At 71.9% G+C, this 56,910-nt stretch carries 50 protein-coding genes (2 of these 50 running past the window's edge); 27 read left to right on the top strand and 23 right to left on the bottom strand.

Features of this window, described 5'->3' with window-relative positions:
• Window positions 1–461, bottom strand: the 5' portion of a protein-coding gene (locus ENE75_RS00495; protein WP_128194534.1) for a PilN domain-containing protein. The gene continues 181 nt to the left of window position 1, outside the view; the window shows 461 of its 642 coding nt (coding positions 1–461); the start codon lies at window positions 459–461; its stop codon lies off the left edge, out of view.
• Window positions 458–1,537, bottom strand: a complete 1,080-nt coding sequence (locus tag ENE75_RS00490; protein WP_128194533.1) for a pilus assembly protein PilM — start codon at window positions 1,535–1,537, stop codon at window positions 458–460. Before ENE75_RS00490 ends, ENE75_RS00495 begins: the two co-directional genes overlap by 4 nt.
• Window positions 1,538–1,802: 265 nt before the next feature.
• Between ENE75_RS00490 and ENE75_RS00485 the strand changes: the two genes are divergently transcribed.
• Window positions 1,803–4,142: a penicillin-binding protein 1A gene (locus ENE75_RS00485; protein WP_375138455.1), complete on the top strand. Its 2,340-nt coding sequence runs from the start codon at window positions 1,803–1,805 to the stop codon at window positions 4,140–4,142.
• Between the two features lie 46 nt (window positions 4,143–4,188).
• On the opposite strand, the gene ENE75_RS00480 is transcribed toward ENE75_RS00485, so the two are convergent.
• Entirely contained in the window at window positions 4,189–6,678 is a 2,490-nt protein-coding gene (locus ENE75_RS00480; protein WP_128194528.1) for an ATP-binding protein, read from the bottom strand.
• A 65-nt stretch (window positions 6,679–6,743) separates the two neighbouring features.
• Window positions 6,744–7,094 (bottom strand): iron donor protein CyaY, encoded by a 351-nt coding sequence (gene cyaY, locus ENE75_RS00475; RefSeq protein WP_128194525.1) that lies wholly within the window; start codon window positions 7,092–7,094, stop codon window positions 6,744–6,746.
• Between the two features lie 22 nt (window positions 7,095–7,116).
• Here cyaY and lptM point away from each other — a divergent pair, with 22 nt between their 5' ends.
• Window positions 7,117–7,254: an LPS translocon maturation chaperone LptM gene (gene lptM, locus ENE75_RS25775; protein ID WP_375138454.1), complete on the top strand. Its 138-nt coding sequence runs from the start codon at window positions 7,117–7,119 to the stop codon at window positions 7,252–7,254.
• Window positions 7,251–8,522: a diaminopimelate decarboxylase gene (lysA, locus tag ENE75_RS00470; RefSeq protein ID WP_375138465.1), complete on the top strand. Its 1,272-nt coding sequence runs from the start codon at window positions 7,251–7,253 to the stop codon at window positions 8,520–8,522. Before lptM ends, lysA begins: the two co-directional genes overlap by 4 nt.
• A 42-nt stretch (window positions 8,523–8,564) precedes the next feature.
• Here the strand turns inward: lysA and ENE75_RS00465 are convergent, their stop codons facing one another.
• The 6 genes from ENE75_RS00465 to ENE75_RS00440 all read right to left on the bottom strand — a co-directional run bounded on the left by ENE75_RS00465 (window position 8,565) and on the right by ENE75_RS00440 (window position 14,331).
• On the bottom strand, window positions 8,565–9,548 hold the full coding sequence (locus ENE75_RS00465; RefSeq protein ID WP_128194521.1) for an ABC transporter ATP-binding protein: 984 nt from the start codon (window positions 9,546–9,548) through the stop codon (window positions 8,565–8,567).
• Window positions 9,545–10,507, bottom strand: coding sequence for an ABC transporter ATP-binding protein (locus ENE75_RS00460; protein ID WP_128194519.1), 963 nt, complete (start codon window positions 10,505–10,507; stop codon window positions 9,545–9,547). The genes ENE75_RS00465 and ENE75_RS00460 overlap by 4 nt, the downstream gene beginning before the upstream one ends.
• A gap of 13 nt (window positions 10,508–10,520) precedes the next feature.
• Window positions 10,521–11,453 carry an ABC transporter permease gene (locus tag ENE75_RS00455; RefSeq protein WP_128194517.1) on the bottom strand — a complete coding sequence of 311 codons (933 nt, stop codon included), beginning with the start codon at window positions 11,451–11,453 and terminating at the stop codon, window positions 10,521–10,523.
• A gap of 8 nt (window positions 11,454–11,461) precedes the next feature.
• Window positions 11,462–12,445, bottom strand: a complete 984-nt coding sequence (locus tag ENE75_RS00450) for an ABC transporter permease (RefSeq protein WP_128194515.1) — start codon at window positions 12,443–12,445, stop codon at window positions 11,462–11,464.
• Between the two features lie 164 nt (window positions 12,446–12,609).
• Window positions 12,610–13,317 carry a DUF3047 domain-containing protein gene (locus ENE75_RS00445; RefSeq protein ID WP_128194513.1) on the bottom strand — a complete coding sequence of 236 codons (708 nt, stop codon included), beginning with the start codon at window positions 13,315–13,317 and terminating at the stop codon, window positions 12,610–12,612.
• Window positions 13,318–13,389: 72 nt separating this feature from the next.
• A complete protein-coding gene (locus ENE75_RS00440; RefSeq protein ID WP_128194511.1) occupies window positions 13,390–14,331 on the bottom strand; it encodes a porin in 942 nt (313 codons plus the stop codon).
• Window positions 14,332–14,531: 200 nt separating this feature from the next.
• Between ENE75_RS00440 and coq7 the strand changes: the two genes are divergently transcribed.
• A complete protein-coding gene (gene coq7 / locus ENE75_RS00435; protein WP_128194509.1) occupies window positions 14,532–15,158 on the top strand; it encodes a 2-polyprenyl-3-methyl-6-methoxy-1,4-benzoquinone monooxygenase in 627 nt (208 codons plus the stop codon).
• 110 nt (window positions 15,159–15,268) lie between these two features.
• On the opposite strand, the gene ENE75_RS00430 is transcribed toward coq7, so the two are convergent.
• Entirely contained in the window at window positions 15,269–15,691 is a 423-nt protein-coding gene (locus tag ENE75_RS00430; RefSeq protein WP_128194507.1) for an OsmC family protein, read from the bottom strand.
• Window positions 15,692–15,956: 265 nt separating this feature from the next.
• Between ENE75_RS00430 and ilvA the strand changes: the two genes are divergently transcribed.
• Both ilvA and ENE75_RS00420 read left to right on the top strand, forming a co-directional pair.
• Window positions 15,957–17,489, top strand: coding sequence for a threonine ammonia-lyase, biosynthetic (ilvA, locus tag ENE75_RS00425; RefSeq protein ID WP_128194505.1), 1,533 nt, complete (start codon window positions 15,957–15,959; stop codon window positions 17,487–17,489).
• 32 nt (window positions 17,490–17,521) lie between these two features.
• Entirely contained in the window at window positions 17,522–18,607 is a 1,086-nt protein-coding gene (locus ENE75_RS00420; protein ID WP_128194503.1) for a nicotinate-nucleotide--dimethylbenzimidazole phosphoribosyltransferase, read from the top strand.
• Between the two features lie 48 nt (window positions 18,608–18,655).
• Here the strand turns inward: ENE75_RS00420 and ENE75_RS25030 are convergent, their stop codons facing one another.
• Complete coding sequence (locus ENE75_RS25030) at window positions 18,656–19,327, bottom strand: hypothetical protein (RefSeq protein ID WP_199232177.1); 672 nt, start codon at window positions 19,325–19,327, stop codon at window positions 18,656–18,658.
• A gap of 132 nt (window positions 19,328–19,459) precedes the next feature.
• Here ENE75_RS25030 and gspG point away from each other — a divergent pair, with 132 nt between their 5' ends.
• The 16 genes from gspG (at window position 19,460) to ENE75_RS00335 (ending at window position 37,132) form a co-directional block, all read left to right on the top strand.
• Window positions 19,460–19,903: a type II secretion system major pseudopilin GspG gene (gene gspG / locus ENE75_RS00410; protein ID WP_128194501.1), complete on the top strand. Its 444-nt coding sequence runs from the start codon at window positions 19,460–19,462 to the stop codon at window positions 19,901–19,903.
• Window positions 19,878–20,378, top strand: coding sequence for a prepilin-type N-terminal cleavage/methylation domain-containing protein (locus ENE75_RS00405; RefSeq protein ID WP_128194499.1), 501 nt, complete (start codon window positions 19,878–19,880; stop codon window positions 20,376–20,378). The genes gspG and ENE75_RS00405 overlap by 26 nt, the downstream gene beginning before the upstream one ends.
• Window positions 20,375–20,749 (top strand): type II secretion system minor pseudopilin GspI, encoded by a 375-nt coding sequence (gene gspI / locus ENE75_RS00400; protein WP_128194497.1) that lies wholly within the window; start codon window positions 20,375–20,377, stop codon window positions 20,747–20,749. The genes ENE75_RS00405 and gspI overlap by 4 nt, the downstream gene beginning before the upstream one ends.
• Before the next feature lie 8 nt (window positions 20,750–20,757).
• The gene (locus ENE75_RS00395) at window positions 20,758–21,408 is read left to right on the top strand and encodes a prepilin-type N-terminal cleavage/methylation domain-containing protein (protein ID WP_128194495.1); all 651 of its coding nucleotides are present in this window, start codon (window positions 20,758–20,760) and stop codon (window positions 21,406–21,408) included.
• Window positions 21,405–22,382, top strand: coding sequence for a type II secretion system minor pseudopilin GspK (gene gspK / locus ENE75_RS00390; RefSeq protein ID WP_158288813.1), 978 nt, complete (start codon window positions 21,405–21,407; stop codon window positions 22,380–22,382). Before ENE75_RS00395 ends, gspK begins: the two co-directional genes overlap by 4 nt.
• A 166-nt stretch (window positions 22,383–22,548) precedes the next feature.
• The gene (gene gspL / locus ENE75_RS00385) at window positions 22,549–23,763 is read left to right on the top strand and encodes a type II secretion system protein GspL (protein WP_128194492.1); all 1,215 of its coding nucleotides are present in this window, start codon (window positions 22,549–22,551) and stop codon (window positions 23,761–23,763) included.
• Window positions 23,760–24,254, top strand: coding sequence for a type II secretion system protein M (locus ENE75_RS00380; RefSeq protein ID WP_128194490.1), 495 nt, complete (start codon window positions 23,760–23,762; stop codon window positions 24,252–24,254). The genes gspL and ENE75_RS00380 overlap by 4 nt, the downstream gene beginning before the upstream one ends.
• Window positions 24,251–25,051 carry a type II secretion system protein N gene (gene gspN / locus ENE75_RS00375; protein ID WP_128194488.1) on the top strand — a complete coding sequence of 267 codons (801 nt, stop codon included), beginning with the start codon at window positions 24,251–24,253 and terminating at the stop codon, window positions 25,049–25,051. Before ENE75_RS00380 ends, gspN begins: the two co-directional genes overlap by 4 nt.
• A gap of 2 nt (window positions 25,052–25,053) precedes the next feature.
• Complete coding sequence (gene gspD / locus ENE75_RS00370) at window positions 25,054–27,228, top strand: type II secretion system secretin GspD (protein WP_128194486.1); 2,175 nt, start codon at window positions 25,054–25,056, stop codon at window positions 27,226–27,228.
• A gap of 16 nt (window positions 27,229–27,244) precedes the next feature.
• Complete coding sequence (gene gspE, locus ENE75_RS00365; RefSeq protein WP_128194484.1) at window positions 27,245–28,666, top strand: type II secretion system ATPase GspE; 1,422 nt, start codon at window positions 27,245–27,247, stop codon at window positions 28,664–28,666.
• A gap of 10 nt (window positions 28,667–28,676) precedes the next feature.
• Window positions 28,677–29,891 (top strand): type II secretion system inner membrane protein GspF, encoded by a 1,215-nt coding sequence (gene gspF, locus ENE75_RS00360; RefSeq protein WP_128194482.1) that lies wholly within the window; start codon window positions 28,677–28,679, stop codon window positions 29,889–29,891.
• A gap of 4 nt (window positions 29,892–29,895) precedes the next feature.
• Window positions 29,896–31,677 (top strand): ABC transporter substrate-binding protein, encoded by a 1,782-nt coding sequence (locus ENE75_RS00355; RefSeq protein ID WP_128194480.1) that lies wholly within the window; start codon window positions 29,896–29,898, stop codon window positions 31,675–31,677.
• 306 nt (window positions 31,678–31,983) lie between these two features.
• A complete protein-coding gene (locus ENE75_RS00350) occupies window positions 31,984–32,985 on the top strand; it encodes an AAA family ATPase (protein ID WP_128194478.1) in 1,002 nt (333 codons plus the stop codon).
• Between the two features lie 312 nt (window positions 32,986–33,297).
• Entirely contained in the window at window positions 33,298–34,104 is an 807-nt protein-coding gene (locus ENE75_RS00345) for a DUF4394 domain-containing protein (RefSeq protein ID WP_128194476.1), read from the top strand.
• A gap of 16 nt (window positions 34,105–34,120) precedes the next feature.
• Complete coding sequence (locus ENE75_RS00340; RefSeq protein ID WP_233258866.1) at window positions 34,121–34,735, top strand: methylamine utilization protein; 615 nt, start codon at window positions 34,121–34,123, stop codon at window positions 34,733–34,735.
• Window positions 34,736–34,738: 3 nt separating this feature from the next.
• The gene (locus ENE75_RS00335) at window positions 34,739–37,132 is read left to right on the top strand and encodes a putative bifunctional diguanylate cyclase/phosphodiesterase (protein WP_128194474.1); all 2,394 of its coding nucleotides are present in this window, start codon (window positions 34,739–34,741) and stop codon (window positions 37,130–37,132) included.
• A 168-nt stretch (window positions 37,133–37,300) separates the two neighbouring features.
• Here ENE75_RS00335 and ENE75_RS00330 read toward each other — a convergent pair whose 3' ends face one another.
• The 4 genes from ENE75_RS00330 to ENE75_RS00315 all read right to left on the bottom strand — a co-directional run bounded on the left by ENE75_RS00330 (window position 37,301) and on the right by ENE75_RS00315 (window position 42,759).
• Window positions 37,301–38,899: a cation:proton antiporter domain-containing protein gene (locus ENE75_RS00330; RefSeq protein WP_199232175.1), complete on the bottom strand. Its 1,599-nt coding sequence runs from the start codon at window positions 38,897–38,899 to the stop codon at window positions 37,301–37,303.
• A gap of 114 nt (window positions 38,900–39,013) precedes the next feature.
• Window positions 39,014–39,919, bottom strand: coding sequence for a bile acid:sodium symporter (locus ENE75_RS00325; RefSeq protein WP_128194473.1), 906 nt, complete (start codon window positions 39,917–39,919; stop codon window positions 39,014–39,016).
• A 6-nt stretch (window positions 39,920–39,925) separates the two neighbouring features.
• The gene (locus ENE75_RS00320; RefSeq protein WP_128194472.1) at window positions 39,926–41,701 is read right to left on the bottom strand and encodes an AMP-binding protein; all 1,776 of its coding nucleotides are present in this window, start codon (window positions 41,699–41,701) and stop codon (window positions 39,926–39,928) included.
• Between the two features lie 98 nt (window positions 41,702–41,799).
• Window positions 41,800–42,759 (bottom strand): class I SAM-dependent methyltransferase, encoded by a 960-nt coding sequence (locus ENE75_RS00315; protein WP_128194471.1) that lies wholly within the window; start codon window positions 42,757–42,759, stop codon window positions 41,800–41,802.
• A 145-nt stretch (window positions 42,760–42,904) separates the two neighbouring features.
• Here ENE75_RS00315 and ENE75_RS00310 point away from each other — a divergent pair, with 145 nt between their 5' ends.
• The 4 genes from ENE75_RS00310 to ENE75_RS00295 are packed head-to-tail and all read left to right on the top strand — an operon-like array spanning window position 42,905 to window position 46,905.
• On the top strand, window positions 42,905–43,573 hold the full coding sequence (locus tag ENE75_RS00310; RefSeq protein WP_158288812.1) for a DUF3348 family protein: 669 nt from the start codon (window positions 42,905–42,907) through the stop codon (window positions 43,571–43,573).
• Window positions 43,570–45,678, top strand: a complete 2,109-nt coding sequence (locus ENE75_RS00305) for a coiled-coil domain-containing protein (protein WP_128194469.1) — start codon at window positions 43,570–43,572, stop codon at window positions 45,676–45,678. The genes ENE75_RS00310 and ENE75_RS00305 overlap by 4 nt, the downstream gene beginning before the upstream one ends.
• Window positions 45,679–45,682: 4 nt before the next feature.
• Window positions 45,683–46,342, top strand: a complete 660-nt coding sequence (locus tag ENE75_RS00300) for an OmpA family protein (RefSeq protein WP_128194468.1) — start codon at window positions 45,683–45,685, stop codon at window positions 46,340–46,342.
• On the top strand, window positions 46,339–46,905 hold the full coding sequence (locus ENE75_RS00295) for a DUF2894 domain-containing protein (protein ID WP_128194467.1): 567 nt from the start codon (window positions 46,339–46,341) through the stop codon (window positions 46,903–46,905). Before ENE75_RS00300 ends, ENE75_RS00295 begins: the two co-directional genes overlap by 4 nt.
• A gap of 16 nt (window positions 46,906–46,921) precedes the next feature.
• Here the strand turns inward: ENE75_RS00295 and ENE75_RS00290 are convergent, their stop codons facing one another.
• The 6 genes from ENE75_RS00290 to ENE75_RS00265 are packed head-to-tail and all read right to left on the bottom strand — an operon-like array spanning window position 46,922 to window position 54,146.
• Window positions 46,922–48,268: a sensor histidine kinase gene (locus ENE75_RS00290; RefSeq protein WP_128194466.1), complete on the bottom strand. Its 1,347-nt coding sequence runs from the start codon at window positions 48,266–48,268 to the stop codon at window positions 46,922–46,924.
• A complete protein-coding gene (locus ENE75_RS00285; RefSeq protein WP_233258865.1) occupies window positions 48,265–49,626 on the bottom strand; it encodes a sigma-54-dependent transcriptional regulator in 1,362 nt (453 codons plus the stop codon). Before ENE75_RS00285 ends, ENE75_RS00290 begins: the two co-directional genes overlap by 4 nt.
• Window positions 49,619–50,854: an ABC transporter permease gene (locus ENE75_RS00280; protein ID WP_128194465.1), complete on the bottom strand. Its 1,236-nt coding sequence runs from the start codon at window positions 50,852–50,854 to the stop codon at window positions 49,619–49,621. Before ENE75_RS00280 ends, ENE75_RS00285 begins: the two co-directional genes overlap by 8 nt.
• A 10-nt stretch (window positions 50,855–50,864) precedes the next feature.
• The gene (locus tag ENE75_RS00275) at window positions 50,865–52,181 is read right to left on the bottom strand and encodes an ABC transporter permease (protein ID WP_128194464.1); all 1,317 of its coding nucleotides are present in this window, start codon (window positions 52,179–52,181) and stop codon (window positions 50,865–50,867) included.
• Entirely contained in the window at window positions 52,178–52,873 is a 696-nt protein-coding gene (locus ENE75_RS00270; protein WP_375138453.1) for an ABC transporter ATP-binding protein, read from the bottom strand. Before ENE75_RS00270 ends, ENE75_RS00275 begins: the two co-directional genes overlap by 4 nt.
• A 13-nt stretch (window positions 52,874–52,886) precedes the next feature.
• The gene (locus ENE75_RS00265; protein WP_128194463.1) at window positions 52,887–54,146 is read right to left on the bottom strand and encodes an efflux RND transporter periplasmic adaptor subunit; all 1,260 of its coding nucleotides are present in this window, start codon (window positions 54,144–54,146) and stop codon (window positions 52,887–52,889) included.
• A gap of 143 nt (window positions 54,147–54,289) precedes the next feature.
• On the opposite strand from ENE75_RS00265, the gene ENE75_RS00260 reads away from it, so the two are divergent.
• Window positions 54,290–56,473, top strand: a complete 2,184-nt coding sequence (locus tag ENE75_RS00260) for a patatin-like phospholipase family protein (RefSeq protein ID WP_128194462.1) — start codon at window positions 54,290–54,292, stop codon at window positions 56,471–56,473.
• Between the two features lie 7 nt (window positions 56,474–56,480).
• Here ENE75_RS00260 and ENE75_RS00255 read toward each other — a convergent pair whose 3' ends face one another.
• Window positions 56,481–56,910 carry the 3' portion of a DUF1841 family protein gene (locus ENE75_RS00255; RefSeq protein WP_128194461.1) on the bottom strand. Its footprint extends 2 nt past the window's final position, so 430 of the gene's 432 nt are visible here — the last part of the coding sequence; the start codon is cut by the window's right edge — 1 of its three bases falls inside, at window position 56,910; the stop codon is at window positions 56,481–56,483.

Genomic DNA, 56,910 nt, shown 5'->3' with positions numbered 1-56,910 from the left:
GGCTTCTCGAGCCAGGGCGAGCTGTACAAGGTGTTGCGCAGGAACTCGGAGACCCGCTCGTTGGTCTGGGCGGTGCCGACGATGGTGACCTGGTTGCCGTTCTGCCGGATCGACGACAGGTAGATGCCTTCGGGAGCCTGCTTGACCAGTTCGTCGAGCAGGTGCACCGGCGTGTTGCGGTCGGTCTGCAGGTCTTCCACCGCCGCCTGGCGGTCCTTCAGGGCCTGGATCTCGGCACGCAGGGTGGCGATGTCCTTGATCTGGGTGTCGAGCTTGCGGATCTCGGCCTTGAGCAGGTCGTTGCGCTGCTGCTGCGCGGCCTTCATCTGCTGCAGCACCGAGGTCCAGGCGCCGACCACCACCACGCCCGCCACCGCGGCCACACCCAGGGCGACGAAGAAGTTCTGCTTGCGCTGCCGGCGCCTGGCCTCGCGGTGCGGCAGCAGGTTGATCAGGATCACTGCACGAACCTCCGCATCGCCAGCCCGCAGGCCGTCAGGTACGAGGGCGCCTCGCGCCGCACGCGGCTTTCGCGCACGGCGGAGCCGAGCTGCATGCCCTCGAACGGGTTGACCACCATCGACGCGAAGCCGGTGAGGTCGGTCACACGGTCCTTCAGACCGGGCAGGGTGGCGGTGCCGCCGGCCAGCATCACGTAGTGCACCTTGTGGTGCGGCGTGCTGGTGAAGAAGTACTGCAGCGCACGGCCGATCTCCTGCGACAGGCTGTCGACGAAGGGCGACAGGATCGCGCTGTCGTAGTCCTCGGGCAGATCGCCGGCGAGCTTCTTCTGCTCGGCTTCCTCGAACGAGAAGCCGTACTGCCGCGAGATCAGCTGCGTGAGCTGCGAGCCACCGAAGGCCTGGTCGCGGTCGTAGAGCATCTCCTCGTCGCGCAGCACCTTGAGGCTGGTGGTGTCGGCGCCGATCTCGAACAGCGCGACCAGGGCATCGCGGCCCTCGTTGGGCAAGGCGGAGACGATGCGGCTCATCGCTAGGCGCGAGGCGTGGCTCTCGATGTCCAGCACCACCGGCTTCAGGCCAGCGGCCTCGGCCAGGCCCTGGCGGTCCTGCACGCGGTCCTTGCGGCTGGCCGCGATCAGCACCTCCACGTCGCCGGCCGAGCTGGGGCTGGGGCCGATGACGCAGAAGTCCAGGCTCACCTCGTCCAGCGAGAACGGGATGTACTGGTTCGCCTCGGACTCGACCTGCAGTTCCATCTCTTCTTCGCGCAGGCCGGCCGGCAGCATGATCTTCTTGGTGATGACGGCCGACTGCGGCATCGCCATCACCACCTGCTTGGTCTTGGTGCCGCTCTTGGCCACCACCTTGCGCACGGCGTCGGCCACCTCGTCGAACTTCTCGATCTGGCCGTCGGTGATCCAGCCCTTCTCGAACGGCTCGGAGCCGAAACGCTCGAGCACGAATTCACCGCTCGACGACTGGCCGAGCTCGACGAGCTTGACGCTCGAGGAACTGATGTCCAGGCCGATCACCGGCGGGTGTTTGCGGCCCAGCAGCACGTCCAGAAAGCTCACGGTGTTCCACTCCCCGGCAGGGACAATGCCCCCCGGATTGTTAAGAAGTTACTTCAATGCTAGCAGTAAAGCCCTTGTGCACCAAAGAAAAACGGGCAGCGGAAGTGTCGCGCTCGTTGCGCTCGCCCGACGCTGGAAACCGGAGTTGAAACAACCCGCAATTCCGGCGATTGCCACCCCCGGCCAGCCGTGCGACATGTCACGCTTGGCCGGTCCGGCGGTTACAAGAGGCCGGTTCCTATAATTCCCGACCGCCCCAGCCACGATGACTGAAACAAGGACCGACCCTCCCGCAGCGCCGCGCAACTGGCTGTTGCGCATGCTCGCCTGGGCCGCCGGGCTCGGCGTGGCCGGCGTTATCTCGGGGGCCATGGTGATCGCCCTGGCCCTGGCCGTGGCCTACCGCAACCTGCCGGAAGTCGGCAACCTGGCCGACTACCGCCCCAAGCTGCCGTTGCGCGTGTTCTCGTCCGACGGCGTGCTGCTGGGCGAATTCGGCGAGGAGCGCCGTACCTTCACGCCGATCGAGCAGATCCCGCCGGTGATGAAGCAGGCCGTGCTGGCCGCCGAGGACGCACGCTTCTACGACCATGACGGCGTCGACTACAAGGGCATGGTCCGGGCCGCCATCGAGAACCTGCGCGATGCGCGCAGCCAGGGCGCGTCGACGATCACGATGCAGGTGGCGCGCAACTTCTACCTGTCCACCGAGAAGACCTTCACCCGCAAGCTCTACGAGGTGCTGCTGACCTGGAAGATCGAGCGCCTGCTGACGAAGGACCGCATCCTCGAGCTGTACCTGAACCAGATCTTCCTCGGCCACCGGGCCCACGGTTTTGCCGCGGCCGCGGAAACCTACTATGGCAAGACGCTGGATCAGCTGACGGTGGCCGAGGCGGCCATGCTGGCCGGCATCCCGAAGGCGCCGTCGGCCTTCAACCCGATCTCCAACCCGCGCCGCGCGCAGGTGCGCCAGCACTACGTGCTCGCGCGCATGCTGGACAACGGCTTCATCACGAAGGCCCAGCACGACGAGGCACGCACGCAGGCGCTGCGTCTGCGCCCACCCCGTGCCAGCACCGTGCACGCCGAGTTCGTGGCCGAGACGGCGCGCCAGCTGGTATTTGCGCAGTATGGCGAAGAGACCTACACGCGCGGGCTGGACGTCACCCTGTCCATCGACGCGAAGCTGCAGGAGGCGGCCTACCGCGCGCTGCGAGCAGGCATCCTGAACTTCGAGCAGCGCCAGTTTTACCGCGGCCCGGAAGCCTTCGTCGACCTGCCGGCCGACCCGGCAGCGTTGGATGCCCGCATCGCCGAGGCCCTGGCGGAACACCCCGACCAGGACGAGTTGCGCGCCGCGGTGGTGACCGAGGTCTCGCGCAACAAGCTCGTGGCCGTGCTGCAGTCCGGTGAGGCGATCACCGTCACCGGCGCAGGCCTGCGCCCGGTGGCGTCGGGTCTGCGCGACAACGCGCCACCGAACATCCGCATCCGCCGCGGTGCCGTGGTGCGCCTGGTTCAGGGCGAGAAGGACGCCTGGCGGGTGTCGCAGCAACCCGAGGTGGAAGGCGCCCTGGTGGCGACCGATCCGCGCACCGGGGCGATACGCGCGCTGGTCGGCGGTTTCGACTACGGCAAGAACAAATTCAATCACGTCACCCAGGCGCAGCGGCAGCCGGGCTCGAGCTTCAAGCCATTCGTCTATTCCGCCGCGCTGGAGAAGGGCTTCACCCCGGCCACCGTGGTCGCCGATGCCCCGCTGTTCTTCGACGCCGCCGAAACGGGCAGCCAGCCCTGGGAACCCAAGAACTACGACGGCGAGTTCGCCGGCCCGCTGCCACTGCACCAAGCTCTGGCCAAGTCGAAGAACATGGTGTCGATCCGAGTGCTGCAGTCCATCGGGCCAGAGTACGCCCAGGACTGGGCCACGCGCTTCGGCTTCCCGCGCGAGAAGCACCCTGCCTTCCTGACCATGGCCCTGGGCGCCGGCACGGTGACGCCGCTGGAAATGGCCACCGCCTACGGCGTCTTCGCCACTGGCGGGTACCGCATGCCGCCATCGCTGATTGCCAAGGTGACCGATGCCGACGGCGACGTGCTGCGCGAGGCACCGCTGGTCCCGCTGGACGAAAGCCGCCGCGTGCTCGAGGCGCGCAACGCTTTCGTGATGGGTTCGCTGCTGCAGGAGATCACCCGGTCCGGCACGGCTGCCAACGCGCAGCTTCAGCTGCGGCGGCCCGACCTCTACGGCAAGACCGGCACCACCAACGACTCCATGGACGCCTGGTTCGCCGGCTACCACCCCTCGCTGGTGGCGGTGGTGTGGATCGGCTACGACACACCCAAAAAGCTGGGGGCGCGGGAGACCGGAGGCGGGTTGGCCCTGCCGGTGTGGATCGACCTCATGCGCGTGGCGCTGAAGGACGTGCCGGTGGCCACGCCGGTACCACCACCGGGCGTGGTGCAGCAGGAGGACGGCCTGTGGGTCTACGAGGAGTTCGCCAACGGTGGTGGCGTGCGCAGCGTGGGCTTGGATCAGGTGGTACCCGAGGCCACGACGCCCGACGAGCGCAGCAGCATTCTCGATCTGTTCCGGCGCTGAACGACACGGCGCAAGCGCCGCGCAAGACACCTGTCGCCGAACCGATTCAGGTCAGCCCATCGAGCAGTGCCAGCAGGCGCGCGATGTCCAGCGGCTTGGTCAGGTAGTCGGCAAGGCCGGCGTCACGTCCGCGCGCCAAGTCGGCGGCCATGGCGCTGGCACTCACGGCCACGACCGGGATGTCGCGGGTGCCCGGGTCGGCACGCAGTCGACGCAGCACCTCCCAGCCGTCCATTTCCGGCAGGTGCAGGTCCAGCAGGATCAGATTCGGACGCAGCGACGCGGCCAGCGACAGGCCATCGCCCGGCAAGCCGGCGCTGTGCAACTGCCAGCGCGGCCGCATGGCCACGATACCTTCGACGAGCAGGCGGTTGGCCGGGTTGTCCTCGATCTGAAGCACGGTCCGATCGGCGACCTCTGGCACGGGCGCGGCGCCTGACGGGACCGGCAGCGCTATCGCGGTGTCGGTCGAGTTGGCGCGCTGCGTGCCCTCGGTGGCCCGGGGCAATTCGACCCAGAAGCAACTGCCTTGCCCGGGTTGGCTGCGCACACCGATCCGGCCCTGCATCAGGGTCACGAGGTGGCGCGACAGGGCCAGACCGATGCCCGTGCCCTCGATGCCGGCGCGGGCCGCATCCAGACGCTCGAAGGGTCGAAAGAGCCGTTCGCACTGCGCTGCGTCCAGGCCGGCCCCGTCGTCCTCGACCTCGATCCGCCACGACGGGCCGGCCTCGGCCAGCCGCAGGCGGATGCCACCCCGTTCACGGTTGTACTTGACAGCGTTGCCGAGCAGGTTCAGCAGCACCTGGCGCAGGCGCGTGCGATCCGCGTGCACGGCAGCGCCATGCCATTCGCCCAGCACCTGAACGGTGAGTTGGCGCACCTGTGCTTGCGGCAGGATCAGCCGCACGGTCTCGTCCACCAGCGGCGCGAGCTCGACGTCCTCGTGGCTGATCGCCATCTGCCCGCCCTCGATGCGCGAGAGGTCCAGCACCTCGTCGATCAGCCGCAGCAGGTGGCGGCCGGCCGCCACGATCTCGTCGGCGTGGCCCCGGGTTGCGGCGTCGGCGTGCGGGCTGATCTGGAGCAGCTGCCCGAAGCCGAGGATGGCGTTCATCGGCGTGCGCAGTTCATGGCTCATGCGCGAGAGGAACTCACTCTTCGCATGGTTGGCCGCCTCGGCCTCGTCGCGCGCTGCACGCAGCGCCGCCGTGCGCTCCTCCACCCGCGCCTCCAGTTCGTCGGTCAGCTGCTGCAAGGCCCGCTCCGCCTTCACGCGCTTGCTGATGTCGCGCACGATCACCTGGGTGCTGAAGCCGTCCTCGCCAGGGTAGAGCGCTGCGGTGACTTCGACGTCGACAACACTGCCGTCCAGCCGCAGGTAGCGCTCGACGACCGGCGGTGCGCTGCGCTGATCGTTCAGCATGGCTTGCTGCCGCTCGCGCACCAGGTCGTGCCCGTCCGGGTGGATGCGCGACAGCGTCGGCATGCCCAGCAGCTGGCTCGCGTCTTTGGCGCCAAACAGTCGCAGGGCGGCCGGGTTGAGGTAGGTGAAGCGACCGTCACGCGTCAGGTAGATCGCGTCGGGCGCGGACTCGAGCAGCAGGCGGTGGCGACGCTCGCTGAGCTCCAGCGCGCCCTGCCGGCGCGAGGCCTGCCACAACAAGGCCGCCACCACGCCTGACGCCAGCAGCGCCAGGGTGGTCAGCGCCTGCAGCACGGTGCGCTGCCGGTCCTGCCGCACCAGCAGCGGCGCGAGCGCCGCCGACTCGGACAAGCCCACCGCCGAGATCAGGCCGGTGCCGGGCTCGCGCCACCAGCCGTACACGCGCTCGACACCGTCCACCTCGCCGGCGACATGGAACACCCCGCGCTCGAGGCCCGGCTGCGCCAGGAAAGGTCGGTCCCCCGGCAGTTGGCGGCCAGCCGCCAGCTTCTGTTCGCGGCTGCGTGCAATCAGGCGTCCGCTGGGGTGCACCAACGCCACTACATCCTGGTCGGAGAGGGCCAGGGCCGCCAGACGCGAGGCCAGGAAGTCGGCGTTGACCGAGATGTTCATCGTGCCGGCAAAGCGCACCTGGTCGAGGATCGGCCGGTTCACGATCACGGTCCAGCGTTGCTCGGCCAGGCGCGAACGCACCGCCTCGCCGACATGCAGGCGGTCCGCGCCGTCGAGGTGCACCCGGAAGTGGGCACGGTCGGCCACGCTCACGCTCTCGGTGCTGCCCAGGCTGTTGTAGACCGACATCCCCTGGGCGTCGATCACCGTGACATGGCTGACCGACCCCATGGGCAGCGTGGCGACGACCTCGCGCGCGATGCGGTCGAAGGCGGCCGGATCCCCGTGCCAGGCCCGGCGCAGCTCCTGCAACGCCACGTCCACCGCTGCCAGCAGCATGGCGATCTGGCCGTTCATGGCATCGGCCAACTGGACTGCCCGTTGCTCGGTGCGGTCCACCATCTGCGCCCGCGAGTCGGCGTGAGCGACCATGGTCTGCCACCAGCCGAGGGCGACACCGCCCAGGGTCAGCAGCACGACGGCAACGGCCAGCGCTGCCGACCTTCGACTCGGGCGGTCCGCGCGTTGGCCCGGCACGATGCCTAGGACTCGTCGGGTGGCAGGAAGCGGAGCGCCCGACCGCCCTGGGCGCTGGCCGCGTCGGACAGACGGGCGAAGAACTCGACGCCGTCCTTGGTGTCGACCCAGCGCCCGGCCTCGTGCCGGAAGTGATAGCCCCCACCCCGCGTGGCCAGCCAGAGTTCCTGCAGCGGCGGTTGGGTGTTGACGATGATCTTGCTGCCGCCCGGGAAGGCCAGTTCCAGCAGGCCACCGGTGCGCTGCGGGTCGATGTCGATCACGTCGTCCTGCAGCCAGCGGTCCACGGTGGCCTCGATGGACGCGAGGATGGCATTCGTGAGCCGCTGGTACTCGGTGTCGCTGAGGGTGGACATGGGGTCTCGATAGAATCCGGCGATGCGTCGAGCGTCGAGTTTAGTGGCCTGCCTGTTGACCCTGGGCCTGTTGCAGGGTCTGTCCGGATGTGGCCAGAAGGGGCCGCTGACGCTGCCCCCAGCGGCCACGGCCGCATCCGCCGCCGGAGCGGCTCGCTGATGCTGCCTGGCACCCCGCACCTGGCGCGCAGCAGCGCCGGCACGCTGACGCTGGACGGCCTGCCGCTGGCCGATCTGGCGCGCCGATTCGGCACGCCGCTGTACGTGTATTCGCAGGCGGCGATGCTGGATGCCCTGGCCGCCTACCAGCGCGCGCTGGCCGGCCGGCCACACCAGATCTGCTACGCGATGAAGGCGAACTCGAACCTCGCCGTGCTGCAGACCATCGCGCGTGCCGGCTGCGGCTTCGACATCGTCTCCGGGGGCGAACTGGCGCGCGTGCTGGCTGCTGGCGGAGACCCATCGCGCGTGGTCTTTTCGGGCGTCGGCAAGACGGCTGCCGAGATGGCGCAGGCGCTGCGCGCCGGCGTGCGCTGCTTCAACGTTGAGAGCGTGTCAGAACTCGATCGCCTGTCCGCCGTGGCAGCGGCCGAGGGCGCCATCGCGCCGGTGAGCCTGCGTGTGAATCCTGACGTGGACGCCGGCACGCACCCCTACATCTCCACCGGCCTGCGCGAGAACAAGTTCGGCATCGCGCACGACCAGGCCTTGGCGGCCTACCGCCACGCCGCGTCGCTGCCCGGGCTGCAGGTCGTGGGCATCGATTGCCACATCGGCTCGCAGATCACGCAGGTGGAGCCCTACCTCGATGCGCTGGACCGTCTGCTCGACCTCGTGGAGGCGGTGGAGCGCGACGGCATCGCCATCCACCACGTGGACGTGGGCGGCGGCCTGGGCATCCGCTACGTGGACGAATCACCGCCGGCCGCCGACCACCTGGTGGGCCTGCTGCTGCAGCGCCTGGACGCCCGCGGCCATGGCCATCGCGAGGTGATGATGGAGCCGGGGCGTTCGCTGGTAGGCAACGCCGGCGTGCTGCTGACGGAAGTGCAGTACCTCAAGCCTGGCGATGCCAAGAGTTTCTGCATCGTCGACGCGGCGATGAACGACCTGATGCGCCCGGCCATGTACGAGGCCTGGATGGCCATCGAGCCCTGCGTGTCGCGCAGCACGCCGCCGCAGCGCTGGGACGTCGTCGGACCGGTCTGCGAATCGGGCGACTGGCTGGGGCGTGACCGCAGTTTCGCCGTCGAGCCGGGCGACGTGCTGGCCGTGCTTTCCGCTGGCGCCTACGGCATGGCCATGGCCAGCAACTACAACACGCGGCCGCGGGCGGCCGAGGTGATGATCGTCGACGGCGCACCGGTGCTGGTGCGCGAGCGCGAGCAGGCGCAGGCCTTGTTCAGCGGCGAGAAGCTGCTGGCCTGACGCAACGCGCGCGAGCCAGTCGCGGGCCGGCGGCGGCGCGCATCAGATCCGCCCTTCCTCCACCGCGTGGCAGGCCACGCGGATGCCCGTGAAGTCCTTCAATGCCGGGCGCTCGCTGCTGCAGCGCGCGTTGGCGTGCGGGCAGCGCGGGTGGAAGGCGCAGCCGCTGGGCGGGTTCAGCGGGTTGGGCACCTCGCCCTGCACCGGCGTGCGTGCGCGGCCGGTCATGTGGATGTCGGGAATGGCATCCAGCAGCATGCGCGTGTACGGGTGGCGCGGGTTGCCGAACAGGTCGTGCTTGTCGGCCAGTTCCACCAGGCGGCCGAGGTACATCACGCCCACCTGGTCCGACACGTGGCGCACCACCGCCAGGTTGTGCGAGATGAACAGGTAGGTCAGGCCCTGCTGGCGCTGCAGGTCCTTCATGATGTTGAGCACCTGGGCCTGCACCGACACGTCCAGCGCCGAGGTGGGTTCGTCGCAGACCAGGAACTCCGGTTGCGTGGCCAGGGCACGCGCGATGCTGATGCGCTGGCGCTGGCCGCCGGAGAACTGGTGCGGGAACTTCTCGACGTCGGCCGCCGCCAGGCCCACCGACTGCAGCAGTTCCTGAGCGCGCGCCTTCAGCGCGTCGGCGCCCTGCACCAGGCCGTGGGTGAGCAGCGGCTCGGCCACGATGTCCAGCACCTTCCAGCGCGGGTTGAGGCTGGCGTACGGATCCTGGAAGATCATCTGCATGCGCCGGTGCAGCGCACGCTTGTCGGGGTGGGTGGCGGTGTCCACGCCGTCGAAGAACACGCGGCCGCGCGTGGGCGCGTACAGGCTCACCAGCAGGCGGGCCACCGTGCTCTTGCCGCAGCCGGATTCGCCCACCAGCGCCAGCGTCGTGCCCTTCTCGATGGCGAAGCTCACACCGTCGACCGCGTGCACGAACTGCCGCGGCTTGCGCTCGACGACGCGGTTGAGCCAGGGGGCGGAGACATCGAAGACCTTGGCCAGGTCTTCCACTTGGACTAGCGTACTCATGTCGGCTTCACCCGCCAGCAGGCCGCGCGCGTGGCGCCGGCGTCCATCAGGTCGGGTCGGTCGCGGCGGCAGCGGTCGTCGGCCTGCGGGCAGCGCGGGTTGAAGGCGCAGCCGCTGGGTATCGAATTCAGGCGCGGCATGGAACCGTCGATCTGCAGCAGGCGCTCTCGGTCCTCGTCCATCGCCGGGATCGAGCCCATCAGGCCCTGGGTGTAGGGGTGGGCCGGATGGTGGATGACCTCGTGCACCGGGCCGATCTCGGCCACGCGGCCGGCGTACAGCACGGCCACGCGGTCGCAGGTCTCGGCGATCACACCCATGTCGTGCGTGACCAGCATCACCGCCGCGCCGTGGTCCTTGCACAGGCGCTTGAGCAGCGAAATGATCTGCGCCTGGATCGACACGTCCAGCGCCGTGGTCGGCTCGTCGGCGACGATGAGCTTGGGCTCGGCCGCCAGCGCCAGCGCGATCACCACCCGCTGGCGCATGCCGCCGCTGAACTGGTGCGGGTACTGGTCGATGCGCTGCTCGGCCGCCGGGATGCCCGTCTCCTGCAACAGCTTGATGGCCCGCTGGCGGGCTTCGCTTTCGCTCACGGGCAGGTGGTTGCGGATGGTCTCCGTCAGCTGCCGGCCGACGGTGTAGAGCGGGTTCAGCGAGGTCAGCGGGTCCTGGAAGATGGCGCCGATGCGGCGGCCGCGGATGGCGCGCATCTTCTCGCGCGGCAGGTTGTCGATGCGCTGGCCCTCGAAGCGGATCTCGCCGCCGGACACGCGCCCGGGTGGCTCCAGCAGGCCGATGATGGCGGCGCCGGTGAGCGACTTGCCCGCGCCGGATTCACCGACGACGCCGAGGATCTCCCCCGGCTCGATCGAGAAACTCACCTCGTCCAGCGCCAGCAGCGTGCCGCGGCGCGTGGGGAACTCCACCTTCAGGCGGTCGACTTCGAGCAGTGCCATGGTGTCTTGTGGTTCAGCGCAGGCGCGGGTTCAGCGCGTCGCGCAGCCAGTCGCCAAGCAGGTTCACGCTCAGCGCGATGAGCACCAGCATCACGCCGGGGAACACGGTGATCCACCACTCACCGGAAAAAAGGAAGTCGTTGCCGATGCGGATCAGCGTGCCCAGCGACGGCGAGGTGGGTGGCACGCCGACGCCCAGGAAGCTCAGCGTGGCCTCGGCCAGGATGGCCTGGCCGATGTCGATGGTGGTCAGCACCAGCACCGGGCCCATCACGTTGGGCAGCACGTGGCGCCACATGATGGTGGCGTTGCCGACGCCGATCACGCGTGCGGCCTGCACGTACTCCTTGTTGCGCTCCACCAGCGTGGAGCCGCGCACCGTGCGCGCGAACTTCACCCAGCCCGACAGCGCGATGGCGATGATCAGCACCGCGAAGGCCAGCGTGTCGTGGGCATCGGGGAACATCGCGCGGCCCACGCCGTCGATCAGCAGCGCCACCAGCAGCGCCGGGAACGACAGCATCACGTCGCACACGCGCATGATGAAGGCGTCGATGCGGCCGCCGACGAAGCCCGACAGCAGGCCCAGCCCCACGCCCAGCACCACCGAGGCCGCCACCGCCGCCAGACCGACGAACAGCGAGATGCGTGCGCCGTACATGATGGTCGACAGGATGTCGCGGCCCTGGTCGTCGGTGCCAAGCAGGAAGTCGGCACTGCCGCCCTCCATCCACGACGGCGGCAGACGGGCATTCATCAGGTCGATGGACGCCAGGTCGTACGGGTTGTGCGGCGCGATCCAGGGCGCGCCGAGCGCGGCGATCATGCACAGCAGCGCCACGACGGCAGCGCCCATCGCCACCGGCGACTGCCGGAAGCTGTACCAGACGTCGCCGTCGAAGAACCGTGCAAGCGCGCCGGGGGCGGGCGCAGAAGCTTCAGCCATGGGAAATGTCAATGTCCGGTGGTCGGGCGCTCGATGCGCAGGCGCGGGTCGACCGCAAAGTAGAGCAGGTCCACCGCGAGGTTGATGACCACGAAGATCAGCGCGATCAGGCACAGGTAGGCCGCCATGACCGGGATGTCGGCGAACTGCACCGCCTGGATGAACAGCAGCCCCATGCCGGGCCACTGGAACACCGTCTCGGTGACGATGGCAAAGGCGATCAGGCCGCCGAGCTGCAGGCCGGTGATGGTGATCACCGGCACCAGCGTGTTCTTCAGCGCATGGCCGAAGTGCACGATGCGGTCCGGCAGGCCGCGGGCACGCGCGAACTTGATGTAGTCGGTGCGCAGCACCTCCAGCATCTCCGCCCGCACCAGGCGCAGGATCAGCGCCAGCTGGAAGATCGACAGCGTCAGCGACGGCAGCAGCAGGTGCTTGAGCCCATCCACCGTGAGCAGGCCGGTGGTCCAGGTGCCCAGGGCCACCGTCTCGCCACGGCCGAAGCTGGGCAGCCAGCCCAGCAACACCGCAAAGATCAGGATCAGCAGGATGCCGATCAGGAAGGTGGGCAGCGACACGCCCAGCAGCGAGGCCGTCATCACCAGCTGCGAGCCGAAGCTGCCGCGCCGAAGCGCCGAATACACACCCAGTGGCACGCCGACGATCAGCGCGATGACGGCTGCGCTCACCGCCAGTTCGATGGTGGCCGGGAAACGCTCGACGATCAGCGCCGAGACCTGCCGCCCCTGGCGCAGGCTGAGGCCGAACTCGCCCTGCACCGCATTGCCGACGAAGCGCGCGAACTGCACCGGGAAGGGCTGGTCCAGACCGAGGTCGGCGCGCAGCGCATCACGCTGTTCGGCGGTGGCGTCCTGGCCCAGCATGCTGGCGACCGGGTCGCCCACGTACTGGAACAGCATGAAGGCGATGAAGGCAACCGTGAGCATCACGATCACGGCTTGCAGCAGGCGGCGGAGGATGAAGGCGAGCATCGGAACGGTTCAACAGCGGGATCCCACCGCCACCCCTCGGTGCGGATCCGCGGCGTCGCGCACCAGCAAGGTGCCGGTGGCGACCGGACGCGCGATGATGCGCAATTCGCGTGCCGCGCGCAAAAGGGAAAGCCCCGAGCCGTGGCGGCTACAGGGGCATCGATTCAGTCGGACAGCGCGCGGATCTCGACCGGGCCGTACCAGGCCTGCGCCTGTTGCTGGGTGTTGTCGGCATCCGTCAGCACGGCCACCGACAGCAGCCGTCCCGGGGCCTCGCCGAAGGCCTGGCGGAAGTCCTCCGCCAGGTTGCGCCGGTGGTCGCGCCACTGGCCCGCATGCGCCGGGCCGGCATCGAGCACGATCTTCCGGATCCGGTCGGTGCGGGTGTGGACGATGGTGCGGCCCAGGTGCTCGGGGCGGTTGCCGAACACGTACATCAGGGTCGCGTAGGGCGGGCGCTCACCACTGATGGACTCCGCCAGATCGAACATCAGGCGATTGCGCGACGACAGGCGGGCATGGTCACCGTCGAACGCGAACAGGACGCGCGCCGGTGAATCACCCAGGCCCGCCTCGGCCAGATTGGCTCCGGACAAGGGAGCCGCGACCCACCAGGAGAAACGCACCTCGCCCAGCTGATCGGCTGCCAGCGGCCAGTGGCGGCGCATCAGGCTGGCGGAACGGTCCGCCTCGGCCAGCAGTGCCGGCCGCCCGGCCTTGACCACCTGGGCGTAATGCGTGGCCCGCTTGCCAGGCAACGACACCGGGTGCCAACCGTCGGCAGCCCGGGGCACTGGTGACGGCGTCGTGCACGCCACCAGGAAAGGCAGGACGGCCCAGGAGGGCCAGCGACGAAACAACTTGGGGCACATGGTTCTGCAGGCGAAAAAAAGCCGCCCCGAAGGGCGGCTTGCATTCTGGCACCCGCCTTGCGGCGGACGGCATCAGAAGTTGTGCTTGATGCCGACGTCGTAGCCCGACTTGCTCTGGGCGGCTTCGCTGTCGTTGGCGAAGTCGACGTACAGCGTCGTGCGCTTGGACATGCTGTAGTGGTAGCCCAGGGCGATGCGCTTCGACACGGTGGTGTCGTTGGCCTTCAGGTTGCCGTAGGACGCGCGGAACTCGCCGGCACCCATCGGGGCGGTGGCGGTGAACATCATGCCCTTGTGATCGGCGCCGTTCAGGGCCGTGCCCTTGCCGTAGTAGAAGCCAGGCTTCACGAAGCCCAGGTTGTAGCTGACGGCAGCCGACCACATCTTCTCGTTGCCCGCGCCTTCACGGCCGGTCTTCTCGTAGCCGAACGACGCGCGCAGGGGGCCCGCGGCGTAGCCGACGTTGAAGTTCAGCGGCTTGCTGGCGAAGGTGTTGATGGTGTCGGTCGCTTCGGCGGTCTGGATGCCGAACGAGAAACCACCGGCGGCCACGTTGTACGTGATCGAGCTGTCGTTGCGGACCTTGGCGATGCCGCCCAGGCCGGTGATGCCGGCTTGGTTGGCGATCGTGTCCCAGCCCCACGGGTCAGCCCACAGCTGGGTGCCCAGGAAGGCGGTGGTGTACTCGCGGCCGAACACGACCTGACCGAAACCGCCCTTCAGGCCAACCAGCGAGCGGCCGTTCCACATGCGGGTGCCACCGGTGCTGTCAGCGCCGGTGTCGGCGTTGAAGCGGTGCTCGATGTTGAACAGGGCCGACAGGCCGCCGCCCAGGTCTTCCGACCCGCGCAGGCCCAGACGGCTGCCCGAGCCGTTGGAGATGTTCTTGGCGTCGTTGCCGATGCCCTTGTTGATCGACAGGTCGACGCGACCGTACAGGGTGACCGACGACTGGGCCGACGCCACACCGGCGAACGCGGTCAGCGCGGCCAGGGCGAGCAGAGATTTTTTCATTGCAATGATCTCCTAGGTTGAACAAGAGGCCCCGATCGACGAGGAACCCCTTCGAGGGGCTGATCGAGCCAACCTCCTCAGCGGAAGTTGAGCGTATTGCACCAGACGGCCGCGGCGGATGCCAAGCTTTGGCCCGCAAAACCGGTCCGGCTGTTGTCTGGCAACAACGTGAAACCAATCGGATTATCCTTCACCTTGTCATGAACGCCGACCGTCTCCTGATCAGCCTGGACAACGCCCTGCGCACCATCTCGGGTGCCGTCCATGCCGCCCGCCCCTGCCCTCAACCGGCGCAGCCGCCGGCGCAGCCATTGACCGAGGACGAGAAGCGGCTGTCCGGCGCCCTGATGCGGGTGAACCACGTCGGCGAGGTCTGCGCCCAGGCGCTCTACCAGGCCCAAGCGTTGACCGCGCGTGACCCCGGTCTTCGCGAACGCATGGCCCAGGCCGCGCGCGAAGAGACCGACCACCTGGCGTGGACCCAGCAGCGACTGGACGCGCTGGGCAGCCGCCCGAGCTGGCTGAACCCGCTGTGGTACGCCGGCGCCTTCGGCATCGGCCTGCTGGCAGGGCGCGCCGGCGATGCCGTGAGCCTGGGCTTCGTCGTCGAGACCGAACGCCAGGTCGAGCAGCACCTGGCCGGGCACCTCGACCGCTTGCCGGCGGCCGACACGGCGTCGCGCGCCGTGGTGGATGCCATGCAGGCCGACGAACGCCGCCACGCCGACGAGGCGCAGGACGCCGGCGGCGTGCCGCTGCCCGCCCCGGTGCGGTGGGCGATGCGCGCCTCGGCCAAGGTCATGACCACGGTGGCGCACCGGATCTGAGCATGGCCGGGCGGGCGTCCGGCTCAGGCCTTGCAGGCCGCGCTCGCGCCTGCAGGCGCTCGCCCCTTCGCAGGCGCCCAGCCCTGCGCAGGCAGGGCCGGGCGTCCGGCTCAGGCCTCCACGACCTCGAAGCTGGTCGTCACCTCGGCCGTCTTCGCCAGCATGATGGTCGCCGAACAGTACTTCTCGTGCGACAGCTGCACCGCCCGCGCCACGGCGGCCTCCGGCACCGCGCGGCCCGTCACCGTGAAGTGCATGCGGATGGCTGTGAACACCTTGGGGTCGGTCTCCGCCCGGTCGGCCTGCACCTTCACGGTGCAGCCACGCACGTCGTGGCGGCCACGCTTGAGGATCAGGACCACGTCATAGGCCGTGCACCCCCCCGCGCCAGCGAGCAGGGTTTCCATCGGACGGGGTGCGAGGTTGCGACCGCCCCCGTCCGGTGCACCGTCCATCGCCAGCAGGTGGCCGCTGCCGGTCTCGGCGCTGAAAGCCATGCCATGGGCCGGCAGCCAGTTGATCGTGCAGTCCATCCGGGGTCCCTCTCCGTGTCGTGAAGATCACGATTTTGGGTCCCGCCCCTAGATCAGGGCCACACACGGATATTGCAGCGCAACATGGCAACGGATAGACTGGTCTGCAAGGAGGTCGACTGACCTCCACCCGTTGTCTCCTCCACCTCCCAAACGGTGGATTCCGGCCCGGGGCCTCACGGCCCTGGGCCGTTTTTTTGGCGGCGACCCCGCAGCCTATGATGCGCAGCCCGCACCGCCCGGCCCTCCCCGCCCCGACGACACGATGAAACCCACGGCAGCCCGCACCGCGGCCGACTACCTGAAGAAGATCCTCACAGCCCGTGTCTACGACGTGGCGATCGAGTCGCCACTGGACGCCGCCCCGGTGCTGTCGCGCCGCATCGGCAACCACGTGTTGCTCAAGCGCGAGGACCTGCAGCCGGTGTTCAGCTTCAAGCTGCGCGGTGCGTACAACAAGATGGTCCACCTGTCGCCGGAGCAGCGCGCGCGCGGCGTCATCTGTGCCTCGGCCGGCAACCACGCGCAGGGGGTGGCGCTGGCCGCCCGACGGCTGGGCTGCACGGCGGTGGTGGTGATGCCGGTGACCACGCCCAAGCTCAAGATCGACGCCGTCAAGGCGCTCGGCGGCGACGTGGTGCTGCAGGGCGAGAGCTATTCCGACGCCTACGCCCACGCGATGACGCTACAGGCCGAGCGTGGCCTGACCTTCGTCCACCCCTTCGACGACCCGGACGTGATCGCCGGCCAGGGCACGGTGGCCATGGAGGTCCTGCGCCAGCACCAGGGCCCGATCGACGCCGTGTTCGTCGCCATCGGCGGCGGCGGCCTGGTCTCGGGCGTGGCCGCCTACATCAAGGCCGTGCGCCCGGAGATCCAGGTCATCGGCGTGCAGACCACCGATTCCGACGCGATGGCGAAGTCGGTGGAAGCCGGCAAGCGGGTGCAGCTCGACGACGTGGGCCTGTTCTCCGACGGCACGGCCGTGAAGCTGGTGGGCCAGGAGACCTTCCGCGTGACGCGCCAGCTGGTGGACGGCTTCGTGCGCGTGGACACCGACGCCGTTTGCGCAGCGATCAAGGACGTGTTCCAGGACACGCGCAGCATCCTCGAGCCGGCCGGCGCGCTGGGCGTGGCGGCGATCAAGCAGTACGCGCAGCAGCACGGCCTGAAGGGCCGCACCTTCGTCGCCATCACCTGCGGTGCCAACATGAACTTCGACCGCCTGCGCTTCGTCGCCGAGCGGGCCGAGTTCGGCGAGCAGCGCGAGGCGCTGTTCGCCGTTACCATCCCCGAGGAGCGCGGCAGCTTCCGCCGCTTCTGCGAACTGATCGGCCCGCGTCCGGTCACCGAGTTCAACTACCGCATCTCCGACGCCAGCTTGGCCCACGTGTTCGTCGGCATCGGCATCCACAAGCGCGACGAGGCGGCGAAGATCGCGCGCAGCTTCGAGCGCCACGGCTTTGCCACGCTGGACCTCACCGACGACGAGATGGCCAAGGAGCACCTGCGCCACATGGTCGGCGGCCGCACGGCGCTGGCCGCCGACGAGCGGCTGTTCCGCTTCGTGTTCCCGGAGCGGCCGGGTGCGCTGATGCGCTTCCTGGCGACGATGCACCCCACCTGGAACATCAGCCTGTTCCACTACCGCAACCAGGGCGCCGACTACGGCCGCATCCTGGTCGGCCTGCAGGTGCCGACGGCCGACGAACCGGCATTCCGGGACTTCGTCGCGTCGCTGGCCTATCCTTGCGTGGAAGAGACCCTGAACCCTGTGTACCGGCTTTTCCTGCGTTAGCCCGACAACAGGTTTCCACCGCCGGAGTCGTCATGGCCAGTCGCTCGCTGATCGCGCCCAGTACCAACCCGCTGCTCGAGCGCGCCCTGCGCGAGAAGCTCGAGCGCCGCGCCGAGACGGCCGGCCGCCTGGGCGAGCTGGAGCCCCTGGCGCAGCGCCTGGGCCTGATGCAGAACACGCTCAAGCCGCGCTTCTACGACCCGCAGCTGGTGGTCTTCGCCGCCGACCACGGCATCGCTGTCGACGGCCTGGGCGAACCCGGCGAGCGCCAGACGTCGGAGCAGGTGCGCCAGTTGCTGGCCGGCCAGTGGCCGATGGCCGTGTTCGCGCGCTCGCAGCAGGTGGAGCTCAGCGTCGTCGACTGTGGCCTGGCGGCCAACATGCCGGCCCACGACCGGCTGCTGATGCGCAAGATCGCCCACGGCACCCGCAACGCGCGCGTCGGCGCCGCGATGACGGTGGACCAGGCGCACGCCGCCATGCGCGCCGGCATGGAGATCGGTGACTCACTGCGCGGCAACGTGCTGATGTGCGCCGGCATGGGCATCGGCGCCAACGAGAGCGCGGCGCTGGTGCTCTCGCGCCTGACCGACACCCCGCTGCGCGACCTGGTGGTCAGCGGGCCGACGATGGCCGCCGACCGGCTGGGCCACCTGATGGTGGTGCTGCAGGGCGCGCAGGGCCGCCACCGCAACGTGGCCGACCCGGTCGAGGTGCTGGCCGCCTTCGGGGGCTTCGAGATGGCGGTCATGGTGGGCGTGATGCTGGTGGCCGCCAGCAAGCGCCACCTGCTGATGATCGACGGCATGCCCGCCTGCGCCGCGCTGATGCTGGCCGCCGGCATCGCCACGCCGGTGACCGACTACTGCGTCTTCTGCCGCAGCCATTCCCACCAGGGCCTGGACCGGGCGCTGGGGCTGTTCAGGGCGAGCGCCTTGCTCGAGCTGGGGCTGGACAGCGCCGACGGCACCGGGGCCACGCTGTCGTGGCCGCTGGTCAAGTCCGCCGCGGCACTGCTCACCGATGTCGCCGAGGGCGAAGACCCGGGGCCGTCGCAGCCCGACAGCTTCTGGCCCGTGCCCGACGGCGTACCGGCCGACCTGCCGTCGCGCCACTGACGCGCGCGCAGCGGGCCAGCCGCCGCACGCTCGGCGGCGCCAGTGGCGTCACTGGTTGACGACGCCCGCCCGCCCACCACCGGGCACGGGCTGGATCTCCGATTCGTCGGCCGGCTCGTCGGCCATCGCGTCGCCGTCGGCCTCGCCGGTGGGATCGGCAGGCTGTACCCGGGCCGCGTTGGCCATCGGCCGCGGCGCCGGCCGCACGGCGCCCGGCACGAAGGCCGGCGGCGCCGGCGGGCGGCTGGCCGCCGTGGGCGTGCCGGTGGCCGGCGGCGGCAGCGGCGCCACGGTCAGGGCCACCGAAGCCTGCGCGGCGTCACGCCCACCCAGATCGGCACCACGCGCATGCACGCGCTGCAGCACCAGGGCACCATCCACGGTGGCGCCGACGCGGTAGGCCCGCGCCGGCTTGCCATCGACGGCGATCAGCGCCACGCCTTCGCCGGCCGCCTGCGGCGAGCGCGGCGCCGCCACGCCCAGCAGCCGGAAGCGCGACGATTCGGCGACAACGGGCGCCTCGGGCTCGTCCTCGCCGAGGGTCTCGCCGAGCAGCCGCGTGATGTCGCCCCGCAGCGCCTGTGTCGTCGGCACCGTGGTCGCACCCGGCGGCAGCCCGGCCGGGCGAACCAGCACGCGGCTGGCCCAGAAGGCGGCGCATGCCGCGGCCAGGGCCCACACGACCAGGGCCGACCAGCGTGTCATCGAGGGCATGCGCATCGGAAGATTATGATGCAGCGAACTTCCGTTCCGCTTCCCGGGACTGCCCTTCCCGTATGCTCCGCGAGGGTCCCCGCGACCGGTGATCCGGACCGCACTTCCGGGGGCCGCGCCCCAACGCCAGACCGACGCATGCTTCCACCCGTCCGCCGCCTTGCCGTCCACCGCTCCGCGCGGGGATTCACGCTGATCGAACTGCTGGTCGTCATCGCGATCATCGGCGTGCTGGCCGCCCTGATCGTGCCCAACGTGATCAACCGCGCCGACGACGCCAAGCTCACCGCCGCCCGCTCAGACGTCAACTTGCTGATGCAGCAGCTCAAGATCTACCGCCTGGACAACCAGCGCTACCCCAGTGCCGAACAGGGTCTGGAAGCCCTGGTGCGCAAGCCGACGGCGGGGGCCATCCCTCCGAACTGGAAGCCCTACCTCGACAAGCTGCCGCCCGATCCCTGGGGCCGGCCGTACCAGTACGCCAACCCGGGCATCCAGGGCGAGATCGACGTCTTCAGCCTCGGCGCCGACGGGCAGCCGGGCGGCGAGGGCGCGGATGCCGACATCGGCTCCTGGCAGTGAACGTCGGCAGCGCCTGCGTCGCGGCCCTGCCCCGCGCGCGGCCGGCTTCACGCTGATCGAACTGCTGATCGTCATCGCCATCGTGGCGTTGACGACCAGTCTGATCGCCGTGTCGCTGCGCGACAGCCGGCTGCAGACCCTGGAACGCGAGGCCGACCGGCTGGCCATGCTGTTGGAGACGGCGCGCGCCGAATCGCGGGCCACCGGCCTGCCGGTGTGGTGGCGGCCGGCCGACCCCACGCTGGCCGAGGCGGACGGATTCAGCTTCGTCGGCCTGCCCGCGGCGTCCCGGCTGCCGGCCGGGTGGCTCGATGCCGACGTCCAAGCCGAGATCGACGGCGACACCCGGCTCACCCTGGGGCCGGAGGCCATCATCGGCGCGCAGCGCGTCTGGCTGCGGCTGGACGAGCGCCGCATCGCCGTGGCCACCGACGGCCTAGGGCCGTTCGAGCCGCAGCCGGGCGACGCACCGTGAACCACCGCCGCCGGTCGCGCCGCGACGGTTTCACGCTGGTCGAGGTTCTGGTGGCCTTGGCCGTGGTGGCCGTGGCGCTGGCGGCCGGGCTGCGCGCCGCCGGCGCACTGACCGACAACACCGAGCGCCTGACGGCAGTGACGGCGGCCCAGTGGTGCGCCGAAAACGCGCTGACCAACCTGCGGCTGGCGGCCCAACTGCCCGGCGTCGGCGATGCCGACTTCAGCTGCGAACAGATCGGGCGCTCCTACGCCGGCACGCTGGCCACCCGGCCCACGCCCAACCCGAACTTCCGCCGCGTCGACGCCAGCGTGCGCGACGAGGCTGGACAACCGCTGCTGACGATCACGACCGTGATCGGCCGCTACTGAGCGTGTCCATGGCACCTGGCCCCCAACGCCAACCGGCCTCACCGGGGCTTGCCCGCGGCTTCACACTCGTCGAACTGCTCGTCGCGCTGGCCGCGATGGCCGTGCTCGCCGGCCTGGCCTGGAGCGGCATCGACGGCATGCTGCGCTCGCGCGAGGCCACGCAGGCGGCGATGGACCGCACGCTGCGGTTGAGCACGGTGCTGACGCAGTGGTCGCAGGACCTCGACGCGGTGCAGGAGACCCCGGCCGTGCCGCCGATGCAGTTCGACGGCCGCACCCTGCGGCTCACGCGCGCCACCGACGACGGCGTGCGGGTCGTCGCCTGGACGGTGCGCGACGGCGCCTGGTGGCGATGGGCCGGCCCGGTGGTGCAGCGCACCGGCGACCTGCAGCAGAGCTGGCTGGCGAGCCAGCAGCTGCAGGGTGGCGAGGCGGGCGAACTGCAGCTGGTCGACGGCGTGTTGGACTGGCAGCTCTACTACTACCGGGGCAATGCCTGGACCAATGCGCAGTCCAGCGGCGACGTGGCCCGCTCGCGCACCGGGGACAAGGAACCCGTCGACGACCGCGAGGACCTGCCCGACGGCGTGCGCCTGGTCCTGACGTTGCCCGGCGGCACCCTGACGCGGGACCTCGTCGTCCCGCCCCAGCCGCTGTGAAGCAGGCCGCGGCACCGCTCTGCCCTGGGTGTCAGCGTGGCACCGCGCTGCTGCTGGCGCTGGTGATCCTGGCCCTGGTGACCACGCTGGCGGCGGCCATGGTCACGCGGCAGCAGCGTGCGCTGGCCGTCGAGAGTGCCGAGCGTGCACGTGCGCAGTCGGCCTGGGTGCTCTCCGGCGCGCTGGACTGGGCGCGGCTGATCCTGCGCGAGGACGCGCGCAAGGGCACGGTCGACGACCTCGGCGAGCCCTGGGCCGTGCCACTGGCCGAAGCCCGGCTGTCCACCTTCCTCGCCGCCGACCGCGACAACAACGCTGCCAGCGAGGAGGGTCCCGAAGCCTTCCTCAGCGGCGTCGTGCGCGACCTGCAGGGCCGTTTCAATCTGCAGAACCTGGTCGACGAGAGCAGCCCGCCGGCGCCGGTGCCGGCCCAGGTCGACGCGCTGCGGCGGCTGTGCCTGGTGCTGGGCGTGGCCGACGAGGTGGCGCTGCGCATCGCCGGCGGCATGCAGGCGGCGTTGCAGGAGGACGAACCCGAAGCACCGCTGCTGCCCACGCGGCTGTCGCAGCTGCGCTGGCTGGGCGTGGACGAGGCGTCGCTGGCGCGGCTGCAACCGTACGTGACGCTGCTGCCCGAGCGCACGGCGGTCAACATCAACACTGCGCCGCGCGAGGTGCTGGCCGCCGTGATCCCCGGCCTGGACCTGGGTAGCGCCGAGCGCATCGTGCAGCGGCGCGCACGGGCCCCGTACAAGCAGCCGCAGGAACTGGTCACCGAGCTCGGGCCGGCCTATGCCGGTCTGGAGGAGTCCCTGTCCACCGGCTCGCGCTACTTCGAGGTCATCGGTCGCCTGCGGCTGGACGACCGTGTGTTCGAGGAACGGTCCATCGTCGCCCGCAGCGGACAGCGCGCCGGCGAGGTCACCACGGTGCTGCGGGAACGGCGCAGCATCGCGCCTGGGGTCTTGCCTTGATGCTCGTCTCCCCCCGTCGCAAACATGCCGCATCCCTGCGGCTGTCCCCCTGGGTCGCCCCCGGTGCACATCCCGGGGGGTGGCCACCGACGGTTCACCGGCATCTGGTCCAATGGGGGGCTGTTGCCGGACGGCCCCGCCGCCGGCGCGGTCAGCCCTTGCCACCATGAGCGTTCTTGCCGTTCTGATCCCTCCCCGACAACGCGACGCCGATGCCGCGGCTGCCACGTCCCGATCCGACTGGGCGTGGGTGCTCAGCGTCGACGGGCGCAGCGTCGCCCGCCAGGGCCAGGGCGCGCCGGCCAGCTGGCCGGCGGCCGACGAGGTGGTGGCCGTGCTGGCCGAGGCCGACGTGGCCTGGCTCCCGGCCACCCTGCCCAGGGCCCCGGCCTCGCGCCTGCCGCAGGCCCTGCTCGGCCTGCTCGAGGACCAGCTGCTCGACGACGACGTGCATTTCGCCGTCGCACCCGGCAGCAGCGCTGGCCAGGCCACCTGGGTGGCCGTGGTCGACCGCCCCTGGCTGAGCGCGGCACTGCAGGCGCTGGACACCGCCGGCCGCCCGGCGGTGCGCGCCGTGCCGCTGCTGCAGCCGGCGGCCAGCCCGCCCCGCGGCCACTTCCTGCCCGGCCGCGACGACGCCGAGCGGCTGCACCTGGCATGGTCGGACGCACGTGGCGCCGCCTGGCTGAGCCTGGACGGCACCCTGGCCCGCGGCCTGGCGGCCACCGCCGGTGCGCAGTGGACGGCCGCTCCGGCCTGCGCTGGCGCGGCCGAGGCCTGGCTGGGGCATCCGGTCGCGGCCCTGGGCGACGGCGAACGCGTGCTGCAGGCCGTGGCCGGCGGCTGGAACCTGCGCCAGTTCGGCCTCGCACCACGGCACCGCGGTGCCGGGCGCCTGAAAGACGGCTGGCGCCGCTTCCTGATGCCGGCCTGGCGACCGGTGCACATCGGTCTGCTCGGCCTGCTGGCGGTCAACCTAGTGGGCCTCAACGCCTGGGCCTGGCAGCAGCAGCGCGCCCTGGGCGAACGCCGGCAGGCCATGGTGGGCCTGCTGCGCGAGGCCCACCCGCAGGTGCGTGCCGTGCTCGACGCCCCGCTGCAGATGAAGCGCGAGACCGACCGCCTGCGCGCCGCCGCCGGCCAGCCGGGCGACGACGATCTGGAGACCCTGCTCGGCGTGGCCGCCGCCGCCTGGCCCGACGACGAACCCCCGGTGGCCGCACTGCAGTTCGAGCCCGGCCGCCTGGTGCTGGACATCGACGGCTGGGACGAGGTGCGCATCGCCGAGTTCCGCGACCTGGTGCAGCCGGCCGGCTGGCAGGTCAGCACCGAAGGCACCCAGCTCACGCTGCGCCGGGCCCCCGAAGGAGTGTCGCGATGAGTGGCGCAACGAGCGAGGCCTTGACGACCCTGCGCGCACGCTGGGCGGGCCTGAGCGCCCGTGAACGCCAGGGCGTGACGCTGGCCGCTGTCGTCGTCGGCCTGGCCCTGCTGTGGGTGGTGGCCGTGCAGCCGGCCTGGCGCACCGTGCGCAGCGCCCCGGCGCAGCAGGCGCAGCTGGATGCCGCCTGGCAGCGCATGCAGCGCGACGCCGCCGAGGCCAAGCGCCTGCGCGCGTTGCCCCCGGTGGCCCCGGCGCTGGCGGCGCAGACGCTGCAGGCGGCCACCACGCGCCTGGGCGACGCCGGCAAGCTCTCGCTGCAGGGCGAACGCGCCGTGCTGACGCTGACCGAAGCCAACGGCGACGCCATCGCGCAGTGGCTGGCCGAGGTGCGCCGCGGCGCCCGCGCGCGCGCCATCGAGGCCCGGCTCGAGGCTGCCGGCGACGGCTACAGCGGCCGCATCACCGTGGCCATCGGCGGGGGCGCATGACGCGAGCGTCGATCGGCAGCGCACGCCGCTGGGCCTGGGCCGGAGCCTGCCTCGGCGCCGTGCTCGGCGGCCTGGCCTCGCTGCCGGCGGCCTGGCTGGCCAATGGCGTGGCCCGCCTGACCGGCGAGCAGGTGCTGCTGGCCGACGCGCGCGGCACCGTGTGGTCGGGCAGCGCCGTGGCCGTGCTCAGCGGCGGCACCGGCAGCCGAACCGCCGTGGCCCTGCCGGGCCGCCTGGGCTGGTCGCTGGGCTGGGCCGACGGCGCCTTCGAACTGCGCCTGCAGCAGGCCTGCTGCCTGCGCGGCACGCCGCGCCTGCGCGTCACGCCCGGCATCGGCCGCTGGCAGGTGGCGCTGCAGCCGGCGGCCGGGTCGCCGGTGGTCGGCCACTGGCCCGCGGCCTGGCTCAGCGGCCTGGGTACGCCGTGGAACACGCTGCAGCTCGACGGTGATCTGCGCTTGAGCGCCCCGGCGCTGCGCCTGGACCTGGCCGAAGGCCGCTGGCGCATGGCCGGGGACGCCGTGCTCGAACTGCAGCGCGTGGCCTCGCGCCTGTCCACGCTGCCGGTCCTCGGCAGCTACCGGCTGCAGCTGACCGGCGGTGACGCCGGCACCCGGCTGACACTGGCCACGCTCTCGGGCGCGCTGCGCCTGAGTGGCGAAGGCGACTGGAATGCCGCCGGCCTGCGCTTCCGCGGCGAGGCCACCGCCGCCCCCGGCGCGCGTGACGCGCTCGACAACCTGCTCAACATCATCGGCCGCCGCCAGGGCGAGCGGTCGCTCATCGCCATCGGATGACCATGAAGCTGCGCCCCTCCCTTCTGCGCCCCGGCCTTTTTGCGCTGGCCCTGGCCACCGCCGTGCCCACGATCGCGCAGACCCCGACCCGCGCCCCTGGTGAGACGTCTGCGGCCCGCTCGCGCGCGCCGGTGGCGGTGAACTTCGTCAACGCCGACATCGAGGCCGTCACGCGCGCGTTCGCGGCGATGATCGGCCGCCAGATCGCGGTGGACCCGCGCGTGCGCGGCACCATCACCGTCTACAGCGAGCAGCCGATCAGCGTGCGCGAGGCCTACCTGACCTACCTGTCGTCGCTGCGCGGCCTGGGTTTCGCGATGGTGGACAACGGCGGCCTGCTGAAGGTGGTGCCCGAGGCCGACGCGAAGATCCAGACCGGTACCGTCTCGGTGGGCGACGTGGGCCCGCGCGGCGACCAGGTCATCACGCAGATCTTCACGCTGCAGCACCAGAGCCCGAACAACCTGGTGGCGGTGCTGCGCCCGCTGATCACGGCCAACAACACCATCAACGCCAACCCGGGCAGCAACTCGCTGGTCATCACCGACTATGCCGACAACCTGCGCCGGCTGGCGCAGATCATCGCCGCGCTGGACCGCCCGAGCGACACCGACGTCGACCTGATCCCGCTGAAGCACGCGGTGGCCACCGAGCTCGCGCCGCTGGTGCAGCGGCTGGTGAGCTCCGGCGTGGTGGGCGGCAACGCCGCAGCGCGCGCAGCCGCGGCCAGCGGTGCCGAGACCGTGGTGGCCGACCCGCGCAGCAACAGCCTGATCGTGCGCGCGCCCAACCCCACGCGGCTGGCGGCGGTGCGCGCGGTGATCGCACAGCTCGACACCCCGGGCAGCGCCGGACCGGCGGGCAGCATCTGGGTCGTCAAGCTGAAGAACGCCGAGGCGGTGCGCCTGGCCACGGTGCTGCGCGCGGCGTTCTCCGCCATCGGCAGCCAGGGCGGTGCCAGCGGCGGGAGCGGCGGGGGCCTGACCGGCAGCACCGGCACCGCGCCGACGCCAGGCGGTGCCGCAGGCAGCAGCGGTTCCGGTGCCAGCGCGCAGGCCACGGCCCCGGTCACCGCGGCGGCCGCACCGTCCACCGGCGGGTTCATTCAGGCCGACCCGGCCACGAACTCGCTGATCATCAGCGCACCCGAGCCTCTCTACCGCCAGATCAAGGGCATGATCGAGCAGCTCGACGAGCGCCGCGCGCAGGTCTACATCGAGAGCATGATCGTCGAGGTCAGCGGCGACAACGCGGCCGACTTCGGCTTCCAGTGGCAGGGCCTGCTGGGGCAGAGCGGCGACAGCAACGGCCTGATCGCCGGCACCAACTTCAGCCGCACCGGCGGCAACATCATCGACATCAACACCGCGGCGCTCAGTGGCTCGCTGACGGCCAACCCGCTGGGCGAAGGCTTCAACATCGGCCTGATCCGCAACTTCGGTGGCACCTACGCGCTGGCGGCCATCGCGCGCATGCTGCAGAGCCAGACGCAGACCAACATTGTCAGCACGCCGAACCTGATCACGCTGGACAACGAGGAAGCCAAGATCGTCGTCGGCGAAAACGTGCCCTTCATCACCGGCCAGTTCACCAACACCGGCACCGCCACCACCAGCCCGTTCCAGACCATCGAGCGCAAGGACGTGGGCATCACGCTGCGCATCCGCCCGCAGATCGGCGAGAACGGCACCGTGCGCATGACGATCTACCAGGAGCAGAGCAGCGTCAAGGACACGGCCGCGGTGGGCACCAGCAACGCCGGCCCGTCGACCACCAAGCGCAGCATCGAGAGCCAGGTGGTGGTGGACGACGGCCAGATCATCGTGCTCGGCGGCCTCATCGAGGACCGCTTCATCGAGAACAAGTCCAAGGTGCCGCTGCTCGGCGACATCCCCTACCTGGGTGCGCTGTTCCGCAGCGAGAGCCGCGAGAAGCGACGCACCAACCTGATGGTGTTCCTGCGCCCGGTGGTGATGCGCGACCAGGCGGCCAGCGACAAGGTCTCGCAGCAGCGCTACGAAGAACTGCGCCAGCGTCAGGAATCCAGCCAGCCGCTGCCCAACCCGGTGCTGCCGGTGGGCGAGGCGCCGGTGCTGCCGCCGCTGCAGGCGCCATCGGCACCCGCCGCGCCGGCCCCGGCGCCCGCCGCGGACCCGGCCACTCAGGCCGGCGGCTGAGGCGCAGGAGCACCGCATGGGCGCCCGCCACCCCCTGCCCTACACGTTCGCGAAGACGAACGTGCTGTTGCTGGAAGACGACGGCCGCGAGCTGGTGCTGCACGCCTGCGAGCGCACACCGCTGTCAGCCCTGGCCGAGGTGGGCCGGCGCTTCGGCGTGGCCCGCCACGAGCACCTGCCGGAGGCCGACCTGGCGCAGCGCATCGCCGCGGTCTACGCCGGCGGCGAGAGCAGCGCCGCGGCAGTGATCGGCGAGGTGGAGAGCGGCGTGGACCTGTCCCGCATGATGCAGGACCTGCCCGCGGTGGAAGACCTGCTCGAAGCGGCCGACGACGCGCCCATCATCCGCATGCTCAACGCGCTGCTGACGCAGGCCGCGAAGGACGGTGCCAGCGACATCCACATCGAGCCCTACGAGCGCAGCAGCGCGGTGCGCTTCCGGGTCGACGGCACGCTGCGCGAGGTGGTGCAGCCCAACAAGGCGCTGCACGCGGCGCTGATCTCGCGCCTGAAGATCATGGCCGAGCTCGACATCGCCGAGAAGCGCCTGCCGCAGGACGGCCGCATCAGCCTGCGCATCGGCGGGCGCGCGATCGACGTGCGTGTCTCCACGCTGCCCAGCGCCCACGGCGAGCGTGCGGTGCTGCGCCTGCTGGACAAGACGGAGTCCAAGTTCACGCTCGAGGGCCTGGGCATGAGCGGCGACGTGCTCGAAGCGTTCGGCCGCCTGATCCACCAGCCGCACGGCATCCTGCTCGTGACCGGCCCCACAGGCAGCGGCAAGACGACCACGCTCTACGCCAGCCTGGGCCGGGTGGACACCAGCACCACCAACGTGCTGACTGTGGAAGACCCGATCGAATACGAACTGCCCGGCATCGGGCAGACGCAGGTCAACCCGAAGATCGAGCTCACGTTCGCCAAGGCCCTGCGCGCCATCCTGCGCCAGGACCCGGACGTGATCATGATCGGCGAGATCCGCGACCACGAGACGGCGCAGATCGCCGTGCAGGCCAGCCTCACCGGCCACCTGGTGCTGGCCACGCTGCACACCAACGACGCGCCCAGCGCCGTCACGCGCCTGGTGGACATGGGCATCGAGCCCTTCCTGCTCAGCTCCAGCCTGCTGGGCGTGCTGGCGCAGCGCCTGGTGCGCAAGCTGTGCCCCGAGTGCAAGACCCTGGGCGGCGACGGCCGCTGGCACCCGGTGGGCTGCCCGGCCTGCGCGATGAGCGGCTACAAGGGCCGCACCGGCGTCTACGAGCTGATGACGGTGGACGCCACGATCCAGTCGCTGATCCACGAGCAGGCGCCGGAGGCGCAGGTCCTGGCCGCGGCACGCGCCGCCGGGCTGCGTGCGATGCGCGAGGACGGGCAGCGTCTGATCGCCGACGGCACCACGTCGGCCGAAGAGGTCCTGCGCGTCACGCGCGAGTAGGTTCACTGCAGTGCCCGCCTACCGCTACGAAGCGCTGGACGCCGCCGGCAAGAACGTCAACGGCCTCGTCGAGGCTGACAACGCCAAGGCCGCGCGCGCCAGCCTGCGCGGTCGCGGCCTCGTCCCAATGGACGTGCAGCCGGTGGCCGCGGCGAGCGCGGACGGCGGCGGCGTGCGCTTCACGCGCCGCGTGTTCTCCGCCACCGCGCTGGCCGTGTGGACGCGCCAGCTTGCCGGCCTGGTGGGCTCCGGCCTGCCACTGGAACGTGCACTCACCGCCCTGGCCGACGAGGCCGAGGACCAGCGCCAGCGCGAGCTCGTCGCCCACCTGAAAAGCGAGGTCAACGCCGGCAGCCCCTTCGCCCGCGCGCTGTCCGCCGCGCCGCGCGAGTTCGACGACGTCTACCGCGCTGTGGTGTCGGCCGGCGAGGCCAGCGGCGCGCTGGGCCCGGTGCTGGAATCGCTGGCCACCGACCTGGAGGAGCGCCAGGCCCTGCGCGCCAAGCTGGTGGGCGCCATGCTCTACCCGGCCATCATCTCGGTGATCGCGGTGCTGATCGTGGTCTTCCTGATGACCTACGTCGTGCCGCAGGTGGCCAACGTGTTCACCAGCTCGCGGCGCAGCCTGCCCTTCCTGACGGTGGCACTGCTGGCGCTGTCGTCCTTCGTGCGCCAGTGGGGCTGGTTGGTGGCGCTGGGCAGCGTCGCCGGTGTCGCCACCTTCCTGTGGGCGCGCCGCGCCGAGGCCTTCCGCGAGCGCACCGATGCGCTGTTCCTGCGCCTGCCGCTGGCCGGCCGGCTGGCGCGCGGCTACAACGCGGCGCGCTTCGGCGCCACGCTGGCCATGCTGGCCGGTGCCGGCGTGCCGATCCTGAAGGCGCTGCAGGCCGCGGCGGAGACGCTGGGCAACCGCGCCATGCGCGCCGACGCGCTGGACGCGCTGGTGCGCGTGCGCGAGGGCGCGCCATTGGCCGCTGCACTGGCCAGCAAACCACGCTTTCCTGGCCTGCTGGCCATGTTCGCCCGCCTGGGCGAGCAGACCGGTACGCTACCGCGCATGCTGCAGCGCGCCGCCGCGCAGCTGTCGGCCGAGGTGCAGCGGCGTGCGATGGCCGCCGCCACGCTGCTGGAGCCGCTGCTGGTGGTGGCCATGGGCCTGATCGTGCTGGTCATCGTGCTGGCGGTGCTGCTGCCGATCATCCAGATCAACACCTGGGTGCGGTGAGGCCGTGAAGCGGCGCGCGCTGCTGCAGGCCGCGGCGCTGGCCGGGACGCTGCCGGCGGCGACACAGGCACCAGCCCAGGCGCCGGGCAAGAAGACGCTGCGCATCGCGTTCGCGGGCAGCGAAGCCGGCTTCGACCCGGTGCAGCTGAGCGACGCAGTGTCCACCGCCATCGTGTCCAGCCTGTTCGACGCGCCGCTGGCCTATGCCCACCTCGCGCGCCCGGCGGCACTGCGGCCCAACACAGCAGTAGCGCTGCCCGAGGTGTCGGAGAACCACCAGCGCTTCGTCTTCACGCTGCGCCCGGGCACGCTGTTCGGCGACCACCCGGCCTTCGGCGGCCGCGAGCGCGAGCTGGTGGCCGCCGACTACGTCTACAGCCTCAAGCGCTACTGGGACCCGGCGCACCCCAGCCCGGTGCTGTTCCACTACGTCAACGCCGGCCTGCTGGGCCTGCCGGCGCTGCGCGCGAAGGCGCGGGAGACAGGCCGCTTCGACTACGACGCCGAGGTGCCCGGCCTGCGCGCACTGGACCGCTACCGCTTCGAGCTTCGCACCGACCGCCCGGTGCCGCGCCTGCCCTGGGTGTTCGCGAGCCCGGCGCTGGCCGGTGCGGTGGCACGCGAGGTCATCGAGGCCGAACCGGGGCGCAGCATGATGGTGCCGGTGGGCACCGGGCCCTATCGCGTGGCGGCGTGGACGCGCAGCTCGCGCATCGTGCTCGAGCGCAACCCGGCCTACCGCCGGCGGGTGTTCGACGAAGTGCCGGCGGCCGCCGACGCCGAGGGCCAGGCGATCGCGGCGCGCCTGCGCGGGCAGGCGCTGCCGCTGGCCGACCGGGTGGAGATCGCCATCATCCAGGAAGCGCAGCCGCGCTGGCTCGCCTTCCTGCGCGGCGAGCTCGACCATGTGACGGTGCCGCCGGAGTTCTCGACCCTGGCCGCACCGCACGGCCGCCTGGCGCCGCACCTGGCGCGGCGTGGCGTGCAGCTGCACCCGCTGGCGCTGCCGCAGACCTGGTTCACCTACTTCGCGATGAACGATCCCGTGGTCGGCGGCACCACGCCGGAACGCGTGGCCCTGCGGCGCGCGGTGGCGCTGGCCTGGGACGCACAGCGCGAGATCGACCTCATCGCCAAGGGTGCCGGCGTGGTGGCGCAGAGCGTGATGCCCCCGGGCGTCAGCGGCTGGGACCCGGCGCTCAAGACCGAGGCCGGCGACCACGACCCGGCGCGCGCCAAGGCTCTGCTGGACCTCTACGGCTGGACCGACCGCGACGGCGACGGCTGGCGCGAGCAGCCCGACGGCACGCCCTTCGAGCTGGTCTGCCACACCGAGCCGACGCAGAAGGCGCGCGCACAGCAGACGCTGTGGAAGAGCGCGCTCGACGCCATCGGCGTGCGCATCACCTTCCGCGTGGCACAGTGGCAGGAGAACATCAAGGCCGCCCGTGCCGGCCGGCTGATGATGTGGAACACCGGCTGGGTGGCGGCTCTGCCCGATGGCCAGTACTTCCTGGACCTGCTCTACGGCCCCAACGCCGGCCAGTCGAACACGCCGCGCTTCAGCCTGCCGGCCTTCGACCGCCTGTACGAGGCCCAGCAGTCGCTGCCCGACGGCCCCGAGCGAGACGCCTTGATCGCCCGGGCGATGAAGCTGTCGGTGGCACAGATGCCCTACGTGCCCAGCTACCACCCGCTGGCGCTGTACCTCACACAACCGCACGTGCACGGTTTCCGGCCGCACCCGTTCGCGCGGGATTTCTGGCGCTGGATGGACGTCGATTGAGCGGTGTCGTTGGCAGCCGCGGGTGTCGGCTGCTGATGCACGTCCCGCAGATTGGGGACCTTCCCGGGTCCACTTCGGTGCTTCGACGTGGCAGTCTTCTTGCTTGAATGGTCCTGGAGTGTGAGAGGCGGTCCCGCGTGGCCGAGCAGGCCCACCCACCGGTCCGGATCCAGGCGCGAAGCGCAGCCGTAGCGCGGGCTACGGCGAGCATTCGCAACGACGAGCCGGGCCGATGGGTGGGGATGAGCGGGCATGCGGGATCAGCGCTCACGCTCCGAGGTGGGGCTTTCACGCAAAGGAGCGTCGATGAGCAGTACGACCGAACTGGTGCCTGTCCACAAGAGCCAGGGCCACATCCCGATCGCGCAGATGCGCGCGGTGTTCCGCCCGCACGAGGTGGCGGGTCGGCTGGACAAGCTGCCGCCGAAGGACCACGAGAGCCTGCGCAGCACCTACGAGCGCATGCTGGAGAAGGGCCCGGAGCGCTTCCAGGTCAAGCCCAGCGGCCTGCCGGCCATGGCGCACCTGTACGACGAGCTGCCCAACTTCCACGACGTGCTCGACGACCTGCGGCGCCAGCTGGCCCTGTGCCACGACAGCCGCGACGCGCTCGAGATCACGCCGATGCTGCTGCTGGGCCCGCCCGGCGTGGGCAAGACGCACTTCGCGCGCGAGGTGGCGCAGCTGCTGGGCACCGGCCTGGGCTTCATCAGCATGAGCAGCCTCACCGCCGGCTGGGTGCTCAGCGGCGCTTCCAGCCAGTGGAAGGGCGCGCGCCCGGGCAAGGTCTTCGAGACCCTGGTGGACGGCCAGTACGCCAACCCGGTGATGGTGGTCGACGAGATCGACAAGGCGCGCGGCGAGCACGCCTACGACCCGCTGGGCGCGCTCTACAGCCTGCTGGAGCACGACACGGCGCAGGCATTCACCGACGAGTTCGCCGAAGTGGCCATCGACGCCAGCCAGGTCATCTGGGTGGCCACCGCCAACGACGAGCGCAGCATCCCGGAACCCATCCTCAACCGCATGAACGTCTTCGAGGTGCAGATGCCCGACCGCGAGGCGGCACGCACCATCGCGAAGCGACTGTATGCGTCGATTCGCGGCGCACACGACTGGGGCCGCCGCTTCGCGCCCGAGCCGTCCGACGAGGTGCTGGACCGCGTGGGCGGCCTGGCACCGCGCGAGATGCGGCGCGCCTGGATGACGGCCTTCGGCAATGCGCGGCTGGCCGGGCGCGACGAGGTGCAAGCCGGCGACCTGCCGGAGCCCCACGGCAAACGGGCACCGATCGGATTCACGCACTGAGCCCCGGGCCGCGCTGGCGGGCGGGCCTGAACGGCCGGGCAGCGTCCGGCGGGCATCGAATGGGCCGCCTGCGTCGGCCGTCACGGTCGCGTCCTTGCCGGGTGGCGCCTGGGCCAGAAACCGGCCTTGCAGGCTCAACCTCCGGCGCGTCCGGCCGATAGCAGGGCTGGGGCGTTCTACCCAACGCCCTCAGATACGCTGCGCCGCCGGCCGACCTGTCGCGGCGCGAGCGTCAAGTCGACCCCTGCTCCCGAGGAAACGCCTGTGCCCCATCGCCCGCTCGCCCGCAGATCCACACCCCTGCTGGTCGCCATGCTGGCCCTGACGGCCTGTGCCTCGGTGCCCCCCGACGAACCCGCCGGTGCGCCGCTCAAGCAGACCGTCTTCGCGGTCACGGCCGAGGGCGACCTGATCCGCTTCAACGCCGGTACGCCGCGGCAGATCGACGCCCGCCATCGGCTGCAGGGCCTGCCGGACGGCCAGCCCCTGGTCGGCATCGACTTCCGTGTCGCGCGCGGCGTCCTGTACGGGCTGACCGCCGGCGGCAGGCTCGTCACCATCGACACCGCCAGCGGTCGCGTCAGCGCCGTCGGCAGTGCGCCGCCGGCCCCCATCGCCGGCAGCCGCTTCGGCTTCGACTTCAACCCGGCGGCCGACCGCATCCGCGTGGTCAGCGACCGCGGCCAGAACCTTCGCCTGCACCCCGACACGGGTGCCGTGGCCGCCACCGACCCCGACCTCGCGCCGGCCATGCCCGGTGGCCAGGCCGGCCACGTGGTGGGCGCCGCCTACACCTACAACAAGACCGACGAGAAGCTCACCAGCAACTACGCGCTGGACATTCGGCGCGGCTGGCTGCTGACACAAGGCACGGTCGAGGGTCGCACACCCGCCGTGAGCCCGAACACCGGGCGTTTGCTCGATGTCGGTGCGCTCGGCACCGGGCCGGTGGACGACGCGGCCTTCGACATCGCCGACCTCGACAACACCGCGCTGGCCGCGCTGCGCCAGGGCACCCGGACCCGGCTGTACCGCATCGACCTCGCCAGCGGCGCGGCCACGCTGCTGGGCACGGTGGGCTCGGGCGGCCGCGTGGCCGGCATCGCCATCGAGCCCTGAGCGGCGGCACCCCGTCATGTCCGGCCGAGGGTTCGTCCAGAGGGCTGCTGCCGGCTTCCTGGCGGTCTGCCTGGGTGCGCCCATGCCCGTGGCCGCGGCACCCGTGGAGGTCACCGTGCTCGGCACCGACGGCCGCCCGCTGGCCGGTGCGGTGGTCTGGGTGGACTCGGCGGCAGCGCGTGCGGCGGCGCAACCCGTGTCCGGGGCCGAGGTCGTGCAGCGTGGCAAGGCCTTCTTGCCCGAGGTGGCGGTGGTCACCGTCGGCAGCGCGGTCGACTTCCCGAACCAGGACACGGTGCGTCACCACGTCTATTCCTTCAGCCCGGCCAAGCGCTTCGAGCTGAAGCTCTACGTCGGCCGGCCCGAGAAGCCCGTGGTGTTCGACAAGCCCGGCATCGCGGTGCTCGGCTGCAACATCCACGACCAGATGCAGGCCTGGGTGGTGGTGCTGGAGAGCCCCTGGTCCGCCCGCACGAATGCACAGGGGCGCGCCCTGATGGCCGACGTGCCCGCGGGCACCCACGTGCTGCGTGCCTGGCATCCGGATTTCCCGGTCGGCGCCTCGGCGCTGGAGCAGGCGCTGGTCGTGGGCGGCTCGCCGCTGCAGACCACGCTGCGCGTGGCGGGCTGAGGCATGGTCCGCAGCCTGCGCGGCAGTACACGCCTGGTGGTGCTGGTGCTGGCCACCACCACGGTGCTGGTGCTGCTGATGCAGTGGTTCGTGATCTCGCGCACGGTGCCGGCGGTGGAGGCCAACGAGCGGCGTTCGATCGACGAGCTGCTGGCGTCGAGCCGCGACGTGTGGGTGCGCCGCCACGGCGAGCGCACGACAGAGCAGACCGAGGCCCTGTCGCTGATCCTGGCCGACCAGGGCTGGCTGGCCACGCTGCACCCGGAACCGATGCCCGCTGGCGGGCTGTTCGGCGCAGAGTACCGTGCCACCCTGGCCGACGTGGTGGACAACTTCGGCACCCGTGCCGGCTACAGCTTCGCCGCGCTGCTGCAGGACGACGGCACGCCGCTGCTGGTGCAGCCTGCACTGCCCGAGGCCGACACCGCGGCCCTGGTCCCGTCGGTGCGCCGGCTCGTCGCCGAGGTCGAGGGCAGGCCGCGCCGCGGCAAGCTGGCGCCCTCCGCGTCGACCATCGTTGCGCTGGGCGAGCGGGCCTACCGCGTGGTGGTGCAGGAACTCGGCACACAGGACCGCCGACGCTGGATGGCCATGGCCTTCGCCATCGACGACGAGATGGCTGCGCTGCACCAGGACATGCATGTGCATGCCACGCTGCTGGCCGGGCCCGAGAGCGGCCTGGTGCCGGTGTTCACGACCCTGCCCGACCGCGCGCAGGCCCAGCGGCTGGCGGCGCTGGACACCGACGCGGAGGAACTGCGGGGCACGGGCGACCCCGTGCGCGTGCGCAGTCACCTGGTCGGCGACGCGCCCGACGGCCGCATCGTGCTGCGCCTGTCGCGTTCGCTGGCCAGCGCCGAGGCCGAGGGCGAGCGCATGCGGCAGGAACTGACCGGCTTCGTGGCGCTGGGGCTGGCGGCCTTCGCGGCACTGATGTGGCTGCTGTCGCGATGGTTCGTCACCCGCAGCCTGGACGGGCTGGTCGGCGCGGCACGCCGGCTCGGCCGCCAGGACTACGACGTGGCCGTGCCGGTGACCGGGCCGGTGCGCGAGTTCCGCCAGCTGGCGTTCGCGCTCGACACGATGCGGCAGGACCTGCGGGCAGAGGAGTACTTCGACCGCCGCCTGACGCAGCTGCCCAACCGGCTGCACTTCCGCCGGGAGCTGGACAAGGCCCTGGCCGAGGCGCGGCCGGTGACGGTGCTGCTGGTGGGCCTGAACCGCTTCAAGGAGATCAACCGACGCATCGGCTACACCGCCGGCGACCGGCTGCTCAAGGCCATGGCGGAGCGGCTTGTCCAGGTGGTGCGCCCCGGAGACTTCGTCGCGCGCCTGGGCGGCGACCTGTTCGGCGTGCTGCTGGCCGGCGCCGACCACGACAGCGCCTGCCGGGCGGCCGAGCGCATCGGCCGCGAACTCGAACAGCCGCTGGACCTGGACGGCAACCGGGTCGACCGCCAGGCGGCCATCGGCATCGCGATGGCGCCACTGCACGCCGATGCTGCAGAGCCGCTGCTGGCGCGCGCCGAGCTGGCGCTCTATGCCGCCAAGGACCGACGCGAGAGCTTCATCGTCTACGACGCCGCCTTCGACCGCGAGAGCGAGGCCAACCTGGCCCTGCTGTCCGAGTTGCGGCATGCCCGCGACAACGGCGAGCTGCGCCTGCACCTGCAGCCCAAGGTGGACCTGAAGAGCGGCCGCATCGCCGGCGCCGAGGCGCTGCTGCGCTGGGTGCACCCGCAGCGCGGGCTGATCCCGCCGGGGCGCTTCATCCCCTACGCCGAGGACACGCCCATCATCAAGGACCTGACGCTGTGGGTCTTCGAGGCCGCGGTGCGCGAGCAGCCGAGCCTGCGCGCCCACGGCATCGGGCGTGTCTCGATCAACCTGTCGGCACGCGACCTGATGGACCTGGACCTGCCCGCGAAGCTCGACGCCCTGCTGAGCAAGCATGGCGCCGAGGCCTCGGGCCTGTGCCTGGAAACGACCGAGAGCGCGGTGATGGGCGACATCGCCCGTGCGCAGCAGACGCTGACCCGCCTGCGCGAGCGCGGCTACAAGCTGTCGATCGACGACTTCGGGGAAGGCCAGACCTCGATGCGCTACCTGAAGGACCTGCCGGTGCATGAGCTGAAGGTCGACATGGTCTTCATCAAGGGCATGCAGACCGACCCGCGCACCGAGTACATCGTGAAGGCGCTGATCGAGGTCGGCCACCAGTACGGCCTGTCGGTGGTGGCCGAGGGCGTGGAGAACGCCGCCGTGGCGCTGCGGCTCGCCGAGCTGGGCTGCAACGAAGGCCAGGGCTGGCATTTCGGCAAGCCGATGCCGGCCGACGAGCTGTACCGCTGGGCCCGGGCCTGGACGGCCCGCGAGGAACAGGGGCAGCCGGCCTGAGGATCGTGCCGGCGCCGCCCCACGGTGCGCGCGCTCACTCGCGGAAGATCGCCTCCAGGTCCACCTCGCCGGTGCCCGGCTCCAGCCTGAGGCTGCCCTCGATGTGTTCCAGGTGTTCCAGCATCAGCGCCTGCGCACGGGCCACGTCGCGGTGGGCGATGGCCTCGACTACGCAGGCCGCAGCGCCTTGCCCAGGCGGGCGGCGCCGGCCACGGCGTCGTCGGCGAAGGCCGTGCCGGCCTCGTCGTAGATGTGGAAGACCTCGTCGGCGCCCAGGTCCCGCAGCACGGCCACCTCGTCGGGGTAGTTGACGATCGCGGCGATGTGGCCCGCGAACGCCCGGTTGCGCAGCTGCTGCAGCGCATGGACGTTGCCCGCGTGCCCCGGCATGGCCAGCAGCACCAGCTGCACCGAGTCGCTGAGCACCAGCTTGTTCCAGAAGTCGGAGTCCACCGCGTCGCCTTCCATCACATGGCGCTGCGCCGCCCGGTGCGGCGCCAGCTTGTCGACGTTGTTGTCCACGCCCAGCACGCGCAGGCCGTACCCTTCGACGAGGCGCACATAGGCCCCGCTGCCGATCTGCCCCAGGCCCAGCACCACGGCGTCCACCTGCTCGATGGCGATGGGCCGGTCCTCGGGCAGCAGGGTGCGGGCTTCCAGCGCCGCCAGCGGCCGCTTGAGCCGGGCATACAGGCGCTCGCCGGCGGCGTTGAGCGGGGCCGCCAGCACGAAGCTGCCGGCCAGCGCCAGCGAGATCACCACCATCCACTCCGCCGACAGCCAGCCCGCGGCCGACGCCACGGCCGCGACGATGAGGCCGAACTCCGAGTAGTTGGACAGGGACAGCGTGGACAGCACGCCGGTGCGCGTGCGCAGACCGAAGCGCATCAGCACCCCGTAGTACAGCGCGCTCTTCAGCGGCAGCAACAGCAGCAGCAGCGCCGCCATCACGACCATCTCCAGGTTGGGCAGCGCGCCCAGACCCACGCTCAGGAAGAAGCCCACCAGGAACAGTTCCTTCATGTGGAACAGCGACTTGGCCAGGCCAGCCGTGGCGGGGTGCGACGCCAGCATCATGCCGACGATCAGGGCCCCCAGGTCGCCCTTGACGCCGACCGCCTCGAACAGGCTGTAGCCCACCACCAGGGCCAGAAAGGCGCCGTAGAGCACCTGCAGGTCGCCGTGGCCGACGCGGTCCAGCAGGGCCCGCATCAGCTTCGCGGCCGGCCACAGCAGCAGCAGGCCCACGGCCCAGACGCTGGGCAGCTTGCCGCTGGTGACGGTGAGGAACAGCACGGCAAAGACATCCTGCATCACCAGGATGCCGATGGCGATGCGGCCGTACAGCGAGCCGAGTTCGCTGCGCTCTTCCAGCACCTTGACGGCGAACACCGTGCTGGAAAAGCTCAGCGCGAAGCCCAGCAGCAGCAGCGCCGTCCAGCCCAGGTCGGCCACCAGGGCCAGGCCGAACGACTTCAGGACGAACAACGCCGCGGCCAGCAGCAACGACGAGCCGACGATGTGCAGCGTGGCCGAGCCCCAGACCTCGCCGCGCATCAGGGTGCGGATGTCCAGCTTCAGCCCGATCGTGAACAGCAGCAGCGTGACACCCAGGTTGGCCATGGTGTCCAGCGCCGGCGTGCGCTCGAAGCCCATCGCGTTGAGGGCGAAGCCGGCGGCCAGGAAGCCCAGCAGCGGCGGCAGGCGCAGCAGGTGTGCGCCCAGGCCGGCGGCGAACGCCAGCACGATCATCAGGGGGTCGATCAAGAGGCTCTCCCGGGGGCCGGTTCGGCCGCGACGCCGCGCATGCTACGGGCGCCGCCAAGCCGGTGCTGGTGTGGGCTCGGACACGCCGCCGCGGACGCCCGCGCGGTGGCGACCTCAGGCCCGGGCCAGGGCGCCGATCTTGGCCGCGTCGCGCGCCAGCTCCTCGCGCGTGGTGATGCCGCGGAACCACACCGTCACGGCGCTGGAGGTCAGGACGATGAACAGCGAGTACAGCACCGGGATCAGCAGCACCGCCTGCTGGCGGTCATCGGTGAAGGTCAGCACCACGATCAGCACCGCAAGCGGACCGTTCTGGATGCCGGTCTCCATCGCGATGGTGCGGCTGCGCCGGGTGTCCTGCCGCAGCAGGCGCGACAGGCCGTAGCCCAGCGTCATGCCCACCAGGCCCAGGCCGATGGAGGCGGTGTACACCGGGAATCCCGTCTCCAGCAGCAGCTGCCAGTTGCGCGGCACCCAGGACCCGACCAGGAACAGGATCACCGCCACGCCCAGCAGGCCGCCGATCATCTCCACCACGGCGCCCACATTGGCGTTGAACTTGCGCAGCGCCATGCCCAGCACCGTGGGCACCAGCAGCACGGCCAGCACCTGGATGATGTTGCCCTGCGGGATCTGCCAGTCGCCCTCGATGCCGGTGCTGTACAGCGCCAGCGTCACCGGCACCATGAACACCGCCACCAGTGTGGAGCACATGGTCATCAGGATGGACAGGCTCAGCGTGCCCTTGCTGAAGTAGGTGAAGATGTTGCTGGTGGTGCCACCGGGCATGCAGCCCATCAGGATCAGGCCGATGGCGTAGGCCGGCGGCAGGCCCAGCGCGGTGGCCATGCCGTAGGCGATCAGCGGCATCAGGCCGTACTGGCAGGCCAGGCCCACCAGGATGCCCTGGGGCTTGCGCAGCGCGATCGCGAAGTCCTTGAACGTGAGCGAGGCGCCCATGCCCAGCATGATGACCATCATCATCACGCCGAGCAGGCGGGTTTCGGTGTCGGTGAGCATGGTCGGTCAGCCTTTGGGTGCGGACGGTGCGGCCGGCGCGGCCGGGGGCGTGTTGGCGTTCTTCGACTGGCCCAGCACCTCCTGGCGCAGGTCCCGGCGCAGGATCTTGCCCACGGCGGTCTTGGGCAGCTCGTCGCGGAAGACCACCTTGGCCGGCTGCTTGTAGCCGGTCAGCAGGCTGCGGCAGTGGGCCAGCACCTCGGCCTCGGTGAGCGAGTCGTCGCGCTTGACGACGTAGGCCTGCACCGCCTCGCCGGTCTTGGCGTCGGGCACGCCGATGACGGCCGACTCCAGCACCTTGTCGTGACGCGCGATGGCGTCCTCGATCTCGTTGGGGTACACGTTGAAGCCCGAGACCAGGATCATGTCCTTCTTGCGGTCGACGATGCGGAAGGTGCCGCGCTCGTCCATCACCGCCACGTCGCCCGTGTGCAGCCAGCCGCCGCGCAGCACCTGCGCCGTCTCGGCCGGCCGCTGCCAGTAGCCCTGCATGACCTGCGGGCCGCGCACCACCAGTTCGCCGGGCTGGCCCTGCGGCACCGGGCAGCCGTCGTCGTCCACCAGGCGGACATCGGTCATCGGCGCTGGGATGCCGATGCTGTCGGGATCGCGCCTGCCGTTCAGCGGCTGGAAACACACCACGGGCGAGGTCTCGGTCAGGCCGTAGCCCTCCACCAACGGCGCACCGACGGTCTGCTCGAAGCGCTCCACCACCGCCCGGTGCATGGCCGCGCCGCCGCCGCCGGCGGCCTTGATATGCCTGGGCGGGAAGGCGGTGAACCACTCCTCGTTGAGCAGCGCGTTGTACAGCGTGTTGACCCCGGTCACCCAGGTGATGGGGTAGTTCTCGAACGCGCGCTGCAGGAACTGCACCGGCCGCGGGCTGGGCACCAGGATGTTGCGCGCGCCGGCGGCGAACATCGACAGGAAGTTCACCGTGAAGGCGAAGATGTGGTACAGCGGCAGGGCCGTCAGCACCACTTCCTGGCCCGGCTCGACGTGGCTGGCGCACATGGCGCGCATCTGCGCCACGTTCCACACCAGGTTGCCGTGCGAGAGCATCGCACCCTTGGCCACGCCGGTGGTGCCGCCGGTGTATTGCAGCAGCGCCAGGTCGCCGTGGCCCAGGGTCGACCAGTAGCGTTTCGGATCGCCCTGGCGGGCGCGTCCGCGGGCCAGCGCGTCGGGCAGGCGTGTCACCTTCATGCCGTGCGCCGGCACGGCACGGTTCCAGTACTTCATGACGCCGTAGACGATGGGCCCAACCACCGGCGGAAAGAACTCCGGCACGCGCGTGACGACCACGTGCTGCACGCCGGTCTGCGCCAGGATGCCTTCGAGCTTGTCGGCAAACAGGTCTACGATGACCACCACCTTGGCGCCGCTGTCCTGGAACTGGTGCGCCATCTCCGTGGGCGTGTACAGCGGGTTGGTGTTGACCGCCACGCAGCCGGCCTTCAGCGTGCCCAGCAGCGCCACCGGGTAGCTCAGGCAGTTGGGCATCTGCACGGCCACGCGGTCGCCGGCGGACAGCCCCAGTTCCTCGCGCAGGAAGACGGCGAAGGCGTCGCTCATCTCCGCCACCTGGGCGAAGCTCAGCGAGCCGTACATGCCGTTGGGCATCACGGTGGTGAAGGCGGTCTGGCCGGCGTACTGGGCCATGGCTTCGGCGGCCAGGGCCGGCACGCTGGCGTGAAGGGGCACGTCCAGCGTGGCCGGGATGTGCCCAGCGTACTGCGTCGCCCAGGGGTGGGCGTCGTAGACGGAAGTGGGGTCGGTCATCGAGGAGGGTCCAGGGCCGGCGAGTTCTAAGGGGCCAGATGCTCTTATGGCTCAAATCCCCTACTGGATCGGGTAAACCCCAGAATGGAGTGAAGGCCCTAGACCTCCGCGGGTGACGCCTGGCCGTCACCGGCCGGGCACTGGACAACGAGCGCCTTCAGCGCCCGATCGAGGTCGACGTCCTCGAAACCCCGTGATTGCGGCAGACGCTGCAGCAGCCGCAAAGCAGGCGCCTCGGCCACCAGCACCTCCCGCAGGAAGGCCTCGGGCAGTTCAGGCGCGTTCAGGCACAGCAGCGCGTGGCCGTCGGGCGCCAGCAGATCGGGCAGGCGTCGCAGCACACGTGCCCAGTCCTTGGTCGCCACGAAACTGCCCTTCTGGTAGCTGGGCGGGTCGACGATCACCAGGTCAAACGGGCCCGCACGCCGCACCTTGGCCCAGGACGCGAACAGGTCGTGGGCCCAGAAGCGGGCCCCGGCCTCCACGCCGTTGAGCGCATGGTTGCGCCGGCCCGTGGCCAGCGCGCCCGGGCTCATGTCGAGGTTGATCACCTCGGCGGCACCGGCCTGCAGCGCCACCACTGAGAAGGCGCAGGTGTAGGCGAACAGGTTCAGAACCCTGGCGCCCGGCCGGGTGACGAGGTGCTCACGCAGCCAGCGCCGGCCCTCCGCCATGTCGAGAAAGAAGCCGTGGTTGCGCCCGCGCAGCAGCTGCAGCTCGAAGCGAGCGTCCGCCTCCACCGCGTGGTGCGGGTCGGGCAGGGCACCGGCCATCAGGCCGGTCTGCACCTGCAGGCCGTCGCGGCACTGGTGCACCCAGCACAGGGGCCGACCCGGCACCAGGGCCGGCCAGTGCGCCGCCAGCGCCTCGCCCACGGTGGCGAGTTCGGTGTCGGTGGCCGGCCGGTGGCTGGTCAGCAGCGCCACCGGGGGGAACAGGTCCAGCGTCCATGCTTCCTCGCCCGAGTGCACACCGCCGCGTCCGTGGAACAGGCGGCGGGCGTCTCCGCTGGGCGGTTGGCTGGCGGCACGGGCGATCGCCTGGAGCAGAGCGTGCATGGGAAGGCGGGGCAGGGCAAGGTCGACGGGCGCGCGGTGGCGGTCCCGTAAAATCGTGGGTTTTTTGCCAATTCTGGGCCCACGCCACATGCACCCCCTGCCGCGAGCCCGCCCCCATCCGGCCCGACCCCATCCGGCGTGGCCGTTGACCACCGCCGCCACGCTGCACCAGCCTCCGCTGGTGCGGCAGCTGCTTGCGCTCGGTCTGGCCGAGCCCGGCGCCGATGACGCACGTCCAGCGGCCGGCCCCGGGCCCAGCGTGGCCGAACGGCTGGCGCCTTGGCTGGCCTGGACCGACGCCATCGCGCTGGCCGGCGCGCTGGATGCGGCGGCACCCGCCCCTGGCACGCCGGCCCAGGCGGCCACCGCACGCCGCCAGGCCGAAACGGCGCGGGCAACGGTGCAGCGGCAGTTGGCCGAGGCCATCGACCGTGACCTGCCCGCCGGCCTGGCCGCCGACGATCTGCCGGCCGACGCCTCGCCCGGCCGACGCTACCGCGCCCACCAGCAGGCCATGGACCGGCGCATCGCGCCGCTGCGTGCCCAGGCGCGCCGCGCGCTGGCGCTGCAGTCGGCGGCGCTGGGCCGCATCGCCGTGCTCGACGGGCTGCTGGAGCAGGCCCTGGCGGCGCGCGAACGCCAGCTGCTGTCGGCCCTGCCGGCCTGGCTGGACCGCCGGCTGCAGCGCGAACCGGCGCCTCCGCAGGCGGTGACGATGCCGCTGCTGCACGCCGAACTGGCCCATCGCCTGCAGCCGGTGGACGGCATGCTCGCGGCGCTGCAGGGCGCAGCAGCCCAGGAGCCGACGCCATGACGGCGCTGCGCGTGTTCACCGGGGGGGCCGTGCTGGCCGGCGTTCTGGGCACCGCCGCTCTGGTCTGGGTACTGCTGGGCGGCATGGGCCACCACCCGCTGGCGCTGGCCATGACGCTGGGCATCGGGGCCGTCTATGCCGTCGGCATCGCCGAGCTCTGGCGCTTTCACCGAGACACCGGAGCCCTGGCCGGCGCCGTGGAACGGTTGCAGGCCGACACGCCCCTGCCCGCCTGGCTGGACGGCCTGCCCTCCACGCTGCGCCAGCCGGTGCGCCGCCGCATCGCAGGCGCCGCCGCGCCGCTGCCCGGCCCGGCGCTGACGCCCTACCTCGTCGGCCTGCTGGTGCTGCTGGGCATGCTGGGCACGTTCCTGGGCCTGGTGGTGACGCTGGATGGCACCGTGGCCGCGCTCGAGCGCACCAGCGACCTGGCCGCGATGCGTGCCGCGCTCGCCGCCCCGGTGAAGGGCCTGGGCCTGGCCTTCGGCACCTCGGTGGCCGGGGTCGCGGCGTCGGCCATGCTGGGCCTGATGTCGGCGCTGCTGCGGCGCGTGCGCGGTGGCGTGCAACTGGCCCTGGACCGCCAGGCGAGCACGCTGCTGCAGGACGCCACGCCGGCCGCACAGCGTGCCCGTCACCTGGAAGACCTGGCACGCCAGCTCACCGACCAGCTGGCCACCCGCCTGGAGAACGCCACGCAGGCCCAGGCCACCGTGCTGCCTGCGCTGGTGGATCAGGTGCAGGCCCTGCTGCACCGGCTGGAGGCGCAGCAGCAGGCCCGCCAGCAGCATGAGCAGGCGCAACAGGCCGCGTTCCAGCAGGCGATGCAGGCACAGTTCGAGACGCTGGCCACCCGCGTGGCCACGACGCTGGACACCACGCTGGGCACGACCGTCGCCCAGGCCCTGCGCGACAGCCTGGCCGACGGGGCCCAGGCGGCCAGCAGCGCCCTGCAGGCGGCGGCCACGGCCGCGGTGGACGGCATCGCCCGAGAGAGCGCCGCGGTGCAGGCCCGCCTGGCCGACAGCACGCAGGCAAGTCTGCAGGCGCTGGACGACCTGACTCAGGGCCATCTGCAGGGACTGGCCGAGCGTAGCCAGGCTCAGGTGCAGGCCCTGGAAGCGCGCACGAACGCCCAGGTGCAGACCCTGGTCGACGGCACCCAGACCCAGTTGCAGACGTTGGCCCAGCGCTTCGAGGCCACGGCGGAACGCATCGGCCAGGCGCTGCAGCAGCAGGCGGGCGCGCTGGCCGAGGGCGTGGCCCGGGCCCACGAGGGGCTGCAAGACCGTGCCGAGGCGCGCGAGGCGCAACGCCAGGCCGAGCAGTCCGCAGCAATGCAGACGCTGGCCAGGACGTTGCAGCAGCGGGCCGCCGAGGACGCCGCCGCAGCGCAGGCGCGGCAGTCCGCCTGGAGCGACGCGCTGGCCCAGCGCACCGAGGCCCTGCAGCAGCAGGCCGCCACCCAGGCCCGCGACATCGTCGCCGAGGTGGCCCGCCTCACGGCCACCGCCGCCGAGGCGCCCCGCGCCGCCGCCGCCGTGATCGCCGAGATGCGCGAGCAGCTCGGCACCAGCCAGGCGCGCGATGCGGCGCTGCTGGACGAGCGCGTGCGCCTGACCGAAGCCCTGTCCGCGCTGGTGGAGGACAGCCGCCAGGCCGCGGCAGCCCAGCAGGCCGCAGTGCAGCGCCTGGTCGATGCCGCCGACGGCCTGGTGGAGCGCAGCGGCGAGGCCGTGGTGCAGCACTGGCAGGCGGCGCTGGCACAGCAGGGCGACGCTGCCACCCGATTGGCCGGCGGCGCCGTGGAGGTGGCCAGCCTGGGCGAAGCCTTCGGCGCGGCGGTGGCGCAGTTCGCCCACACCGCCGGCACCCTGGCGGACCAGCTGCAGCGCGTGGAATCCGCGCTCGACCAGGCCGCCGTGCGTCACGACGAGCAGCTGGCCTACTACGTGGCCCAGGCGCGCGAGGTCATCGACCTCAGCCTGGGCGCACAGCAGCCGCTGCTGGATGCGATGCCGCCGCTGCTGACCGCGCTGCAGCGCATCGCGGGGCCGGCGGCCACCGTCGATGACGAAGCTGCCGAGACCACGGACGCGGGCTGACGCCATGCACGACCTCGCCCACGACGCCCACGACACCGACGACGCGCCGGCCGACGGCACTGCGCCGGTGTGGGGCGTCTTCGGCGACCTGATGGCCGGCCTGGTGGGCGCCTTCGTGCTGCTGCTGGTGGCCGTGATCGGCGTGCAGCTGGAGCTGGCGCGCGATCTGGAGGTGGAAGCGCAGCGCCGTGAAGCGCTGGAGCAGGCGCTGGCCGCGCCGCTGGCCGAAGGCCGGGTGACGCTGGTGGACGGCCGCATCGGCATCAGCGGCAGCGTGCTGTTCGCCCTGAACTCCGACCGCCTGCAACCCGAGGGCCGCGCGCTGCTGCAGCGCCTGGCCGGACCGCTGGGCGCCTACCTGCAGGGCCGCGACGAGCTGCTGATGGTCAGCGGCTTCACCGACGACCAGCCCGTGCTGCCGGGCAACCGGCGCTTCGACGACAACCTGGAGCTCTCGGCCCAGCGGGCGCTGACCGTGACCCGCGCCCTGGTGGCCGAAGGCCTGCCGCCGCAGGCTGTGTTCGCCGCCGCCTTCGGGCCGGAACAGCCGGTGGCGTCGAACGCCGACGAGGCCGGCCGCGCGCGCAACCGGCGCGTGGAACTGGCGCCGGTGCCGCGGGCCCGGCGCGACGCGCCCACGGCGGCCCAGGCGGGCGGGCGATGACGGCGACCGGACCACTGGCCGACGCGGCGCAGGCCCTGGCCGCGCTGCGCGCCCAGGGTGGAGCCGGCGTGGACCCGGTGACGCTGGCCCGGCTGGACGCCACCGTGCGCCGCGGCCTGCGGCACGACACCGCCGTGCAGCAGTGGTTGGCGGATCGCCTGGCCGAAGCGCTGGCGGGCCTGCAGGCGCAGGACCCGTCGCACACCGCCGACGCCCACGCCGCGCCGCCGAAGGCGCCCTCGCCGCTGCGCGCCCTCGGCCCGGCCCCCGGTGCCGAGCTGCGCACCGCCCAGCGCCTGCGGCCCACGCTGGCCCGGCTGCGCGTGCAGCAGCAGATCGTGCGCGCCCAGGCCCGCCAGCCGGACAACCCCGGCCCGTTGAATTCCGAGCACCTGCTGGTGCGTGCGCTGCAGCAGATGCAGACGCTGGCGCCGGCCTACCTGGGGCCGTTCATCACGCAGGTGGAGACGCTGCTGTGGCTGGACGGCGCACGCGGCGCGGGCGCGGCCGCGCCTGCGGACAAGCCGCAACGCGCGCCGGCACGCAAAGCCAAGCCGCGTTGACGCTCCGGTGTGCCGTTCAGGCCGGCAGCACCAGCGTCACCTGCGTGCCGCCGCCATCGCGCCGCGCCAGCGCAATGCGGCCGCCGTGGGCCTCGACGATCTCGCGCACCAGCGCCAGGCCGAGCCCGGTGCCGCCGCGCTTGGTCGAATAGAACGGCACCAGGGCCTGCGCCAGCACGGCCTCGCTCATGCCACTGCCACGGTCGGTGACCTCCAGCCGCCACTCGCCCGGCAGCGCCTGCGCACGCAGGTAGATGGCGGCCGGGTCGGAACCGGACTCGTGCGCGTTCTTCAGCAGGTTCAGCAGCGCCTGCGCCAGCTGCGCCGGGTCGGCCTGCAGCGGCTGCACCGGCAGCTCACCGGCGGTGCGGAACGCCACCTGCACCTGCAGCCGCTGCACGAACGCCGGCCAGTCGATGGGCTCCGGGCGCGGGGCCGGCAGCCGCGCCACATCGGCGTACCCGCGGATGAAGCCTTCCAGGTGGCGCGCGCGCTCGCCGATGGCGCCCAGCACGTCCGGCAGGCGCTCGGTCTCGCCGCGGCGCAGCAGTTCGCCGCCGGAATAGGCCATCGATGCGATCGGTGCCAGCGAATTGTTCAGCTCATGGCTGATGACGCGGATCACCTTCTTCCAGGTGCGCACCTCCTGCCGCCGCAGCTCGCCGGTGAAGCGGCGCACCAGCAGCAGCCGGTGTGCACGGCCGCCGAGCTGGAAGTCCTTGGCCAGCACGTGGAAGCTCTCGTCCTCGTCGGCCGATGGATCGTCACCCGGCACGGTGCACAGGCCGTCGCGGCCGCTGCGCATCGCCTCCGCCAGCGCCGGCGGCTGGGCGGCCAGCACCGTGTCCACGCGCACGCCCTCCAGCGGCCGGCCACCGTGCAGCAGCCGCCGCGCCGCCAGGTTGGCGTAGGCCACGCGCCCGCCGGCGTCGGCCAGCAGCATGGCCACCGGGGTGTTCTGCACCATGGTGTCGAGCAGCAGCTCGCGCTGCACCAGGCGCTGGCGCTGGCTGCGCAGCGTCTGGCCCAGGGCGTTGTGGGCGTCGACCAGCTCACGCAGTTCGTCGTCGTGCTCCCAGGCGATGTCGAAGGCGAAGTCGCCGTCGCGGTAGGCGGTGACGACACCGGCGAGCGCACGGAACAGCGACAGCGCCGGCGCGGCCAGGCGGTCGAGCAGCAGCGCGCCCACCAGCGCCCCGCCGACGATGCCCGCGCCGCGCGCCAGCCAGGCCTCGCCCGACAGCGACTGCACCAGCAGCGCCAGCGACGCCGACAGCGCGGCCACCGCGGTGGCCAGCAGCCACAGCCGCGCGCGCAGCCCGAATCGGAGGCGGCGCCGCGCCGGCGCAGCGGGCGTGTTCATCCCCCCCGCCCCAGGCCGTGCCGTTCCATGCGCCGGTACAGCGCCTGGCGCGACAGCCCGAGGTCCGCCGCCGCCTGCGCCACCACGCCGCCGGCACGCGCCAGGGCCTGCTCGATGGCGGCGCGGTCGGGCTCGTCGCCGGCGCGCGGCGACGCCGCGGCCTGGCGCACCGGCAGCCCCAGCTGTGCCGCGGTGACCGGGCCCGTCGGCACCAGCAGCGCCACGCGCTGCATGGTGTTCTTCAGCTCGCGCACGTTGCCCGGCCAGTCGTGGCGCTGCAGCGCGTCGGCGGCGTCGTCGGCCAGGTGATGGGCACTGCCCAGGAAGCGCCGCGCCAGCGGCAGGATGTCGCCCGGGCGCTCGGCCAGCGGCGGCAGGTGCAGCTCGATCAGGTTCAGGCGGTAGTACAGGTCCTCGCGGAAGCGGCCCTCGCGGATCAGCGCCGGCAGGTCGGCGTTGGTGGCGCTGATGACGCGCACGTGCACCTGCTGCTCGCGCGTGGCGCCCAGGCGCGCGAAGCGGCCGGTCTCCAGCACGCGCAGCAGCTTCACCTGGCCGGGCAGCGGCAGGTTGCCGATCTCGTCGAGGAACAGCGTGCCGCCATCGGCAGCGGCGAACTTGCCTTCACGGGCCTTGGTGGCGCCGGTGTACGCGCCGGCCTCGGCGCCGAACAGTTCGGCCTCGATCAGCTCCGCCGGCAACGCACCGCAGTCCACGGTGACGAACGGGCCGCTGCGCACGGCCGAATTGGCCTGCACCAGCGCCGCGATGCACTCCTTGCCGGCGCCGCTGGGGCCAGTGATCAGCACCGGCACGTCGGCGCGCGCCACCTGGCAGGCCAGCGCCACCACGCGTTCGGTGGCGGGGTCGGCGAAGACCAGGTCACCGAGCGCGTGGCGCTCGCGCAGCGCCGCCTGCGCACGCTGGCGCTGCAGGGCGGCGGCGCGCAGCGCGCGCGTGGCCTCGCCGAGTTCGAGCAGGTTCTGCACGCTGGCCAGCAGCTTGTGGTCGTCCCACGGCTTGGCCAGGTAGTCGGCAGCCCCGGCCTTGACCAGCGCCACCGCGGCCTCGAGGTCGGTCCAGGCGGTCAGCAGGATCACCGGCAGGTCGGGGTGGCGCGCACGGATGGCGCCGAACAGCGCACGGCCCTCGTCGCCCGACGTGGTGTCGGCGCTGAAGTTCATGTCCTGGATCACCAGGTCCACCGGCTGCGCCGCCAGCAGCGACAGGCCTTCGTCGGGCGTCGTGGCCGCCACGGTGCGGATGCCGTGCAACGAGAACAGCAGGCCCAACGCGTCGGCCACCGCGGGGTGGTCGTCGATGATCAGCACGCAGCCGCGCGCGAGGGGCTCAGACACTGCGCGTGGCCTCCGCCGGCGGCACGCGCGCGGCGCGCAGCGCCGGGGCCAGCACCGCGGCCACACCCAGCACCAGCATCGCCACCCCGCTGCCGGCCAGCAGGGTGCCGGGCAGCGGCGCCAGCGTGGTCACGCGCGTGAGCGCCTGGTTCAGCGCCACGGCCAGGGTCAGGCCCACGGCCACGCCCAGGCCGGTGATCATCAGGTTCTCGACGACGAAGTGCATCACGATGTCCACGCGGCGCGCGCCCAGGGCCCGGCGCACGCCGATCTGCTTGCGCCGCTGCGTGACCCACAGCGACGCCAGGCCGACGATACCGCCGGCCGTCATCACCAGCAGCAGGCCGATCACCACCGTCATCAGCCGGGCCAGCCAGGTGTCGCTGCGGTAGCGGCGCTCCCGCGTCTCGGCCATCGTCGGCGTGTCGCGCACGATGCGGCCCGGCACGGCGCTGCGCAGCCGTTCGGCCACTGCGGTGCGCACGGCGTCGATCTGCGCCGGGTCGGCGCGCACGGCCAGCAGACCCTCGGATTCCTGGCGCCAGGGCAGCAGCAGGCCGCTTTCGCCCTTGGGGTCGCCGGGGTTCCAGCTCACCGGGCCCCAGGGCGTGACCAGGCGATCGACGACGCCGACGATGGTGATCGCCGGGTCGTCCGGGCCGGTGCCGGCATAGACCACGCGGCCGACCGCGGAGGCGCCATCGGGAAACAGCCGCTCGGCCAGCGCGCGCGTGGCCAGGGCGTGAGCCGGCCACTGGCGGGACTGGCGGCGGTCGATGTCGACCTCGTCGGCGGCCGTGAAGCCGCGCCCCTCGACGATGCGCAGCCCGAGCACGGCGGCCGCGTCGTGGGCGCCGGCGTAGACGGCCGCGGAGACGGTGTCGGTGGCGCCGCGCTGCGTGGCCAGGCTGCTGTTGTTGCCGGACTGGGCCAGCGGCATCTGGTTGATCCAGGCCACACCGCGCACACCCGGCACGGCGCGCACCAGGGCCTCGTCGGCGCGCTGGCGGTCGAAGGGCGCTACGTCGGCACCGGGCGTGATCATCGCGACGTGGAACAGCGCCGCCTCGTCGGTGCCGCTGGGCTGGCGGGCCTGGCCCAGGCGGTCGGTGGCCACGAAGACGGCGTTGCACAGCACCGCCAGCGTCAGCGCCACCTGGGCGGCCACCAGCAGCGCGCCGGACTTGCGGCGCAGCAGCGCGGAGAGGATGGGACGGACCGGTGTCATGGGCGCGCCCTCATTGCGACTTGAGCTGCAGCGCCGGCCGCACGCGCGCGGCGCGCCAGGTGGGCCACAGGCCGGCTAGCAGCGCGCCGGCGATGGACAGCGCCACCGTCAACGCCAGCATCGTCAGGTCCAACCGCGCCACGCGCGCCAGGTCACCGCTGCGCTGCGCGATCAGGGCCAGCAGCGCCAGCGTCAGGCCCAGGCCGAGCAGCGCCCCCGCGGCCCCCACAACGCCGGACTCCACCAGGAACTGCTGGAACACCTGCCGCCGCGACGCGCCCAGCGCGCGCCGCACGCCGATCTCGCCGGCGCGGGCGGCGAACTTGGCGCCCAGCAGCCCGAGCACGTTGACCAGGCAGGCCAGCAGGAAGGCCAGCGACAGCCCGGCCTGCAGCTTGGTGTCCTCGCTGACCACGCCGCGCGCGGCCAGCCAAGCGTCGAAGTCGTGCAGCACCGCATCCTCGGCACGCTGCAGCCGACCCTGCTGCCGCTGCTCGGCAACGTAGCCGCGCAGGTAGTCGCGGTAGGCCGCCACGTCGCCCGGCGTCAGTTCCACCCAATACTGCAGCCAGTTGCACTCGGCGCGCAGGAAGCCGTCCCAGCCGGGCTCGGCGTCGCCGGTGCAGTTGACCCAGCCGTTGTTCTCGTACGCATGCGCCACGGCCGTGCGCACCGGGATCCAGAAGTCCTCCGGCGCACCGGCCGGCGACGAGCCCACCAGGCGGTAGACCTTGGGCAGCGGGTGCCAGTCGCCGATGACGCCGACGACGCGGAACGGCCGGCCGCCCAGGTCGATCGTCTGCCCGACGGCATCGGTGCCGCCGAACAGGCGGCGGGCGAAGGCCCCGTCGAGCACGACCACCGACGCGCCCGCCTCGTCGTCGGCGGCCGACCAGGCCGTGCCGCGCGCCAGCGGCACCTCGAACATCGCGAAGAAGTCGGCAGTGGCCGCCATGCCGGTGGCGTAGACCGGCGCCACGCCCGGCCGTGGCGACGCGACCGTGCTGTCGATGGCGTACAGCGCAGTGCGCCGGCGGCCCTGGCCATCGGCCAGCAGGCGGTCGACGTCGATCCAGGTCAACTGCGGGTTGGCCTCGTCGCCGGCGTTGGGGTCGCTGAGCAGGCCGTTGTTGAAGTTGGGCACGTGCAGCAGCTGGCTGCGACCGGGCAGCGGGTTGGCCGACATCACGTGCAGCACCGTCAGGCTGGCCATGCTGGCGGCGATGCCCATGGCCAGGATCAGCACCGCCAGCGCGGTGAGGGCCGGGTTGCGGCGCAGGCTTTTCAAGCCCAGCCACAGGTGATGGCGCCAGAGGGCGGTGTTCATGCGTGGGCCCCTGCCAGCGCCAGCTCGGCCACCTGGCCGTCGACGATGTGGATGTTGCGCTGCGCGCGGCGCGCCAGGTCGGTGTCGTGCGTGACCATCACGATGGTGGTGCCGCTGGCGTTGATCTGCTCGAGCAGCTCCATCACGCTGCGCGCCATCTGCGTGTCCAGGTTGCCGGTGGGCTCGTCGGCCAGCAGCAGCCGCGGCCGGCCGGCCAGCGCGCGCGCGATGGCCACGCGCTGCTGCTGACCGCCCGACAGCTCGGCCGGATAGTGCCGCGCGCGCGACGCCAGCCCCACCTGCGCCAGCGCCTGCGCGATGCGTTCGCGACGTTCGGCCGCGGGCAGGCCGCGGTAGCGCAGCGGCACGTCCACGTTGTCCTCGACGTTCAGGTCAGGGATCAGGTTGAAGCCCTGGAAGATGAAGCCGATGGCGCGGTTGCGCAGCCGCGAGCGCGCGTCGTCGCCCAGGCGGCTCACGTCCTGCCCGTCGAGCAGGATCTGCCCGCCGCTGGGCTCCTCCAGCAGACCGGCGATGTTGAGGAAGGTGGTCTTGCCCGAACCCGACGGCCCGGTGACGGCGACGAATTCGCCCTCGTCCACGGTGACGTCGATGCCGCGCAGGGCATGCGTCTCGATGCGCTCGGTGCGGTAGACCTTGTCGAGGCGGATCAGCTGCAGCAGGGCGGGCATGGCGGGTCTCCTTCTAGGGGCGGATGCGCACGCGCGTGGCGCCGCGCGCGAAGTGTTCGGTGCCGGCGATGACGACGCGCTCGCCGGCCTGCAGGCCTTCGGCCACCTCCACGGCGGCCACGCCCAGGGCGCCCAGGCGGATGCGGCGCAGCTCGGCGTGCTCGCCGGCCAGCACCCAGGCGGCGTGGCCACCCTGGGCGTCGACGAACGGCCCGCGCGGCAGGGTCAGCACGCCGGGGCGCTGCTCGACGACGATGCGGCCGCTCAGGCGCTGGTTCTGTCGCAGCCCCGGCGGTTGGGCGCCATCGAAGCGCACGCGCAGCTGCACCTGGCCGGCTCGCACCTCCGGTGCGATGGCGACCAGGCGGCCGGCCACGTCGTCGGTGCCGATGCGCAGGGCCACCGGCAGGTCGGGCACGAGGTCGGCGGCGGCCGCCTCGGGCACCTGCAGTTCCACCTCCAGGCGCGACAGGTCCACCACCGTCATCAGCGGCGCGTTCGCCACCACCGCCGCGCGATCGGCCACGGTGATGCTGCCGATGCGGGCATCCACGGGCGACCGCAGGGCCAGCATGTCCAGTCGGCGGGCGAGTTCGTCCCGCAGCGCCCGCTGGCGCGCCACGCGCTGCTGCAGGCTGCGCCGTTCGAAGTCGCTCTCGGCCGCCACCAGCGCCACCCGGCGCGTGGCATGCGCGCTGCGCACGCGGCCGGCGTCCACCGCGTCGGCCAGGCGCAGGCAGTCCACCTGCGCCACGACGCCGGCGGCGCAGGCTTCGGCGCTCCGCTGGCGGTCGCGCTCGGCGGCGCGCAGGGCCAGCTGGGCCTCGTCGGCCTCGCGCTCGGCGGCCAGCTGCTGCTGGCGCGCGACGATGCCCTGGCGGCCGAGATCGGCCTCCAGCTGGCCCAGCGTGGCCGCCTCGCGGTCGTGCTCGGCCAGCAGCTCGGGCGATTCCAACCGCGCCAGCACCTGGCCGGCGCGCACCGTGTCGCCGGCCTGCGCGGCCAGCACGACGGTACCGGCGGCGGGCGCGTACAGCGTGGGGCTGCCGGCAGCCACCAGCCTGCCCTGGGCCTGCAAGTCGCGCACGATGTCGCCGCGCACGACCTCGGCGATACGCAGGCGGTCGGCCGGGATCGCCGGCTCGGCCCCGGCCCAGACCCACCAGGCCCCGGCGCCGGTCAGCAGCAGCACGGCCAGCGTGCCCACCCACGCGGCGCGCCTGCGCGGGTGGGGCGCCAGGCGGCGGTCGGTGGCGGCGGGCTCGTGGATCATGGGCCGGGGATTGCACGCTTCGTGCCACCGCCGCACCAGCCGCAAGTGCTTGATTCAGGGCCGATCCGGCGTGTGTGACCGCTGTCCGCGGCTGTCCGGCCCTGTCCGCCGGCGGACAGCGGACACGCCACAATGCGCCACCGATGAAGACCCTCCCCGCCCTGCTGTGCGGCCTGTGCCTGGCCACGGCCGCCATCTCGGCTGCCGCCGCCCCGCGGCCGAAGGTGGGGCTGGTGCTCGGCGGCGGCGGCGCGCGGGGCGCAGCGCACATCGGCGTGCTGGAGACGCTGGAGCGCCTGCAGGTGCCGGTGGACTGTGTGGCCGGCACCAGCTTCGGCGCCCTGGTGGCCGGCGCCTGGGCCGCCGGCATCACGCCAGCCGAGATGCGCCGCGCGATGGCCGGCGCCGACTGGAACGCGATGTTCCAGGACAACACCGACTACACCGAACTCGCCTTCCGCCAGAAGCAGCTGCAGCGGCGCTACCTGCCGGGCAGCGAGGCCGGCATCGGGCCCGACGGCATCACCTACCCGCCGGGCGCGGTGTCGGGCCAGCGCATCCAGCTCTTCATCAACCAGCTGGTGCGGGCGGACCGCGGCGAGCGCCGCATCGACGCGCTGAAGCTGCCGCTGTCCATCGTGGCCACCGACCTCGGCACCGGCGAGCGCGTGGTGTTCCGCGACGGCCCGCTGGCACCGGCCATGCGCGCGAGCATGGCGGTGCCGGGCCTGGTGGCGCCGCTGAGCCTGGACGGCCGCAAGCTGGTGGACGGCGGCCTGGTGGACAACCTGCCGGTGCGCGAGGTGCGCGAGCGCTGCGGCGCCGAGGTGGTGATCGCGGTCAACGTGGGCTCGCCGCTGCTGGTGGCCGACCAGATCGGCTCGCTGCTGTCGGTGTCGGCGCAGATGGTGGCGCTGCTGACCGAACAGAACGTGACCCGCTCGCTGGCCACGCTGGGCCCGCGGGACATCTACATCAAGCCGGTGCTCGACGGCATCACCGCAGCCGACTTCGCACGGTTCGCGACGTCCGCGCAGCGCGGTGCCGAAGCCGCAGACTTCATCGCCTATGCGCTGCAGCCGCTGGCGGTGGACGAGGCCGCGTGGCGGCCCTGGCTCTACGCGCTGCGCGGCGAGCGCGAGGACAGCGCGCCGGTGGACCTGGTGCGCATCGAGGGCCTGGCCCGCGTCGCACCCGAGACCGTGCAGCGCCATGTGACGCAGGCCACCGACACCCCGCTGGACACCGAGACGCTCAACCGCGACCTGCTGCGCGCCTACGGCGACGGCTGGTACGAGCAGGTGAACTACGCACTGGTCAGCACACACCGCCGCCAGGTGTTGCGCCTGCTGCCGGTGGAGAAGCCCTGGGGGCCGGACTACCTGCGCTTTGCGCTGAACCTGGACTCCACGCTGAACCAGGGTTCCACCTTCGGCCTGCGCGCGGCCTTGCACCGCACCTGGCTGAACCGGCTGGGGGGCGAACTTCTCGTCGGGGCGGAGATCGGCGGCCGCACGGCGCTGGACGCGCAGTGGTACCAGCCGCTGGAGCCGACGCAGCGCTGGTTCGCGCAGCTGGACGCCGGCATCTCCAGCGAGCCGCGCGACCTCTACGTGGACGAACGCCGCATCGCCCGCTTCGACGTCGAGCGCCGCACGCTGACGCTGAGCGCCGGCGTCGACCTGCGCAGCCTGGGCCAGCTGCGCCTGGGTCTGCAGGGCGTGGACGGCCGTGTGCACGAGGACGTGGGGCCGGAGCTCTTCGACCCGGCCCAGCTGCGCCGCCGCAGCAGCGGCACCCTGCTGGCGCTGGAGCTCGACCAGCTCAACCGGCTGTACTTCCCGACCGACGGCTGGGCGCTGCGCGCGCATTGGTTCCGCGACCATGGCGGCCAGTACACGCGCCTGAGCGCGGACCTGCGCGCCAACGTGTCGGTCGGTGCCTGGGTGTTCGGGGCCCGCGCGGCCTACACCGGCTCGACGCAAGGCGACCTGCCGCTGTTCGAGGCCGGCACGCTGGGCGGCTTCCTGAACCTGTCGGCCTACGCCACGGGGCAGCTCGTGGCGGACACGGTGCACTATGGGCACGTGCGCGCCGAGCGCATCGTGGGCCGCCTGCCGCTGGGCCTGCGCGGCGACATGCGGCTGGGGCTGGCGCTGGAAGGGGGGCGGCTGTCGAACCCCTACACGGTCTCGCTGGCGCCCGGCAACCTGACCTCGGTGACGCTGTACCTGGGCGGCGAGACGCCGTTCGGGCCGGTCTACATCGGCGTCGGCCATTCGGCGGCCGGCGCCAACAACGCCTACCTGTTCCTCGGCACGCCGTGAGGCCGGGTCAGGCGGTGGCCCGCCGGCGCACCGCCTCCAGGTAGGCCAGGCCGTCGGGCGGCAGGCCGCTGCGCTGGCTGGCCCAGATCATCTCGCCCAGGCACTCCATGACCTCGTGGTGCGCCGCGTGCAGCGAGTTGCGCCGCGCCGCCAGCAGTTCCACCGCCTGACGGATGCCGCGCGGCTGGTCGATGCTGCACTGCTCGGCGATGCTCAGGTGCATGGACAAGTGCAGGAAGGGGTTGGTGCGGCCCTCCTCCACCGTGTAGACGGCGGCCAGCGCGGCATCCACGTCGGCCAGGTCGTCGGCGTACTCCGGGTGCTCGACGATCCACTGGGCGGCCGCGGCCTCCATCGGCGTCATGACCTCGCCCTGGCGCTGCTTGGCGGCGGTGGCGCAGAAGAATCGGCGCACGTCCTCTTGGCTGGGGGCAAAC

Origin of the sequence: Rubrivivax albus, from assembly GCF_004016515.1 — a bacterium.
In the GTDB taxonomy this organism is placed as follows: Bacteria; Pseudomonadota; Gammaproteobacteria; order Burkholderiales; family Burkholderiaceae_C; genus Rubrivivax; species Rubrivivax albus.
Note: the sequence above shows the minus strand (reverse complement) of the source record. Positions and strands in the feature narration are given on the sequence as shown.

Coding starts and splice junctions, on each gene's coding strand:
- ENE75_RS00485 (WP_375138455.1), top strand. CDS start 1,803: ATGACTGAAACAAGGACCGACCCTCCCGCAGCGCCGCGCAACTGGCTG.
- cyaY (WP_128194525.1), bottom strand. CDS start 7,094: ATGTCCACCCTCAGCGACACCGAGTACCAGCGGCTCACGAATGCCATC.
- lptM (WP_375138454.1), top strand. CDS start 7,117: ATGCGTCGAGCGTCGAGTTTAGTGGCCTGCCTGTTGACCCTGGGCCTG.
- ENE75_RS00465 (WP_128194521.1), bottom strand. CDS start 9,548: ATGAGTACGCTAGTCCAAGTGGAAGACCTGGCCAAGGTCTTCGATGTC.
- ENE75_RS00460 (WP_128194519.1), bottom strand. CDS start 10,507: ATGGCACTGCTCGAAGTCGACCGCCTGAAGGTGGAGTTCCCCACGCGC.
- ENE75_RS00455 (WP_128194517.1), bottom strand. CDS start 11,453: ATGGCTGAAGCTTCTGCGCCCGCCCCCGGCGCGCTTGCACGGTTCTTC.
- ENE75_RS00450 (WP_128194515.1), bottom strand. CDS start 12,445: ATGCTCGCCTTCATCCTCCGCCGCCTGCTGCAAGCCGTGATCGTGATG.
- ENE75_RS00445 (WP_128194513.1), bottom strand. CDS start 13,317: ATGTGCCCCAAGTTGTTTCGTCGCTGGCCCTCCTGGGCCGTCCTGCCT.
- ENE75_RS00440 (WP_128194511.1), bottom strand. CDS start 14,331: ATGAAAAAATCTCTGCTCGCCCTGGCCGCGCTGACCGCGTTCGCCGGT.
- coq7 (WP_128194509.1), top strand. CDS start 14,532: ATGAACGCCGACCGTCTCCTGATCAGCCTGGACAACGCCCTGCGCACC.
- ENE75_RS00430 (WP_128194507.1), bottom strand. CDS start 15,691: ATGGACTGCACGATCAACTGGCTGCCGGCCCATGGCATGGCTTTCAGC.
- ilvA (WP_128194505.1), top strand. CDS start 15,957: ATGAAACCCACGGCAGCCCGCACCGCGGCCGACTACCTGAAGAAGATC.
- ENE75_RS00420 (WP_128194503.1), top strand. CDS start 17,522: ATGGCCAGTCGCTCGCTGATCGCGCCCAGTACCAACCCGCTGCTCGAG.
- ENE75_RS25030 (WP_199232177.1), bottom strand. CDS start 19,327: ATGCGCATGCCCTCGATGACACGCTGGTCGGCCCTGGTCGTGTGGGCC.
- gspG (WP_128194501.1), top strand. CDS start 19,460: ATGCTTCCACCCGTCCGCCGCCTTGCCGTCCACCGCTCCGCGCGGGGA.
- ENE75_RS00405 (WP_128194499.1), top strand. CDS start 19,878: ATGCCGACATCGGCTCCTGGCAGTGAACGTCGGCAGCGCCTGCGTCGC.
- ENE75_RS00395 (WP_128194495.1), top strand. CDS start 20,758: ATGGCACCTGGCCCCCAACGCCAACCGGCCTCACCGGGGCTTGCCCGC.
- gspL (WP_128194492.1), top strand. CDS start 22,549: ATGAGCGTTCTTGCCGTTCTGATCCCTCCCCGACAACGCGACGCCGAT.
- ENE75_RS00380 (WP_128194490.1), top strand. CDS start 23,760: ATGAGTGGCGCAACGAGCGAGGCCTTGACGACCCTGCGCGCACGCTGG.
- gspN (WP_128194488.1), top strand. CDS start 24,251: ATGACGCGAGCGTCGATCGGCAGCGCACGCCGCTGGGCCTGGGCCGGA.
- gspD (WP_128194486.1), top strand. CDS start 25,054: ATGAAGCTGCGCCCCTCCCTTCTGCGCCCCGGCCTTTTTGCGCTGGCC.
- gspE (WP_128194484.1), top strand. CDS start 27,245: ATGGGCGCCCGCCACCCCCTGCCCTACACGTTCGCGAAGACGAACGTG.
- ENE75_RS00350 (WP_128194478.1), top strand. CDS start 31,984: ATGAGCAGTACGACCGAACTGGTGCCTGTCCACAAGAGCCAGGGCCAC.
- ENE75_RS00345 (WP_128194476.1), top strand. CDS start 33,298: ATGCTGGCCCTGACGGCCTGTGCCTCGGTGCCCCCCGACGAACCCGCC.
- ENE75_RS00340 (WP_233258866.1), top strand. CDS start 34,121: ATGTCCGGCCGAGGGTTCGTCCAGAGGGCTGCTGCCGGCTTCCTGGCG.
- ENE75_RS00335 (WP_128194474.1), top strand. CDS start 34,739: ATGGTCCGCAGCCTGCGCGGCAGTACACGCCTGGTGGTGCTGGTGCTG.
- ENE75_RS00325 (WP_128194473.1), bottom strand. CDS start 39,919: ATGCTCACCGACACCGAAACCCGCCTGCTCGGCGTGATGATGATGGTC.
- ENE75_RS00320 (WP_128194472.1), bottom strand. CDS start 41,701: ATGACCGACCCCACTTCCGTCTACGACGCCCACCCCTGGGCGACGCAG.
- ENE75_RS00315 (WP_128194471.1), bottom strand. CDS start 42,759: ATGCACGCTCTGCTCCAGGCGATCGCCCGTGCCGCCAGCCAACCGCCC.
- ENE75_RS00305 (WP_128194469.1), top strand. CDS start 43,570: ATGACGGCGCTGCGCGTGTTCACCGGGGGGGCCGTGCTGGCCGGCGTT.
- ENE75_RS00300 (WP_128194468.1), top strand. CDS start 45,683: ATGCACGACCTCGCCCACGACGCCCACGACACCGACGACGCGCCGGCC.
- ENE75_RS00295 (WP_128194467.1), top strand. CDS start 46,339: ATGACGGCGACCGGACCACTGGCCGACGCGGCGCAGGCCCTGGCCGCG.
- ENE75_RS00290 (WP_128194466.1), bottom strand. CDS start 48,268: ATGAACACGCCCGCTGCGCCGGCGCGGCGCCGCCTCCGATTCGGGCTG.
- ENE75_RS00280 (WP_128194465.1), bottom strand. CDS start 50,854: ATGACACCGGTCCGTCCCATCCTCTCCGCGCTGCTGCGCCGCAAGTCC.
- ENE75_RS00275 (WP_128194464.1), bottom strand. CDS start 52,181: ATGAACACCGCCCTCTGGCGCCATCACCTGTGGCTGGGCTTGAAAAGC.
- ENE75_RS00270 (WP_375138453.1), bottom strand. CDS start 52,873: ATGCCCGCCCTGCTGCAGCTGATCCGCCTCGACAAGGTCTACCGCACC.
- ENE75_RS00265 (WP_128194463.1), bottom strand. CDS start 54,146: ATGATCCACGAGCCCGCCGCCACCGACCGCCGCCTGGCGCCCCACCCG.
- ENE75_RS00260 (WP_128194462.1), top strand. CDS start 54,290: ATGAAGACCCTCCCCGCCCTGCTGTGCGGCCTGTGCCTGGCCACGGCC.